This window comes from Achromobacter deleyi (assembly GCF_902859705.1).
In the GTDB taxonomy this organism is placed as follows: Bacteria; Pseudomonadota; Gammaproteobacteria; order Burkholderiales; family Burkholderiaceae_B; genus Achromobacter; species Achromobacter deleyi.
Genome location: NZ_CADIJO010000029.1, coordinates 1 through 56,464, shown reverse-complemented (window position 1 = coordinate 56,464; position 56,464 = coordinate 1). Strand labels below are relative to the sequence as shown.

The 56,464-nt window shown below is 67.9% G+C and carries 53 protein-coding genes and 1 pseudogene (1 of these 54 cut by a window edge); 26 read left to right on the top strand and 28 right to left on the bottom strand.

Going from position 1 to position 56,464, the window contains the following annotated elements; genetic code table 11:
- Positions 1-281, bottom strand: the 5' portion of a protein-coding gene (locus HV798_RS27430) for a hypothetical protein (RefSeq protein ID WP_175195646.1). Its footprint begins 178 nt before the window's first position; only the first 281 of its 459 coding nucleotides appear in the window; the start codon lies at positions 279-281; its stop codon lies off the left edge, out of view.
- Between the two features lie 246 nt (positions 282-527).
- Here HV798_RS27430 and ppk2 point away from each other — a divergent pair, with 246 nt between their 5' ends.
- Positions 528-1,748, top strand: coding sequence for a polyphosphate kinase 2 (gene ppk2, locus HV798_RS27425; RefSeq protein WP_175216601.1), 1,221 nt, complete (start codon positions 528-530; stop codon positions 1,746-1,748).
- A gap of 75 nt (positions 1,749-1,823) precedes the next feature.
- On the opposite strand, the gene HV798_RS27420 is transcribed toward ppk2, so the two are convergent.
- From HV798_RS27420 to HV798_RS27405, 4 genes are all read right to left on the bottom strand, one after another.
- Positions 1,824-2,204 (bottom strand): RNA-binding S4 domain-containing protein, encoded by a 381-nt coding sequence (locus tag HV798_RS27420; RefSeq protein WP_175195650.1) that lies wholly within the window; start codon positions 2,202-2,204, stop codon positions 1,824-1,826.
- Positions 2,205-2,266: 62 nt separating this feature from the next.
- Positions 2,267-3,976, bottom strand: a complete 1,710-nt coding sequence (locus HV798_RS27415; protein ID WP_175195652.1) for a putative bifunctional diguanylate cyclase/phosphodiesterase — start codon at positions 3,974-3,976, stop codon at positions 2,267-2,269.
- A gap of 206 nt (positions 3,977-4,182) precedes the next feature.
- On the bottom strand, positions 4,183-5,172 hold the full coding sequence (locus tag HV798_RS27410; protein WP_175195654.1) for a tripartite tricarboxylate transporter substrate binding protein: 990 nt from the start codon (positions 5,170-5,172) through the stop codon (positions 4,183-4,185).
- Positions 5,169-6,005 (bottom strand): amidohydrolase family protein, encoded by an 837-nt coding sequence (locus tag HV798_RS27405; protein ID WP_175195656.1) that lies wholly within the window; start codon positions 6,003-6,005, stop codon positions 5,169-5,171. The genes HV798_RS27410 and HV798_RS27405 overlap by 4 nt, the downstream gene beginning before the upstream one ends.
- Before the next feature lie 130 nt (positions 6,006-6,135).
- Here HV798_RS27405 and HV798_RS27400 point away from each other — a divergent pair, with 130 nt between their 5' ends.
- Both HV798_RS27400 and HV798_RS27395 read left to right on the top strand, forming a co-directional pair.
- Positions 6,136-7,023 (top strand): LysR family transcriptional regulator, encoded by an 888-nt coding sequence (locus tag HV798_RS27400; RefSeq protein WP_175195658.1) that lies wholly within the window; start codon positions 6,136-6,138, stop codon positions 7,021-7,023.
- 186 nt (positions 7,024-7,209) lie between these two features.
- Positions 7,210-9,039, top strand: coding sequence for an ABC transporter ATP-binding protein/permease (locus tag HV798_RS27395; protein WP_175195660.1), 1,830 nt, complete (start codon positions 7,210-7,212; stop codon positions 9,037-9,039).
- Here HV798_RS27395 and HV798_RS27390 read toward each other — a convergent pair.
- The 3 genes from HV798_RS27390 to HV798_RS27380 all read right to left on the bottom strand — a co-directional run bounded on the left by HV798_RS27390 (position 9,036) and on the right by HV798_RS27380 (position 13,143).
- On the bottom strand, positions 9,036-10,526 hold the full coding sequence (locus HV798_RS27390) for a TonB family protein (protein ID WP_175195662.1): 1,491 nt from the start codon (positions 10,524-10,526) through the stop codon (positions 9,036-9,038). The two genes, HV798_RS27395 and HV798_RS27390, sit on opposite strands and share 4 nt — an antisense overlap.
- A 3-nt stretch (positions 10,527-10,529) precedes the next feature.
- The gene (locus tag HV798_RS27385; RefSeq protein ID WP_175195664.1) at positions 10,530-12,260 is read right to left on the bottom strand and encodes a molecular chaperone HscC; all 1,731 of its coding nucleotides are present in this window, start codon (positions 12,258-12,260) and stop codon (positions 10,530-10,532) included.
- A 79-nt stretch (positions 12,261-12,339) separates the two neighbouring features.
- Positions 12,340-13,143: an aspartate dehydrogenase gene (locus tag HV798_RS27380; protein ID WP_175195666.1), complete on the bottom strand. Its 804-nt coding sequence runs from the start codon at positions 13,141-13,143 to the stop codon at positions 12,340-12,342.
- A 281-nt stretch (positions 13,144-13,424) separates the two neighbouring features.
- On the opposite strand from HV798_RS27380, the gene HV798_RS27375 reads away from it, so the two are divergent.
- Positions 13,425-13,934 (top strand): GNAT family N-acetyltransferase, encoded by a 510-nt coding sequence (locus HV798_RS27375; RefSeq protein WP_175195668.1) that lies wholly within the window; start codon positions 13,425-13,427, stop codon positions 13,932-13,934.
- On the opposite strand, the gene HV798_RS27370 is transcribed toward HV798_RS27375, so the two are convergent.
- From HV798_RS27370 to HV798_RS27335, 8 genes are all read right to left on the bottom strand, one after another.
- Positions 13,895-14,845 carry a BMP family ABC transporter substrate-binding protein gene (locus HV798_RS27370; protein ID WP_175195677.1) on the bottom strand — a complete coding sequence of 317 codons (951 nt, stop codon included), beginning with the start codon at positions 14,843-14,845 and terminating at the stop codon, positions 13,895-13,897. The genes HV798_RS27375 and HV798_RS27370 overlap by 40 nt on opposite strands.
- Positions 14,842-15,819, bottom strand: a complete 978-nt coding sequence (locus HV798_RS27365; protein ID WP_175195679.1) for a Bug family tripartite tricarboxylate transporter substrate binding protein — start codon at positions 15,817-15,819, stop codon at positions 14,842-14,844. The genes HV798_RS27370 and HV798_RS27365 overlap by 4 nt, the downstream gene beginning before the upstream one ends.
- Before the next feature lie 181 nt (positions 15,820-16,000).
- Positions 16,001-17,389 carry an amidohydrolase gene (locus HV798_RS27360; RefSeq protein WP_175195681.1) on the bottom strand — a complete coding sequence of 463 codons (1,389 nt, stop codon included), beginning with the start codon at positions 17,387-17,389 and terminating at the stop codon, positions 16,001-16,003.
- 177 nt (positions 17,390-17,566) lie between these two features.
- The gene (locus HV798_RS27355) at positions 17,567-19,060 is read right to left on the bottom strand and encodes an MFS transporter (protein ID WP_175195683.1); all 1,494 of its coding nucleotides are present in this window, start codon (positions 19,058-19,060) and stop codon (positions 17,567-17,569) included.
- A gap of 125 nt (positions 19,061-19,185) precedes the next feature.
- Complete coding sequence (locus HV798_RS27350; protein ID WP_175195685.1) at positions 19,186-20,136, bottom strand: Bug family tripartite tricarboxylate transporter substrate binding protein; 951 nt, start codon at positions 20,134-20,136, stop codon at positions 19,186-19,188.
- A 66-nt stretch (positions 20,137-20,202) separates the two neighbouring features.
- Entirely contained in the window at positions 20,203-21,474 is a 1,272-nt protein-coding gene (locus tag HV798_RS27345) for a carboxylesterase family protein (protein ID WP_175195687.1), read from the bottom strand.
- 172 nt (positions 21,475-21,646) lie between these two features.
- Entirely contained in the window at positions 21,647-22,597 is a 951-nt protein-coding gene (locus HV798_RS27340; protein ID WP_025135719.1) for an adenosine deaminase, read from the bottom strand.
- A 12-nt stretch (positions 22,598-22,609) separates the two neighbouring features.
- Positions 22,610-23,602 (bottom strand): LysR family transcriptional regulator, encoded by a 993-nt coding sequence (locus HV798_RS27335; RefSeq protein WP_246289228.1) that lies wholly within the window; start codon positions 23,600-23,602, stop codon positions 22,610-22,612.
- A 110-nt stretch (positions 23,603-23,712) separates the two neighbouring features.
- Between HV798_RS27335 and HV798_RS27330 the strand changes: the two genes are divergently transcribed.
- From HV798_RS27330 to HV798_RS27310, 5 genes are all read left to right on the top strand, one after another.
- Entirely contained in the window at positions 23,713-24,393 is a 681-nt protein-coding gene (locus HV798_RS27330; RefSeq protein ID WP_246289225.1) for a hypothetical protein, read from the top strand.
- A 97-nt stretch (positions 24,394-24,490) separates the two neighbouring features.
- A complete protein-coding gene (locus HV798_RS27325; RefSeq protein ID WP_246289222.1) occupies positions 24,491-25,804 on the top strand; it encodes an MATE family efflux transporter in 1,314 nt (437 codons plus the stop codon).
- A gap of 118 nt (positions 25,805-25,922) precedes the next feature.
- The gene (locus HV798_RS27320; protein ID WP_175195691.1) at positions 25,923-27,494 is read left to right on the top strand and encodes a lytic murein transglycosylase; all 1,572 of its coding nucleotides are present in this window, start codon (positions 25,923-25,925) and stop codon (positions 27,492-27,494) included.
- A gap of 17 nt (positions 27,495-27,511) precedes the next feature.
- The gene (locus HV798_RS27315; RefSeq protein WP_246289219.1) at positions 27,512-28,153 is read left to right on the top strand and encodes a GNAT family N-acetyltransferase; all 642 of its coding nucleotides are present in this window, start codon (positions 27,512-27,514) and stop codon (positions 28,151-28,153) included.
- 20 nt (positions 28,154-28,173) lie between these two features.
- Positions 28,174-28,359, top strand: a complete 186-nt coding sequence (locus HV798_RS27310; protein ID WP_175195693.1) for an oxidoreductase-like domain-containing protein — start codon at positions 28,174-28,176, stop codon at positions 28,357-28,359.
- An 85-nt stretch (positions 28,360-28,444) separates the two neighbouring features.
- Here HV798_RS27310 and HV798_RS27305 read toward each other — a convergent pair whose 3' ends face one another.
- The 8 genes from HV798_RS27305 to HV798_RS27270 all read right to left on the bottom strand — a co-directional run bounded on the left by HV798_RS27305 (position 28,445) and on the right by HV798_RS27270 (position 37,207).
- Positions 28,445-28,882: an acetyltransferase gene (locus HV798_RS27305; protein WP_025135726.1), complete on the bottom strand. Its 438-nt coding sequence runs from the start codon at positions 28,880-28,882 to the stop codon at positions 28,445-28,447.
- An 8-nt stretch (positions 28,883-28,890) separates the two neighbouring features.
- Positions 28,891-30,630, bottom strand: coding sequence for a M14 family metallopeptidase (locus HV798_RS27300; RefSeq protein ID WP_175195695.1), 1,740 nt, complete (start codon positions 30,628-30,630; stop codon positions 28,891-28,893).
- A gap of 115 nt (positions 30,631-30,745) precedes the next feature.
- Entirely contained in the window at positions 30,746-31,612 is an 867-nt protein-coding gene (locus tag HV798_RS27295; protein ID WP_025135728.1) for an ABC transporter permease, read from the bottom strand.
- A 5-nt stretch (positions 31,613-31,617) separates the two neighbouring features.
- A complete protein-coding gene (locus HV798_RS27290) occupies positions 31,618-32,541 on the bottom strand; it encodes an ABC transporter permease (protein WP_025135729.1) in 924 nt (307 codons plus the stop codon).
- 74 nt (positions 32,542-32,615) lie between these two features.
- Positions 32,616-34,148: an ABC transporter substrate-binding protein gene (locus tag HV798_RS27285; protein WP_175195697.1), complete on the bottom strand. Its 1,533-nt coding sequence runs from the start codon at positions 34,146-34,148 to the stop codon at positions 32,616-32,618.
- 52 nt (positions 34,149-34,200) lie between these two features.
- Positions 34,201-36,054: an ABC transporter ATP-binding protein gene (locus tag HV798_RS27280; protein ID WP_246289217.1), complete on the bottom strand. Its 1,854-nt coding sequence runs from the start codon at positions 36,052-36,054 to the stop codon at positions 34,201-34,203.
- A 9-nt stretch (positions 36,055-36,063) separates the two neighbouring features.
- The gene (locus tag HV798_RS27275; protein ID WP_175195699.1) at positions 36,064-36,576 is read right to left on the bottom strand and encodes a winged helix DNA-binding protein; all 513 of its coding nucleotides are present in this window, start codon (positions 36,574-36,576) and stop codon (positions 36,064-36,066) included.
- A gap of 133 nt (positions 36,577-36,709) precedes the next feature.
- Positions 36,710-37,207 carry an Lrp/AsnC family transcriptional regulator gene (locus HV798_RS27270; protein WP_115596920.1) on the bottom strand — a complete coding sequence of 166 codons (498 nt, stop codon included), beginning with the start codon at positions 37,205-37,207 and terminating at the stop codon, positions 36,710-36,712.
- Between the two features lie 114 nt (positions 37,208-37,321).
- Here HV798_RS27270 and HV798_RS27265 point away from each other — a divergent pair, with 114 nt between their 5' ends.
- Entirely contained in the window at positions 37,322-38,803 is a 1,482-nt protein-coding gene (locus HV798_RS27265; protein WP_175195702.1) for an aminotransferase class V-fold PLP-dependent enzyme, read from the top strand.
- Positions 38,804-38,818: 15 nt separating this feature from the next.
- Here HV798_RS27265 and HV798_RS27260 read toward each other — a convergent pair whose 3' ends face one another.
- Positions 38,819-39,244 (bottom strand): hypothetical protein, encoded by a 426-nt coding sequence (locus tag HV798_RS27260; protein WP_246289214.1) that lies wholly within the window; start codon positions 39,242-39,244, stop codon positions 38,819-38,821.
- Between the two features lie 250 nt (positions 39,245-39,494).
- Here HV798_RS27260 and HV798_RS27255 point away from each other — a divergent pair, with 250 nt between their 5' ends.
- From HV798_RS27255 to HV798_RS27240, 4 genes are all read left to right on the top strand, one after another.
- Positions 39,495-40,460: a nitrilase-related carbon-nitrogen hydrolase gene (locus HV798_RS27255; protein ID WP_175195704.1), complete on the top strand. Its 966-nt coding sequence runs from the start codon at positions 39,495-39,497 to the stop codon at positions 40,458-40,460.
- Positions 40,461-40,655: 195 nt separating this feature from the next.
- Positions 40,656-42,038 (top strand): MFS transporter, encoded by a 1,383-nt coding sequence (locus tag HV798_RS27250; protein WP_246289211.1) that lies wholly within the window; start codon positions 40,656-40,658, stop codon positions 42,036-42,038.
- 248 nt (positions 42,039-42,286) lie between these two features.
- Positions 42,287-43,516 (top strand): formamidase, encoded by a 1,230-nt coding sequence (fmdA, locus tag HV798_RS27245; RefSeq protein WP_175195706.1) that lies wholly within the window; start codon positions 42,287-42,289, stop codon positions 43,514-43,516.
- A gap of 23 nt (positions 43,517-43,539) precedes the next feature.
- The gene (locus HV798_RS27240; RefSeq protein ID WP_025135739.1) at positions 43,540-43,872 is read left to right on the top strand and encodes an FmdB family zinc ribbon protein; all 333 of its coding nucleotides are present in this window, start codon (positions 43,540-43,542) and stop codon (positions 43,870-43,872) included.
- 27 nt (positions 43,873-43,899) lie between these two features.
- Here the strand turns inward: HV798_RS27240 and HV798_RS27235 are convergent, their stop codons facing one another.
- Together HV798_RS27235 and HV798_RS27230 are read right to left on the bottom strand one after the other, a co-directional pair.
- On the bottom strand, positions 43,900-44,643 hold the full coding sequence (locus HV798_RS27235) for an ABC transporter substrate-binding protein (RefSeq protein ID WP_025135740.1): 744 nt from the start codon (positions 44,641-44,643) through the stop codon (positions 43,900-43,902).
- A gap of 130 nt (positions 44,644-44,773) precedes the next feature.
- Complete coding sequence (locus tag HV798_RS27230; protein ID WP_029953490.1) at positions 44,774-45,199, bottom strand: copper resistance protein NlpE; 426 nt, start codon at positions 45,197-45,199, stop codon at positions 44,774-44,776.
- Between the two features lie 292 nt (positions 45,200-45,491).
- On the opposite strand from HV798_RS27230, the gene HV798_RS27225 reads away from it, so the two are divergent.
- From HV798_RS27225 to HV798_RS27195, 7 genes and pseudogenes are all read left to right on the top strand, one after another.
- A complete protein-coding gene (locus tag HV798_RS27225; RefSeq protein ID WP_175195708.1) occupies positions 45,492-45,887 on the top strand; it encodes a GFA family protein in 396 nt (131 codons plus the stop codon).
- Between the two features lie 130 nt (positions 45,888-46,017).
- The gene (locus HV798_RS27220; RefSeq protein ID WP_175195710.1) at positions 46,018-46,488 is read left to right on the top strand and encodes an OsmC family protein; all 471 of its coding nucleotides are present in this window, start codon (positions 46,018-46,020) and stop codon (positions 46,486-46,488) included.
- A gap of 115 nt (positions 46,489-46,603) precedes the next feature.
- Entirely contained in the window at positions 46,604-47,251 is a 648-nt protein-coding gene (locus HV798_RS27215; RefSeq protein ID WP_175195712.1) for a glutathione S-transferase family protein, read from the top strand.
- 14 nt (positions 47,252-47,265) lie between these two features.
- Positions 47,266-47,841, top strand: a complete 576-nt coding sequence (locus HV798_RS27210; RefSeq protein ID WP_175195715.1) for a GNAT family N-acetyltransferase — start codon at positions 47,266-47,268, stop codon at positions 47,839-47,841.
- Between the two features lie 31 nt (positions 47,842-47,872).
- Entirely contained in the window at positions 47,873-48,424 is a 552-nt protein-coding gene (locus HV798_RS27205) for a cysteine hydrolase family protein (RefSeq protein ID WP_175195717.1), read from the top strand.
- A gap of 6 nt (positions 48,425-48,430) precedes the next feature.
- Positions 48,431-48,646: pseudogene (locus HV798_RS27200) on the top strand (DUF3820 family protein); the annotation flags it as partial.
- Between the two features lie 268 nt (positions 48,647-48,914).
- Complete coding sequence (locus HV798_RS27195; protein ID WP_175195719.1) at positions 48,915-49,247, top strand: hypothetical protein; 333 nt, start codon at positions 48,915-48,917, stop codon at positions 49,245-49,247.
- A 209-nt stretch (positions 49,248-49,456) separates the two neighbouring features.
- Here HV798_RS27195 and HV798_RS27190 read toward each other — a convergent pair whose 3' ends face one another.
- Entirely contained in the window at positions 49,457-50,683 is a 1,227-nt protein-coding gene (locus HV798_RS27190) for an MFS transporter (RefSeq protein WP_175195721.1), read from the bottom strand.
- 242 nt (positions 50,684-50,925) lie between these two features.
- Here HV798_RS27190 and HV798_RS27185 point away from each other — a divergent pair, with 242 nt between their 5' ends.
- The 5 genes from HV798_RS27185 to HV798_RS27165 form a co-directional block, all read left to right on the top strand.
- Positions 50,926-51,894, top strand: coding sequence for a GlxA family transcriptional regulator (locus HV798_RS27185; protein WP_175195723.1), 969 nt, complete (start codon positions 50,926-50,928; stop codon positions 51,892-51,894).
- A gap of 170 nt (positions 51,895-52,064) precedes the next feature.
- Positions 52,065-52,940, top strand: coding sequence for a helix-turn-helix transcriptional regulator (locus HV798_RS27180; RefSeq protein WP_246289208.1), 876 nt, complete (start codon positions 52,065-52,067; stop codon positions 52,938-52,940).
- Positions 52,941-53,238: 298 nt separating this feature from the next.
- Positions 53,239-55,290: a TonB-dependent siderophore receptor gene (locus HV798_RS27175; RefSeq protein WP_246289234.1), complete on the top strand. Its 2,052-nt coding sequence runs from the start codon at positions 53,239-53,241 to the stop codon at positions 55,288-55,290.
- 97 nt (positions 55,291-55,387) lie between these two features.
- On the top strand, positions 55,388-55,810 hold the full coding sequence (locus tag HV798_RS27170; protein WP_175195725.1) for a cupin domain-containing protein: 423 nt from the start codon (positions 55,388-55,390) through the stop codon (positions 55,808-55,810).
- A 29-nt stretch (positions 55,811-55,839) separates the two neighbouring features.
- The coding region (locus tag HV798_RS27165; protein ID WP_484456037.1) for an MFS transporter at positions 55,840-56,464 on the top strand (625 nt) is incomplete at its 3' end.

Here is a 56,464-nt window from a genome sequence, read left to right as displayed (position 1 = left end):
TCCTCGTCGAATTCCACCGCCATCAACGCGCCGTCGTCCTGCACCCGCACGTACCACAGGCCTTCCATGTAGTCGCCGTGCCAGGGGTCCGGAAACACCGCCTGCCGAAAGCGGAAGCCGAATTCATGCACGTCTTCCCAGGGCCACGATTGGCGCAGGCCCATGCGCGCGGCCAGCTCGCTGGCGCGTGTGAAGCCGGCGTCGTCGAAGCGGATGGTTTCGGCGAACGGGTCGGGTGGGGCAGGCGGGCCGGCAAGCAGCCTTTTCAGCAATGACCACATGGTGGCGTAGTGGAAGCGGATTCGATGCGGCAGTGTACCGGCGGGTGGCGCCGGCCGTATGACGGGCGCGCAAATCCCTGCAAGGCGATCCCGGCAAAAGCGGGCATCCTGGCCGCAGGCTGCAAAGATGTTACAAGTCTTGATTCATATCAACGTCCCGCGCCATGGCGCGGGTTAGGGTTGCGCTTTTTCCTGACGGGTCGCCGGCGACTGGCCGGGCCCCACGCGCAGCAAGGACAGGGATCCATGACAGACAAGACCTCGCAAGCCTCCGAATCGACCCAGGCCGACATCGCCGCCAAGCCGGCTACCAAGTCCGCCGCCAAGCGCACCGCCGGGGTACGTACATCGGCCGCCAAGCGCCCGCAAGCCGCGCGCCGCACGCCGGGCACCGCATCGTCCGCCTCGCGCAGCAAGCAAGCAGATGCCGCCGCCACCCAACTGCCGTCCATCGAGCCCGCCGTCACGGCCCGCAAGCGCGTCAACGCGCGTGAGGTCGCCGCGCGCCAGGAAACCACGGCCGTGCTGGCCGACATTGCCCGCCGCTACACCGTGGGCGAATCCGGCGAGGCCCACGAGGCACTGCGCTCGGTCATCGAAGAACTGTCGCCCGACGACGCGATGGCCGTGCACCGCGCGCTGCTGCAAGCCAATGCGCAGGCGCCCGCCGCCCGCCGCAATCCCGACGAGGAACTGGCCACCGATTGGCGCGAAGGCATCTACCCCTACAAGCACCGCATGCTGCGGCGCAATTACGAAAAGCAGAAGTACGCCTTGCAGGTGGAACTGCTGAAATTGCAGGCCTGGGTCAAGGCGACCGGCCAGCGCGTGGTGATTCTCTTCGAAGGGCGCGATGCGGCCGGCAAGGGCGGCACCATCAAGCGCATGATGGAACACCTGAATCCGCGCGGCGCGCGCGTGGTGGCGCTGGAAAAACCGTCCGACACCGAGCGCGGCCAATGGTATTTCCAGCGCTATGTGCAGCACCTGCCCACGGCGGGCGAGATCGTGATGTTCGACCGCTCCTGGTACAACCGCGCCGGCGTCGAACGCGTGATGGGCTTTTGCACGCAGGCGGAATATCTTGAATTCCTGCGCCAGGTGCCCGATTTCGAACGCAACCTGGTCGCCAGCGGCATCCACCTGGTGAAGTTCTGGTTTTCGGTCAGCCAGGAAGAACAGCGCCGCCGCTTCCTGCAACGCAAGGTGCATCCGCTCAAGCAGTGGAAGCTCAGCCCGGTCGACCTGGCCTCGCTGGACAAGTGGGACGACTACACCCGCGCCAAGGAAGCGATGTTCGCGCACACCGACACCGCCGATGCGCCGTGGATCGTCGTCAAGTCCGACTGCAAGAAGCGCGCGCGCCTGAACGCCATGCGCTACCTGATCGGCCGCCTGCCGTACGAAGGCAAGAGCGCCGAGCCTGAGATGGCGCTGGATTCGCTGATCGTGGGGCGGGCGCTGTAAAGCCGGGTTTGTTTGGCCTGGCCTGCGCGTTGGCCGGGCCGGCGCGGCGTCGTCGTTGAGTGTGAGGCGCGCCGCTTACTTGCCGCGCATCTGATCGATCAGCCGCCGATCGCGCTTGGTCGGGCGGCCGGCGGCGATGTCCAGCGCGGGTTCCGGCGCCAGGCGCCGCATTTCCGCCGCGCGGGCGCGGGCGGCGGCGCTTTCGGGGGTTTCCTCGTACAACAGCCGGGCCACCGGCGCCGGGCCGCGCACGCCGCTGACCGCCACCACGCGCACGTGCAGCGCAGGGTCTTCCTTGCGGATGCTGACCAGGTCGCCTGCGCCGACTTCGCGCGCCGGCTTGGCGGGCTGGCCGTTGACCTGCACCCGGCCCTTGCCGATTTCGTCCACCGCCAGGCTGCGCGTCTTGTAGAAGCGCGCCGCCCAGAGCCATTTATCCAGCCGTATCTTTTCCATCGTGGTTCATCCAGACATCAGCCGGACATGATAGCGGTTGGCGCCGCGCCTGCGTGACAGCGTCACGACTGCGAGTCGCGTAGCAGCGCGGCAAACGCGCTGGCGGGCAGGGCGCGGCTGAAGAGGAACCCCTGCATGGCATCGCAGCCTTCTTCGATCAGCATCTGCCGCTGCGCCTCGGTTTCGACGCCTTCGGCCAGCGTGCGCATGCCCAGCGAATGCGCCAGGCGTACCACGCCGCGGATCACGGCGGTGGCCGTCGGCATCTTGCCCAGCGCCCAGACGAAGGACTGGTCGATCTTGAGCGTGTCGATCGGCAGCCGCACCAGGTAGGCCAGGCTGGAATAGCCGGACCCGAAGTCATCCAGCGACGCCGAGATACCCGCCTGGCGCAGTTCCATCAGAATGGTCGAGGCCTTTTCGACATCGCTCATCAGCGAGTTTTCAGTCACCTCGACGTCCAGCAGCGTCGGCGGCACGCCATGCACCTGCGCCAGCCGCACGATGGTGCCGGCCAGGTCGGGCGCGACCAATTGGCGGGCCGACAGGTTGAACGAGATGCGCGGCACCGGCAGGGCATCGGCCAGCCATTCGCTGATGTGCTGGCAGGTGGCGTTGGCCACCCACTCGGTCAGCGCCGATTCCAGCGGCGAATCCAGGATCACGTCCAGGAACGCGGCCGGGCCCAGCAGGCCGCGGGTGGGATGGCGCCAGCGCAGCAGCGCTTCGGCGCCGCACAGCGACCCGTCGTGCATGCTGATCTGCGGCTGGAAGTGCAGTTCGAACTGGTTGTTGGTCAGCGCGCCCTGAATATCGCCGCGCAGAGACAGGCGCGCGCCCAGGCCCTGCATCAGTTCGCGGTGGTACAGGCGCACCTGGAAGCGGCCGGCCGACTTGGCGGCGTACATCGCGGCATCGGCGTAGTTCAGCAGCATCTCGGCGGACTCGCCGGGCGTGTTCAGCATCGCGATGCCGATGCACGCGCCCAGCGACACCGAACGGCCATGGATGTCGCTGGGCCGCGACAGCGCATTCAGGATCGAATTGGCCAGCGCTTCGGCCGCGCGCTCGTTGGTGTCGCGCAGCACCAGCAGGAATTCGTCGCCGCCGACGCGGGCGCAGAAGATCGACGGCGTCAGGAACTTGCGCAGCCGCTCGGCAACGTCGCACAGCAGCAGGTCGCCCTCGGCATGGCCAAAGGCGTCGTTGACCTCCTTGAACCGATCCAGGTCCAGGAACAGCACGGCCAGCGACGGGTTCTGCGCGGTCAGCCCCGGCGTCGCGTCGGCGATGGCGCCGGACAGCGTTTCCATGCACTGGCGCCGGTTGGGCAGGCCGGTCAGGTAGTCATGCGTGGCCTGGTATCTGAGCTGGGCCGTTTCTTCGCGTTCGCGCGAGACATCGCGCAGCAGCACGGCCAAGCCCTTGTCGTGGGGAAAGGCGCGGGCCTCGTACCACGTGGCCAGCGGCGCGTAATAGCCGGTATGGTTGGCCGGGCGGCCCGTTTGCAGCGCGGCGCGACAGGCCTCGTAGTAGCCGGTGCCGACCAGGTCGGGACAGGCATCCCACAGGGCCTGTCCCACCAGGTCTTGGCTGCTGCGGCGCAGCAGCCGTTCGGCGGCGGGGTTCACGTAGCGCACGTGCCATGTGCGATCCAGCGAGATGAAGCCGTCGGCCAGGCCGTCGAGCGCGGCGCCGTCCAGGTTGGCCGTGGCGGGGGTGGCCGCGCCGGCGGGCGGGGGCGGTGATGGCTCGTTGCTTTCTTGGTTCATCTCGTTCCGGACTTCCCTGGGCGCATTCGATCCGCTCTTTGTATCGCATCGGGGGGGCCGCGTAAAACCAAAAAAACAACCAAAAAACCGTCCAAAAAAAAACGGGCGCCCCAAAGGGCGCCCCAAGACCGGCATTCCGGTAGCGGACCATCGGGCCGTGCCTGGCATCCCGGGGGATGCGCGACGCGGCCAGGTCCGGGCAGTACTCAATCCAATTTCAGACCGGCTTCCTTGACCACGCGTTGCCATTTTTCGATTTCGGCGCGGCGGAAGGTATCCAGTTCGGCGGGCGTCGAGCCGATGGGCTCGGCGCCGATGCCTTCGAGCTGTTCGGCGATCTGCGGGTCTTTCAGCACCTTGGCCAGGGCTTGCGAGACCTGATTGACGATCTCGGGCGGCGTGCCGGCGGGCGCGAACACGGCATTCCATTCATAGGTCTCGTAGCCCGGCACGCCGGATTCGGCGATGGTGGGCAGGTCGGGCGCCGCCTTCGAGCGTTGCGATCCGCCCACGGCCACGGCGCGCAGCTTGCCGTTCTTCACGTGCTGCCAGGCCGAGCCCATGCTGGCGAACATCACCGGCACCTGGCCGGACATGACGTCGATCATGGCCGGGCCGCCGCCCTTGTAGGCCACGTGCTGCAGCTGGGTCTTGGCCAGCAGGTTGAACAGCTCGCCGGCCAGGTGCTGCGCCGAGCCGGGGCCGGCCGAGGCGAAATAGACATGGTCCTTGGCGCCGGGCTGGCCCAGCTTGATCAGGTCGGCCACGGTCTTGACTTCGTACGACGGCGTCACCACCAGTACGTTGGGCACGCGCAGCAGCAGCGATACCGGGGCAAAGGCGGTCAGCGTGTCGAACTGCATCTTGGGGTGCAGGGCGGGGTTCTGCGCGTGGTTGGACGCGTCCAGCATCAGCGTGTAGCCGTCGGGCTGGGCCTTGGCCACCACCGCGCCGCCGATCATGCCGCCGGCGCCGCCGCGGTTTTCGATCACCACCGGCTGGCCCAGTTCGGCCGCCAGCTTGGGGCCGATCAGGCGGGCCACCACGTCGACCGTGCCGCCGGGCGGGTAGGTCACGACCAGCGTGACGGCGCGCTCGGGATAGGCGGCCTGTGCCGCGCCGGCAGCGCCGGCCAGCACTCCGGCGGCGGCCAGCAGGCTGCTGCGTCGCGCGAGGCGTTTGAACAGAGGGGTCATCGTGGGTCTCCTTGGAATTGGAACAGCTGCAACGGCGTGTCGGCGAGAACGGCGCGCCGTTGCGCGGGGTCGTCGATCCAGGCGTCCAGCCACTGCGTCGCCGCAGGGTAGGACGCCAGGTGGCGATGCTCGGTGTGGGGCCAGTCGCTGCCCCACATGAGTCGGGCGGGCGTGTAGGCGCGCAGCAATTGCTGCGTGGCCTCGCGCCCGGATGCGGCACAGGCGGGCGCGGGCCAATTGCGGTACGCGGCCGCCAGCTTGACCCAGACGCGGGCGCTGTCGGCCTGGCGCAGCAGGTAGGCAAAGCCCGGGTCGGCCACGCCCAGCGCAGGGTCGGGCCGGCCGAAATGGTCCACCACCAGGCGGCAGCCGGCTTGCAGCAGCGCCGGCATGATATCGGCCAGGCGCGCGGCCTGCACGTGGATTTCGACATGCCAGCCCAGCGCATTGACGCGGTCCAGCAGATGGCGCCAGGCCGGCGCCGCGACGTCGGGCAAGGGCAGGCCGATCAGGTTCAGGCGGATGCCGACCACGCCGGCCGCAGCCAGGGCCTGCAACGCCTCGTCCGCAATGGTGGGGTCCACCACTGCCACGCCGCGCAGCCGATCGGGTTGCGCACGCAGCGCCTGAACCAGGTGGCTGTTGTCGGTGCCCAGGAAACTGGGCTGCACCAGCACGCCGTGGGTCAGGCCGTGCGTATCCAGCAGGGCCAGGTATTGGTCCAGCGTGGCGTCGTAGTCGGGGGTGTGGCGGCGCGTGTCCGCCAGCGCCAGGCCTTGCCGGAATACGTGGGCGTGGGTGTCGACGGCGGGGCCGGTCGCGGACGGGGGCAAGGCGGGTCTCCTGGGGCGGGTGCGGAGCCGGTGGCCCGCACGCTTCTGTAAGGTTTTGTAAGGCGGGATTGTAGGGAGACCAGGTATAGTTTTCTATTGTGTAAAAGCGCTTTATTTATATTGGATTGATATGGAAACCCGGCATCTGCGCTATTTTCTGGCCGTCGTCGACCACGGCAGCGTCAGCCGCGCCTCGGAATGGCTGGGCATTGCCCAGCCGGCGCTCAGCCAGGCGCTGGGCCGCATGGAAAAAGACCTGGGCGTGCGCCTGTTCGAACGCTCGCGCCAGGGCAGCACCCCCACGCCGGCCGCCATCGCCATCCTGGAAGACGTGCGCGCCAGCGTCACGCGCATCGATGCCGCCGCCCGCCGCGCCCAGGAAATCGGCCGTGGCAGCGCCGGGCAACTGACGGTGGGGCTGGTGTCGTCGGCGCTGTTCAACACGCTGCCCCGCGCGCTGCGCGAAATGCGGCGGCAGGCGCCCGGCGTGCGCATCATCCTGCGCGAGATGAGCAACGCCGAGCAGGCCGAAGCCTTGCAGACCGGCGAGATCGATATCGGACTGATGCACACCCCGGTGGCGGTGGGCGGCCGCATGCGCGAACGCCAGCTGCTGCGCGACCGCCTGGTGGCGGCCGTGCCGGATGAGTTCGAGGTTGCGCCCGACGGCCAGGTGTCGATGGCGCAGATCGCCCAGGCCGGCCTGGTGATGTATCCGCAATCGCAATTGCCGGCGTTCTATGCCGACATCCTGGACGCCATGCGCAAAGGCGGCCACGACGCCCACGTGGCGCAGGAAGCCAACCGCACCCTGACCGTGCTGGCCTGCGTGGCCGGCGGTTGCGGCGTGGCGCTGCTGCCCAGCTGGATCCGATCGCTGGATTTCAGCGGCGTGCGCTTCTGCGAGGTGCGCGACGGCGAACGCCTGCCCAGCTTCGACCTAAGCGCCATCTGGCCGGCGCGGTCGGTGCCGACGCTGGCGGACACGTTCGCCAATCTGGATCTGGGAGGGCGGTAAGGCCAGGGCAGCCTTGCACGGCATGGTGCCGTTGCTGCGCAGCTGGCTGCGGCCTTTGCTGGTTCAGTCTTTCAGTCCGCCTTCAGTTGCGCCGCCGAACGCTTAAGCCACGCTTAAGACGGCGGTTTCGCCGGAACTACCCCCCCTTCGCCGTTCTAACCAGAAACGACGCTAGAGGGGCATGTCATGGATCTGAACTGGCAGCAGCAGTTATGGGAAAGCGCGCTTTGGCTGGCGCGCGCCTGTGGCATCACCGCCATCGCGCTGGTGGCGGTGTCCCTGGCGTTGTCGCGCTGGACCGACTGGGGCCGCAAGTTCTGGCGCCTGGCCTGGCCCTACCTGACGCCGCGCCGCAGCTGGCGGCCGCTGTTGACGCTGGCCGCACTGCTGTTCCTGGCGATGTTCTCGGTCCGCATGACCGTGCTGTTTTCCTATTGGTACAACGGCTTCTACAGCGCCTTGCAGGCGCTGGACCCGACCGCGTTCTGGCGCTTTCTGGGCATCTTTTCGGTGCTGGCCAGCGTGCACGTGGTGCGCACCCTGATCGACAGCTACGCCGGCCAGGCCTTCGACATCCACTGGCGGGTGTGGCTCAACGACCGCCTGACCGGCGATTGGCTGGGCGCGCGCGCCTACTACCGCAGCCACTTCGTCGGCGAGCCGGTGGACAACCCCGACCAGCGCATCGAGCAGGACATCTCGATGTTCGTCACCGGTTCGCGCAGCCTCGCCATCGGTGCGCTCAGCGCCATGGTGTCGCTGGTGGCGTTCACGGGCATCCTGTGGAACCTGTCCGGGCCGCTGGGCGTGGCCGGCGTCGAGATCCCGCGCGCCATGGTCTTCATGGTGTACCTGTACGTCATCGTCGCCACGCTGTTCGCCTTCAAGATCGGACGGCCGTTGATCCTGTTGAACTTCCTGTCCGAACGCCTGACCGCCAACTTCCGCTACGCCTTGCTGCGGCTGCGCGAAAACGCCGAGAACGTGGCCTTCTATCAGGGCGAAGCCGTCGAGCGCGCCACGCTCTGGACGCGGTTTTCGGCCTACATCGCCAACCTGTGGGCGCGGGTGTACCGGGGCCTGAAGTTCGACGGCTTCAACCTGGCGGTCAGCCAGGTGGCGGTGGTGTTTCCCTTTCTGTTGCAGGCGCAGCGTTTCTTCAGCGGCGCCATCAAGCTGGGCGACGTCATGCAGACCGCGCAGGCCTTCGGCCAGGTGCAGGATTCGCTGTCGTTCTTTCGTACCTCGTACGATTCGTTCGCCCAGTACCGCGCCACGTTGAACCGCCTGGCGGGCTTTCTGGATGCGAACGCCGCGGCGCGTGAACTGCCGGCCATCGAGCCGCAACCCTTGCCCGACGGTTTGCAGATCACTGGCCTGGATGTGTCGCGGCCCGACGGGCAGGCCTTGTTGCGCCAGTTGAATCTGTCGCTGCATCCGGGCCAGTCCCTGCTCATCAAGGGGCCATCGGGCAGCGGCAAGACGACCCTGCTGCGCGCCCTGGCGGGTCTGTGGCCGTATGCGCAGGGCAGCGTGAAGCGGCCGCTGGGCGCGGCGGCGCTGTTCCTGTCGCAACGACCCTATCTGCCGCTGGGTGCGCTGCGTGATGCGGTGGCGTATCCGGGCCACGCCCAGCCTGGGGACGACACCCGCCTGGCGGCTGCGCTGCGGCAAGTGAACCTGGGCCACCTGGCCGGGCGTCTGGACGAGGCGGCCGACTGGTCGCGCATCCTGTCCATCGGCGAGCAGCAACGCGTGGCATTCGCTCGCGTGCTGTTCAACCGGCCCGCCATCGTGTTCCTGGACGAAGCCACGTCGGCCACCGACGAAGGCCTGGAACACATGCTGTACAGCCTGCTGCGCCAGGAACTGCCCGATTGCATGCTGGTCAGCGTGGGCCATCGCAGCACGCTGGACCCGTTCCATACGCACCGGCTGGCGCTGGATGGCGAGGGCGGGTGGACGATGGGGGCGATGGGCGATGTGATGCCGGCACCGCAACGCGCGGCCGCCTAGCGCTTGTCCAGCTTGTAATCGAACATCAACAACACCTGGCTGGGCACGGGTTTGCCGTCGCGGGTAGCAGGCATCAGGCGCACCGCCCGGGCGGCGTTCACCGCCGCCACATCCAGGTCGGCGTGGTTCGATGAAAACAGCAGGGCGGTCCGCTGGACCTGGCCCTGTTCGTCGAGCAGCACGCGCACCCAGACCGGACCGGTGAAACCGTTGATCTGGGCCTCGTAGGGATAGCGCAGGTCCGGTTTTTCCGTAATGACCAGCACCTTCGGCGTGTCCAGGGGCCAGGGTTCGGATTGCCCGTTGATCAGCGCCGGGCATCCCAGCGGTGGACTTTGCACCTGCTTGTCGCAGGGGCGGACTGCGGCCGCGGCGCGCTGGGCCTGCAAGGTGATGCGGGTGTCGGCCAGGGCCATCTTGGCCGGGTCCGGCCGGTAGGTGGTGCCGTCGCGCGCGTCCCGGTACATCGCAGCCAGGCCCAGGATGACGACGATGCCAAGGACGATCAGCAGCTTGTTCTTGGCAGGCCAGTCTGCCAGCCGCCGGATGCGCTCGGCGCGGGCGATGGCGCTGCGCCACGCCGTGATGCGGGCTTCGCCCAGGTCCAGCATCGCCAGTTCCGGCGCCACCAGGTAGAGCCGCTCGAACTGTTCGCCGTGCAACACCGCGTCGACGCGGCTGGGCTTGGCCCGCTTGCGCGCCAGCGCCAGTACGGCGTCCAGGGGCACGCGCTGCTCTGGCGGAAGATGGACGTAGAGTTCCATCTGGTCGTGCAGGTGGCCGAGCCAGCGTGAGAGTTCGGGGTCGGAGGGAAAGGGGGCATTCAAGCCGTTCCAATCGAACGCGCGGCGGGCCGTGTTGAACAGGGCCAACCGTCCGCTGGGCCGGGCGCGGATGGCATGCGCCAGGCTGGCGGCCAGGTCTTGCCGGGCATCCAGGTGGGTCAGGCGTTCGTCCAGCAGCGCGCGGTCAAGCAGCGGCTGCACCTGATCGTCCGCCGCAGCCATCAGTTCGCGGGTCCAGTGCGCCACCGCTTCGGCCCGTTCGGCGGCGCTGGGCAGCGTGTGATCGGAAGCGGGCGTCGGGTCGGGCCGCGAGTGTGCGTCGTGGGTTTGTCTTGCCGACCGGCGTGGTGCGCGGCGGCGGTCGGGGGACGAAGTTTCAGGGCCCTGGTCCGACGCTGGCGTGGATTCCGAAGGCGGTTCGGGGGCGGGTTCGTCAGGCCACGAGCGCCGCAAGGGCGCCGGCGGCACGTCTGGCTCGGGGCGCTCCGCGGGATGGGGGGTGGGTGCAGAGAAGGGCGCTGCCGTCGAACTTTGTCCATCCGCCCAGGCGCGGGCACGCTCATAGGCTTCGCGCAGCGCGGCAAAACCTTCCGGGTTCGCGGCCTGGTCGATCTTTTTCAATGCGACGGCGTAGGCGCGCCGGATGGATTTCTGGTCGGGCGTGGGCGTGATGCCCAGCACCGAAAAAAAGGCGGCGGGCATGGGCTAGTCGCGTTGGGCTGGGTCGAACGCCTGGTCGAAAACGCTGGCGCGTTCCAGGTGGTCAACCACCTGGCGCAGGCGGTCGCGCGCATCCGGTACCAAGCGTTCGTCCTGTTGTTCAAGCACTTGTTCGAACAGCAGGATTTCGTCGGCCAGGCCCTGGCGCTGTTCACCGCGCAACAGTTGATAGACCCGCTCGGCCCTGGCCAGCAAGGCGCGGTTGGCGGCATGCTCGCGGGGATGGATCTTCAATTCGGCCAGTTCCGCGAGGCGCTTGCGCACCTGGGCCTCGGACATCTGCGTACCACCGCCCTGGATGACGACGCTTTGCACCGGACCGCCGCGCTGCAGCGACGCCTGGACTTCAAGCAGCCCGTTGACGTCATAGGTGAAGCGTACATCGATCGCGCATTCCTGGCGCGACAACCGCGGCAGCGGCAGGTTCAGCGCGCCCAGGCGGATGTTGTCCCGCACCAGCCGCGATTCGCCTTGGTAGATTTCCAGTTCGACGTAGGCCTGGTTGTCCTGCAGCGGATAGTAGGTTTCCTGGCGGCTGACCGGCACGATCGTATTGCGCTCGATGATCGGCGAGAAATGGCCTGGCAGATGCTGGCCGGTGGCCGTCGTACGCGAGGTATTCACCCCCAGCGTATACGGGCAGACGTCGGTCATGACCACTTCGTCCAGCGTCTGGTCCTTCATCTTCAGGCCCGCCATGACCGCCGCACCCGCGGCCACCACTTCATCGGGATTCATGTCGATGCAGGGAAAGCGGCCGAACATGCGGGTGACCAGGTGGCGCACGAGCGGCATGCGGGTGGCGCCGCCGGCCAGCACTACGGTGGCGATGTCGGAGGTGCGGATATCGGCGTCGCGCAACGACCGCTCCACCGGCCCGCGCAGCCGCGCCAGCAGCGGCTCGCTCAATTCTGCGAACAGGTTCTGGGTCAGGTCCAGGACGTATTCGGAATCCCGCCACGATACGGCGATGCGGGCGTCGGTCTCTTGCGACAACTGCCGCTTGGCGGTCTCGGCCTGCGCCAGCAATTGCTGCATGAAGCGCCGGTCATCGCGTGCGGCATTCGACAAGCCGTGGGTCAGGAAGAATTTCTGGACGATCTCGTTGACGAAGTCTTCGCCGCCCAGGAAGTTGTCGCCTGCGGTGGCGCGCACTTCCATCACGCCTTCGAACAATTCCAGCACCGACACGTCGAACGTGCCGCCGCCCAGGTCAAAGACCAGGAACTGCGTTTCGACCTCGCTCTGGTGCAGCCCGTAGGCCAGCGCCGCGGCCGTGGGCTCGTTGATGAGCCGTTCCACCTTCAAGCCGGCCAGTTCGCCCGCGATGCGCGTGGCCTTGCGCTGGCCATCGGAAAAATACGCCGGCACGCTGATGATGGCTTCGGTCACCGCGTGGCCAAGCGCGGCCTCGGCGTCTTCCTTGAGGGCGCGCAGCACCAGCGAAGAGAGGTCTTCCGCGCGGAATTCCTGAGTTCCCAGGCGGAACCGCTTATCGCTGCCCATATGCCGCTTGAACAGCGACGCCGTGCGTTCCGGATGCGTCTGCAGGCGGTCGCGTGCGGCGGCGCCGATCAGAATCGTGCCGTCTTCGTCCAGGCTGACGCAGGAAGGGGTGAGCAGGCTGCCCAGGGCGTTGGGCACCAGCCTGGGCTTGCCGTCTTGCCACAATGCCACCAGGCTGTTGGTCGTGCCCAGGTCGATACCGATGATCATGAAACCGTGTTTCCGTTCGAGTTGCGCCAAGGCGGGTGCGCCAGACCCGGCGCGGGCCTGGACGGTTCAGCAGGAACGCTCAAGTCCCGACGCGCAGCGGCCCGGTCAGCTTGCGCAGCGCGGCGATGACGCTTTGCGCGGTGATGCGGCCGGTCTTGGGGTTGGCCGACGGGATGTTCTGGATTTCCATCGAGAACGAGGCCGAATCGGACACGACTTCGACGCGGTGGATATTGCGTTCCAGGGACGGGTCGGCCCAGATTTCGAGCGTGGTGCGATCCGGGCCGATGCCGGCCAGCGACACGCTGACCGCGACGTTCAGGTTGGCCGGGAAACCTACGGCCGCTTCGCGCGGCGAGCCGCGGAAGATCAGGCGCGGTTCGGTGATGTCGGCGATGTCGATGTTGTTGTCCACCAGGTACGGCGCGCCGAGCAGGCCGCGCACCGGCTTGCGGGTGATCATGGTGACCGAGTGAATGACGCCTTCGGCGGCGGCGGTGATGGCGTCCAGGCCCAGGATGGCGCCGGACGGCACCAGGATCTGGCCCTGGTGGGCGCGCGCCAGTTCGATCAGGTCGTCGTGGCGCAGCAGCGCGCCCGAGCTCAGCACCACCAGTTTCTTGCCGGCCTTGAGCACCGGTTCGGCCAGTTCGCGGAACACGGCTGCGGGGGCGCATTCGACGACCACGTCGCAGTGTTCGGCCAGCTCGCCGATGGTGGTGAAGGTGGGCTTGGCGTTTTTCCAGGCGAAGGCGGGCGGGGCCTTGGGGTCGCGCACGGCCACGGCGGCCAGCGTCAGGCCGGGCAGGCCGGCATCCAGGGATTGCGCCACGGCCTGGCCGATGGCGCCGAAGCCGGCGATGCCGACGCGGTAGCTGTTCATGGAAGATTCCGGATGAAGGTCGCGGCGAGCCGCGGGGTCGAAGGCTGGGCCAGCGGGCGGTGGGTCTGCCCGGCCAGGGTCGGCGGTCACTGTAGCGAGGGGGCGGGCAGGCGTCAATGATGGGTGGGAATTGTCGGACGCCTGAACGGGCCATGGGCGCCTGGGTATCAACCTGGCACACCAAAGCGCGACAGCCGCGCCGCGACAACGATCCGGGCTGATGTCGCCGCCGCGTACACTCGCGCTTTCGCACCACGCTTCACCTTGCCAGGAGACAGGCCATGCAGATTTCCGCCGAAACCCCCGCCGACATCGACGCCATTTTCGCGTTGACGCAGCTCGCGTTCCGCGACCATCCGCATAGCCAGCAGACCGAGGGCTACATCATCAACGCGCTGCGTGCGGCCGGGGCGCTGACGCTGTCTCTGGTGGCCCGCGACGCGGGCCGCCCGGTGGGCCACATCGCCTTTTCGCCGGTCACGATCAGCGACGGCGCGTCCGATTGGTACGGGTTGGGCCCGGTGGCGGTGTTGCCCGAAATGCAGGGCCGCGGCATCGGCGCGGCGTTGATCCAGGCCGGCCTGGCCGAACTGAAGGCGCGCGGCGCGGCCGGCTGCGTGGTGATGGGCGATCCGGCCTATTACGGCCGCTTTGGCTTTGCGGCCACTGCGGCGCTGACGTACCCCGGCGTGCCGCCGGAATACTTCATGGCGCAGGCGTTCACGCGGTCAGCCAAGGGGCAGGTGGCGTATCACGAAGGGTTCGCTGCAACGGGGCCGACCGCCGCTTGAGGCGCTTGCTCCAGCGCAAATTCCTGCCCGGTGTAGTCACCCGCCACCTGCACGTCGCCGCGTGCCAGCCGGGCCGACCAGTCATCCAGAATGCGGCGTTCCTCGGCGCTGACGTCCGCGCCCAGCACCAGGCGCAGCGAGGCCTCGGCTTGCAGGCCGAAATGCGTGATCTCACCCACCCGCAACGCCCCGGCCGCATGGTCGGCCGCGGCGCGTTCCACGCACAGGCCGGAATCGGCCAGCGCCGATGCCAGGAATACGGCCGGATCGCGCGCCACCCAATCGAGCACGTTGCCGATCTGGCGTAGCCCGTGGCGGCGGCACGACTCGGTGATGCCGCCACGGCCGCCGTCCATCATCGCGAACACGACCCGGGCGCCGCGCGCGGCCAGGCCATCGGTCCAGGCGCCGGCCAGCGCGGGGTCGTGCTGGTTGCCGCAAAAGCCCGTCAGCGGGTCCTGGCCCCGCACCCGGCGCACGCCGTCGGCATAGGCCGCGCGGCCCTTCAGGCCGGGCCGCACGCGTTCGCCCGACAAGTGCGCCGCGCCGCCGCGCAGCCCCGCCAGCACGCCAGCCAGGAAGGCGGTGTGTTCCTGCAGGATGTCGTACGAAGCCACGTTGGCGGCGTGATGGCTGCCCTGGGTGATGGCGAACTGGGTGCGCGCAAAGCGCGGCGCGATGCGCGCGACCGGAACGTCGCCCTGGCCGCCGTGCACGATGACCAGGTCGGGCCCGGCTGCGCACAGGTCCGCCAGGCGCTCGGTGCGCCGGTCCGGGTCGTTGTCGGCGATCCATTCGATCTGTAGCGCATGGCCCGCCCGGGCGGCGCGCGCGGCCCCTTCGACGGCGGCTTCGTTGAAGCCGCCACGGCCCGGGTGGCCGAACAGCACCAGCACGCGGCGGGCGCTCACAGGCTGGCTCCGGTGGCACGCACCACCGGCCCCCAGGCGTCGGCCTGGCGGCGCACGAAGTCGGTGAATTCGCTGGGCGATTTCTCGGCCAGCACGAAACCCTGGCTTTCCAGTTTGGCGCGCAGGTCGGGCGTTTGCAGCACCTGCGTCAACGCGGCATGCAGGCGCTGGCTGATGGCATCCGGCAAGCCGGCCGGCCCCGACAGGCCGATGAAATTCTCGGCCACCAGGCCGGGGTAGCCCAGTTCTCCCACCGCCGGAATCGCCGGCGCCTGCGGCACGCGCTGCTGCGTCGTGACGGCCAAGAGGCGCAACTGTCCGGTACGCAGGAACGGCAGGTTCTGCGGCAGCGCATCCACCGCGAAGCGGATCTGGCCGCCCAGCAGGTCATTGCGCATCGCGCCCGATCCCTTGTACGGAATGTGCTGCAGCGGCGCGCCGGTCTGGCGCGCATACAGTTCGCCCACGATCTGGCCGACCGAGGCCAGGCCGCCGCTGCCGTATTGCACGGGTTCGGGCTGCGCCTTGATCCAGTCGGTCAGCTGCGCGAAGGTCTCGACGGGCACCGATGGATGCACGACAAAGGCGGTCGGCACGGCGCCGATGTAGGCAACATGGCGAAAGCTGGTCAGCGGGTCGTAGCTGTGCTGCGGCATCAACGCGGGCGAGATCGACAGCGGCGCCGAGTTCGACATCAGCAGCGTGTAGCCGTCGGCCGGGGCCTGCGCCACTTGCGCCGCGCCCAGGGTGGAACCGGCGCCGGGACGGTTCTCGATCACGATGGCCTGGCCCAGCCGGTCCGCCAGGCTCGGCGCGATGAGGCGCGCGGCGATGTCGCTGGCGCCGCCCGGCGGAAAGGTCACCACCAGCCGGATGGGGCGTTCGGGCCACGCGGCGGCGCGCGCCGGACGGGGCCGCGCAAGCGGCAGCGCCAGTGCACTGGCAAGCAGAAGTCGGCGTCGGGAAATCGGCATGGGGGTACGGCTCTTAGGCGGCAAAGGGCCGTACTGTAGGAAACCGCGCGGGGTCCCACAAAGACTTTATGGCGGTTTGCTTATGCCCGCCGCGCAAGGCGGCGGGTGCGTCGGCAACGCACGCCTTGCACGTGCGTCTTGTGGGCCTGCCGCGCCGGGCAGGCCCTGGCCGCCAGCCAGGCTAGCTGCCCTTTTTGGCGCGGGCCATGTAGTCCACGGTCAGGTTCGACAAGGCGCGCACGCCGTTGATCAAGCCCGATTCATCCACGTAGAAACGTGGCGAGTGGTTGGGCGCGGCGGTTTCCGGATCGGTGCCCTTGGGCGTCACGCCCAGGTAGAAGAACATGCCCGGCACCTTCTCCTGGTAGAAGGAAAAGTCTTCCGATGCCGTCGACTTGGGCTGCAGGCCGTAGTTGCCTTCGCCGGCCACGCGGCGCAGGGTGGGGCCCATTTCCTCGGTCAGGCCGGGGTTGTTGACGGTGGCGTTGTACAGCTCGACCACACGCACATCGGCCTTGGCCCCCGCGCTCTGCGCGATCATCGTGGCCGTGCGTTCGATGCGCTGGTGGATGTCTTTCTTCATGCCCTCGTCGTACGTACGGATGGTGCCCGTCATGGCAACGCTGTCCGGCACGATGTTCATGCGGTTGCCGCCATGGATGGCGCCCACGGTGATGACGGCCGGTTCCAGCATGCTGTTGATCTGGCGGCTGGGAATGGTCTGCAGGCCCAGGATGATCTGCGAGCTGACCACGATGGGGTCGATGCCCGACCAGGGGCGTGCGCCATGGGTCTGCTTGCCGGTGACGTCGATCCAGAACTGGTCGGCCGCCGCCATCGCCGGGCCGCTGCGCCACGACAGCTTGCCCACCGGATAGCTGCTGGACACGTGCAGGCCGAAGATCGCGTCGACCTTGGGATTTTCCAGCACGCCTTCCTGCACCATCATCTTGGCGCCCCAGATCTTCTTGCCGTCCGGCTCGAAATCGGCCGGGCTTTCCTCGGCGGGCTGGAAGATGAATTTGACGCTGCCGGGCAGCTGGTCCTTCATGCCAGCCAGCACTTCGGCCGTGGCCATCAGGATGGCGGTGTGGGCATCGTGGCCGCAGGCGTGCATCACGTCCACTTCCTTGCCCAGGTAGGTGCCCTTGGCCTTCGAGGCAAACGGCACGTCGACCTGTTCCTTCACCGGCAGCGCGTCCATGTCGGCGCGCAGCGCCACCACCGGGCCGGGCTTGCCGCCCTTCAGTACCGCGACCACGCCGGTGCCGGCCACGCCCGTCTTGACGTCCATGCCCAGCGCGCGCAGGTGGTCGGCCACCAGCTTGGACGTGCGGTTTTCCTGGTTGCCCAGTTCGGGATGCTGGTGGATGTCGCGGCGCCAGGCGATGAGCTTGTCTTCGATGGCCTTGGCGCGCTGGTCGATCTGCGCGGCCAGCGCCGCGTCGGGCGCGGGCTGCAGCGGGCCTTGCGTGCCGGGCGCGCTTTGCGCGGCGGCCAGTCCGCTCATGGCCAGGTGCGCGGCCAGCGCCAACGGCGCCAGGCGCCACGCGAGAGTGCGTTGCTTCATGGTTGTCTCCTCTTGGTTGTTAACCTGTTATTGGGCGGAAATCTTACCCGAGCGACAACCCCTTGATGCGATTTTTACCGATGCTTAAAAATGGCGCGGTTTGATTCCGGGCGCTGGAATTCCGAGGGCTGGAATGCCGCGCCGATGTGCCAGAAAATCGCGATGCGTCGCGCGCATTTACGCCGCGTGCAGCACCGGCCGCGCGCCACGCGTGACGATCAGCAGCAGCAATGCCGCCAGCACCGACATCGCGCCGGCGCCCGCCATCGCGGCGTGAAAGCCGCCAGCCAGGGCATCGGCAAACAATGCCGCCACGCCGTCCGGCTGCGCGGGCAGCACATGCTGCGTGACGGCGGCGCGCGCCACGGCCTGCGCGTCCGGCTGGCCCAGGCGCGCCAGCGCCGTGGCCAGGCTGTCGACCGCGCGTCCGCTCATCAGCGCGCCCAGCAGCGCGATGCCGATGGTCATGCCGGTCTGGCGCAATGCGTTCATGGTGGCCGACGCCATGCCCGAGCGTTCGCGCGGCACCGTCGCCATGACGGCCATGCTGGTCGAGGGCACCGTCAGGCCCATGCCCAACCCCAGCACCACCATCAGCGTGCCGGTCAGCGCATAGGGCGTGTGCGCGTCCAGGCTCATCATGCCCAGCATGGCCGCGCCGATCAGGCCGTAGCCGGCGATCATCAGGCGCGGCAGGCCGAAGCGCGCATTCAGGCGGCCGAACACGGTCGACACCAGGCCCGACGCCACGAACTGCGGCGCCAGTTGCCAGCCGCTGGCCAGCGGTGACAGCCCTTGCACGTGCTGCAGGTACAGCGAGAAAAAGAACAGGCTGCTGTAGCCGCCGAAGCCCAGCACGAAAGACGCGAAGTTGGTGACTGCGAACCCCGCGTCGCGAAACAGGCCCAGCGGCAGCAGCGGCCGCGCAACTTTCTGCTCGACCCACAGGAAGGCGACCAGGCTGACGCCGGCAATGGCCAGCGCCGTGACGGCGGCGGGCGCTTGCCAGCCATGCTCGCCCGCGGCGATCAGGCCGTAGGTCAGGGCGCCCAGCCAGATCACGCTCAGCGCCTGGCCGGCGGGGTCGAACGCGGCGTGTTCGGGGTGCGCGCTTTCCTGGATGCCCCACAGGCCCAGCCCGATGGCCAGTGCGCCCACGGGCAGGTTGATGAGAAAGATGCTTTGCCAGCTGAAGTGCGCCACCAGCACGCCGCCCAGCATCGGCCCCACGATCAGCGAGATGGCATTGCACGAGGCCCAGAGACCGATGGCCTGCGCCCGTTCGCGAGGCTCGGGAAAGGCCTGCGTCAACAGCGACAGCGCGCCGGGAATCAGCAAGGCGCCAGCGACCCCCTGCACGGCGCGGCCGATCAGCAGCATCGGCAGGCTCTCGGCCACGCCGCACAGCGCCGAGCCCACGGTGAACAGCAGCACGCCAGCCAGCCACGAACGCTTGCGGCCATAGCGGTCGCCCAGCGGCCCCGCCGACAGCATGAAGGCGGACAGGAACAGTGCGTACGCATCCACCACCCACTGCAAGCCGGCCATGTCGATACGCAAGGCGGCTTGCATAGTGGGCAGGGCCACGTTGACGATGCTGATGTCCAGGATGGTGATGAAGCTGCCCAGGTTGACGGCAAGCACCAGGGCGCGGCGGCGGCTGAGGGTCATACGGATCGACCAGGAAAGGGGGAAGACCGTATTCTATTTAGTGACTGACCGTCGGTCAATGAAAGAAAACAGGGCCCCAGAAGAACAACCTGCCCACCCGTGCATGCGTGGGCAGGCGGGCGTCATCAATTCAGCTTGATCCCCAGTTCCTTGATCAGCGGCCCCATCTCGGCCCGGTCGGCGGCGATGGTGTCCGCCAGTTCCTGCGCGGTGCCGCCGATGGGAATCATGCCCAGCGTCTGCATCTGCGCCTTCATCGCGGGTTCCTTCAGGATGTCCGACACCGTCTTCTGAATCAGCGCCACCCGGTCAGCCGGCACGCCGGCCGGCGCCATCAGGCCGATCCACGGTTGCGGCGCGTAGTCCGTCATGCCGGACTCGCGCAGCGTCGGCGTGTCGGGCAGGCCGGCAAAGCGCTCGGGGCTGGTGATGGCCAGCGCGCGCAGGCGGCCGCTGTCGATCAGCCCCTTGGAACTGGACGGCGCATCCAGCCCCACGTCGAGCTGGCCGCCGATCAGGTCGTTCTGCGTCTTGCCGGAGGACGACGACGGGATATACAGCGCCTTGATGCCGGCACGCCGCGCGGTCTGCTCCCACACCAGGTGAAACGCGGTGCCGATCGAGAACGAACCCACCGACAGGCTGCGCGCGCGGCTTTCGCGCACGAAGTCCTGCCAGGTCTTGATCGGGCTGTCGGCAGGCACGATGAACAGGAACGGCGTGCGCGCCACCAGCGCCACCGGTTGCAGATCCTTTTGCGGATCGAAGGGCAGGCTGTCCACCGCGAACGGCACGATGGTCACGGACGAGGCCACCACCATACCCAGCGTGTAGCCGTCCGGGGCGGACTTGACCAGCGCGCCGGTGCTGATGATGCCGGACGCGCCGGGTTTGTTTTCCACCACGACCGCCTGGCCCCAGGCCTGCGACAGCTTGCTGGCCAGCACGCGCAGCATGACGTCCACCGGACCGCCAGGCGGGTTGGACACGATGATCTTGACCGGCTTGTCGGGATAGGCCGCGCTGGCGGCGGCGGGCAGCAGCAGGGCAAGCGAGATCGCGAGAGACTTGAACATGGATATTCCCCTTGTGTGTGTGTTGTCGGCAGAGCAGTGGCTACGCGTGGCGGGCCGGCGTTCGACTCAGTCCAACGCGTGCAGGTGCGGCGCGGGCGGCCAGTCGGGCGTCTCGCCGCGGATGAAGGCGAGCCAGGCGCGTTGCGTCGTTTCGGTCAGCCGGGCCGCCTGTGCAGATGGCAGGCCGCGCAGCATGGGCGCGCTGTCGAAGGCGTCCAGGGTGCCGAACACGAACGGCAGTTCGATGCAGTGGCAGGCGAGAAAGACCTCGGTCGGCGCCACGTCAACGCGCGCCAGCCAAGCCTGGCGGCCCTGCGCGACGGCATCCGTGGCCCACTGCCGCGATGGCGCGCCGAACACGGCTTCACTGGCGGCCTGGCTGTCCGGGCCGGTGCCGTAGCCGGGAAACGCGGCCATCTCATTGCGGGTATAGGCCACCAGCACGTCGGCGCGGCCGGCGGCTCGTTGCAAGGCCGGGGCGATGTCGGCGGGCAGCACCTGGCCGTCCAGCACCGGGCCGAACAGGCTGCGGCGGCCGCCCTCGGCCTGTAGCGCCGCGACGACTTGCGGCGCCTGCTGCGCGGCGAGCAGGTGTTCGACGGGCAGGGCGCGGGCCGCTTGCAGTGTGGCGGCGCCAGCCGCTTCCAGGAAGACCTTGCCCAATGCGGCGGCCTGCACCGAACTGCGAAAGCCGCGCCCCAGCGCAGCGCTCTGCAGGATCGCCCGGGCAAAGCGCGGCCGGCGCGTCAGCATGGCGCAGATCGACGAGGCGCCGGCCGACTGGCCCATCAGCGTGACGCGTTCGGGGTCACCGCCCATGGCGTCGATGTTGTCCATTACCCAGTCGATGGCGGCTTCCTGGTCCAGCAGCCCCACGTTGGCGGTCTGCCCCGGCACATGCAGCCAGCCCAGCGCGGCCAGCCGGTAGTTCACCGCCACGACCACCACGTCGCCCCGCCCAGCCAGGCGCGCGCCGTCGTACCAGTCCAGCGCGCCCGCGCCGCTTTGCCAGGCGCCGCCATGCAGCCACACCACCACGGGCCGGCGTCGCGCATCGGCGGCCGGGGTCCAGACGGTCAGGTGCAGGCAGTCTTCGGACTGCGGCGCGTCAAAGTCGCCCATGGCGCCGCGCAGGCGCGAGGGCAACTGCGGCGGTACGGGGCCGGGGCGGGTGGCATCCCGCGGGCCTTCCCAGCGGGCGGGCTCGGGCGGTGCGAAGCGCAGCGCGCCCAAGGGCGGTGCGGCATACGGAATGGCGCTGAAACGGCAGATGCCGTTCTCGTCGCGCAGGCCGGTCAGCAGGCCGGCGCGCAGCCTGGCCTGGACGGATTCGGTCATGGTGTTGCCCCTTGTCGTTGTCATCGTGGCGGCAACGCCTGAAGGCATTGCCGTCTTCGGACTATGGTAGGGACGAACGGGGCGGCCAGGACATGCCGGTTTCGATCCGGGCCATGCGGGTTGCGCATGGCCCGGCGACGGCTTGGGCCGAAGCCGCTTATGCCGAAGCCGCTTACTTCAGGATGCGCGCATCCATGCTGTTGTCGGCCAGGGCCTGCGCCTGAGCCTGGCTCATGCCCAGGTGCTCGTACAGCGCGTAGAAGTTCTCGGTGACGTAGCCGCCGAAATAGGCCGGGTCGTCGGAATTGACGGTGACCTTCACCCCCGCGTCCAGCAGCGACAGGATGTTGTGCTGCGACATGTGTTCGAACACGCGCAGGCGGGTGTTGGACAGCGGGCACACGGTCAGCGGAATCTGCTCGTCGATCAATCGGGCCATCAGGCGCGGGTCTTCCGCGGCGCGCACGCCGTGGTCGATGCGCAGCACCTTCAGCAGGTCCAGCGCTTCCCAGATGTATTCCGGCGGGCCTTCTTCGCCCGCGTGCGCCACGGCCGGCAGCCCTTCGGCGCGGGCGCGGTCGAACACACGCTGGAACAGCCGCGGCGGAAAGCCTTTTTCGCTGCTGTCCAGGCCCACGGCGATGAAAGCGTCGCGGTAGGGCAGCGCTTGTTCCAGCGTGCGCATGGCCTGCTCTTCGGGCAGGTGGCGCAAAAAGCTGAGGATCAGGCCGCTGCTGATGCCCAGCTTCTTGCGGCCGTCTTCCAGCGCCTGGCTGATGCCGCCCAGCACGGCGGCGAACGGCACGCCGCGGTCGGTGTGGGTCTGCGGATCGAAGAAGGGTTCGGTGTGCACCACGTTCTGCTCGTGGCACTTGACCAGGTAGTCCCAGGTCAGGTCGTAGAAGTCCTGCTCGGTGCGTAGCACGTCGGCGCCCAGGTAGTACAGGTCCAGGAATTCCTGCAGGTTGCCGTAGTTGTAGGCGCCGCGCAGCGCATCGATGTCGGGCCACGGCAGCGCCACGCCGTTGCGGCGGGCCAGGCGGAAGAGCAGCTCGGGTTCCAGCGAGCCTTCCAGGTGCAGGTGCAGTTCCGCCTTGGGCAGGGCATTGAGCCAGTCGTACATGGATGGGTGCTCCTAATCAGTGTTAACAGGCGCTGGATGGGGGGCTTGAGCCATAACGGCCTGGGCCAGCGTGGTCTGGGCCGTCGTGGCCTGAGCCGCAATGGCCTGGGCCAGCGTGTCCGCGAACGCGCGGGCCTGGCGGGTGCTGGGCCGGTCGCGGCGCCAGATCGCCGCCAGCGGCGATTTGCGCAGGGCGGGGCGGGCCGCCAGCACGACGACTTCGCCGCGCGCCTCGCGCACCGCCGCAACGCTGCCCGGCAGCATCCACAGATAATGGCCTTCCAGCAGCATTTCGCGGCCGAATTCCAGCGACAGGGCGCCGATCATATCCGGAATCGGCAGGCCCGCCTGGTGCAGCAGCATTTCCAGCTCGCCGCGGATGCGGCTGCCGGGCAGGGCGGTGATCCACGGATAGGCCACGCATTCGGCCAGGCCGGCGTCCGGCCGGCCCGCCAGCGGATGGTTCGGTCCGCAGACCAGCACCACGGCGTCTTCCAGCAAGGTGGCCGACCGATAGACCTGCGGATTGACCGTGGACGAAAAACGGCTGATCAACACGTCCAGCGCGCCCGCGTCCAGGTCTTCGATCAGGCGTTCGTGCGTGCCGATCTCAAGCGTGAGCGTGATGCGCGGATAGGCCTGGCGAAAGCGCGTCGCCGCCTGGGCCACCGGCCAGCCGGCAAACATGGAAAAACAGCCCACCGTCAGGCTGCCTTCGTCGCCGCGCGACAGCGCGGCCAGGTCGATCTCGGCCTTGCGAAAGCCCGTCAGCAATTGGCGCGCATGGCGGCACATGGCTTCGCCCAGCGGCGTGCAACTGGTGCCGCGGGCCGTGCGTTCGAACAGCCGCGCACCCACCAGTTCCTCGATTTCGGCGATGGCCCGCGACAGGCCCGACTGCGTGCTGTGCAGTTGCGTGGCCGCCTTGGACAGGTTGCCCAGCTCGGCCACCGTCAGCACGATTTCCAGATGCCGGGTGCGGAGTTTTCCTTTGAAGGGCGTCATGGGGGCGGCAGTGGGCGGGCGGTGAAGGGCAATCCGCCGATTATTCCCCCCCGCCGCGGCCTTGGCAACGCGGTGTTTCGGTATAGTGCGTGGCCATGGGACACGACACGATGACAATAAAGATGGCGCTGGCCGCCGCGGCGCTGGCCAGCCTGTCGGCCTGCGGGGTCTCCACGGTGGACGACGTACGCGTCACCTGGCCGGATTTCAAGCAAGGCGCGCCGCTGGTGCTGCCGTCGGACCCGGCCCAGTGCCCGGACTTGGCCGGCACGTATCGCGCGGCCGGCGAACTGCGCGGCGGTAAGGCCTCGGCGGCCGGTCTGTCCGACCTGCAGCGCTTTCTGGCGAACGCGCTGGCGTTGCCGGGTCTGCAAGACACTGCCGAACGCCAATGGCAGCCCACGGCCGCGGCCCGCGTGACGTTCAATCGCGTGCCCGAGGGCTGGCGCATCCAGGCAGACGACGGTCGGGGCGGGGGCAATGAAACGCTGCTGCGCCAACGCGACGGGGCCGCCGACCCGGACCCCGTCAATCCCGCCGACTCGCCCCTGTTCGGCGCCAGCCGCTATACCGGCTGCACCCAGGGCCGCTTCTGGGTGACGGCGCGGCGCGACTGGCATCAATACGAATCCATGGGCGTGTACCGCTACGTCGCGCTGCTGCGGCCGCAACAGGGCGGGCTGCTGGTCAGCGTGCAGCGCGAATCCCACAGCATCGGCCTGTTGCCGTGGTATTCGTCCGACAGCGACCAGGCGCAATACTGGTTCGCGCCGACGGCTGCGCGTCCATGAGGCGCATGAGCGCCCGACGGCGAGTGGATCGAATATCAAGGGACGCGGCTTGACGAGCGCGGCGGCCTCTTGCGCCGGGGCGGTGCCCGCGCGTTTCGTGTCCGGACCGCTGCGTGGCCACGTGCTTGAAATGGTGCTCACCGGCTGGACCAGCATGCTGGCCGTCTTCGGCGTGGAATTCCTGACCCTGCTCTATCTGGGCACGCTGCGCGACGAAACGGTGCTGGCGGCGGTGGGCTTCGGGTCGATGACGCTGTTCACCGTCATCTCGGTCGCCATGGGCGTGACGGTGGGCGGCGTGGCGCGGGTGTCGCGCGCGCTGGGGGCGGGCGATCCGCGGCAAGCGCGCCGCATGGCGGCGGCCTCGCTGGTGCTGATGGCATTGGCCATGGCCGTGTCCGCGGCGCTGTACCTGGCGGCCATCGGCCCGTTCACGCAGGCGATTGGACTGGCCCCTGACGTGCGGGCGCGGCTGCTGTCCTACGTGGCCATCACCGCGCCGTTCGCCACCGTGATGGGTCTGGGCATGATGCTGTCCAACCTGCTGCGCGCCGCCGGCTATGGCCGGCAGTCCATGTGGGTGCTGCTGGCCGGCACGGCCACCGTGGCGGTGCTGGATCCACTGGTGATCTTCGTGCTGGACGGCGGCATGGTCGGGGTGGCCTGGGCCGGCGGCATCGGCCGCGTGGCGACGCTGGTGCTGGGCGGCTGGCTGGTCTTCGGCAAGCACCGGCTGGTGGCGCGCCCCGAGCGGGCACGCCTGGGCGCCGACCTGGCCGCCGTAGGCCGCATTGCCTTGCCCGCCGGCCTGAGCGCGCTGGCCACGCCCGCTGCCGTCATCTTCACCGCGTCCACTTACGCCGGCTTCGGCCCCAGCGTCATGGCCGGCGCCACCGTGGTGGACCGGGTGCTGCAACTGTCATATTCGATGTTCTTCGTGCTGCCCGGCGCCATCGGGCCGATCCTGGGGCAGAACCTGGGGGCAGGGCAGTGGGAGCGGGTGCGCCGCACCGTGCGCCTGACCGCCGCCATGGCGCTGATGTACGGGTTTGGCGCTGCGGTGCTGCTGGCCCTCCTGGGGCCGTGGATCGCCGACCTGTTCCAGGTGTCCGGCCAAGGCCGCGAGCTGGTGCTGTTCTTCTGCCGCTACGGCAGCTTCGCCTGGGCGGTCAATAGTCTCTTTTTCGTGTCCATCGCCGTCTTCAACAATCTTGGCCACGCCACCTATGCCACTGCCATCGGCTGGCTGCGCGCCACCGTGGGCACGTTGCCGTTCGTCTGGCTGGGGGCGCACTACGGCGGACCCGAAGGCGTGCTGCTGGGTCAGACCCTGGGCTTTGCGCTGTTCTCGCTGCTGGCGATGGCGCTGTGCGTGCGCGTGCTGCGCCGCCCGCCCGCGGGCCTGCGGTAACGATCTCTTTCGGGCCAGCGGGGCGGTCGTTACCGATGGATAAATCGGTGCCATTGGGTTCGATTTCGGCGGCCGGTCGGGGTACGATCCGGGCTGACTCCGATTTTTCAGGATTGCCATGCGTCAGCATTCCCTTCGCGCCCGAATTGATCCCTTTGCCCGTGTGGTCCTGGCCGCCGCATTCTGCGCCGCCGCCACGGGCATCGCCCAGGCCGAAGGGCCGTCGTCGGCTACGGGCTCGCGCAGTTCCGCCAGCCAGCCGGCGCCCGCGCCGGTGCTCACGCCCAAGCGCAGCTTCGACGACGCCTCGACGCCGGCCGCGACCGCCGCTCCCGCAGCCGATCCCGATTCGTCGCTTGCCGCGCCGCCGACGAATGTCCATGCGCCTGCCCCGGCCCCCGTCGCGGCCCCGGCTGCACCTGCACCTGCACCTGCACCTGCGCCTGCGCCTGCACCCACGCCTGCCGCATCCGCCACGTCGCCCAAGGTCATCATCCCGACCGAGCTCGACAACAAGGCCTGCATCGCCAAGCTGCGCAAGGGCGCCACGGCCAACGGGCTGACGGTGGCCGACTGGGACAAGTACACGGCCAACGCCAAGCTGCTGCCCACCACCGTCGCGTCCGCCCAGGGCCAGCCCGAAGGCCGCGAGTCCTGGTGGGACTACATCGCCAAGACCGTCGACGACGAACGCGTCAACGACGGCCGCGGCGTGCTGGCCAAGTATGGCAAGCAGCTGGACGCCATCAGCCAGCAATACCAGGTAGACCCGGCCACGCTGGTCGCCATCTTCGGCATCGAGACCAACTACGGCCGCCAGGTCGGCAAGACCGACGTGCTCAACGCCTGGCTCACCCGCGCCTGCACCGAAAACAAGACCCTGTGGGAAAAGAACGCCTACGCCTCGGTGCGCCTGCTGCGCGACGGCGTGGTGCAGCCCGACAGCTTCGTGGGTTCCTGGAGCGGCGCCTTCGGCATGACCCAGTTCATCCCGACCTCGTTCTACGAACTGGCCGCCGATGGCGACGGCGACGGCAAGATCGATCTCTACAATTCGCTGCCCGATGCCCTGGCGTCCACCGCCAACCACCTGCGCAAGCGCCGCGCCAAATGGACCCACGGCCTGCCCGCCGTGGTCGAAGTGCGCGTGCCGGCCGACGTGGCCGCCGCCATCCCGCCCGCGCCGGACGCCGAATACGTCGGCTCGCAAGACCGCCGCAGCATCGCGCAGTGGGCCCAGGCGGGCCTCAAGCAGGGCAATGGCTCGGCACTGAAGCTGGCCTCGGGCAACGACGAACAGGCCTATCTGTTCGCACCCACCGGCGCCACCGGCCCGATCTTCCTGGCCACCGTCAATTTCGACGCGATCCTGCACTACAACCAGTCGCGCCGTTACGGGCTGGCGGTGTCGCTGCTGCTGAACCGCCTGCAAGGCGGCCCGGCGCTGGCTACCGCCTGGCCCACCGATGATCCTGGCCTGTCGCGCGCCCAGATCAAGTCGGTGCAGGAAATGCTCATCAGCCTGGGCTACGACATCGGCATCGCCGATGGCATCCCCGGCGCCAAGACCCGCGATGCGGTCCGCGCCGAACAGGAAAAGCGCAACCTGCCGCAGGACGGCCGGGTCGGCAAGCGCATCTACGACGCGCTCAAGACATCGGGCGACGTCAAGGCCAAGCCGGGCGCCTGAAGGATGGGGCTTACGCCGTGACACTGCTGCCCGACTCGTTCGTCACCGCCCGCTTGCGCGCCGAGCGCATGTCGCAGACGCACCTGTCGTTCATCACCGCCATGCACGCCGACGCCGCCCTGATGGCCTCCATGGGCGGCACCCGCGATGCCGCGTCCAGCCGGCGCTATGTGCAACACAACCTGCTGCATTGGGCCGAGCAGGGCTATGGCATGTACGTGCTGACGGAACGCGAATCCGGCGCGCTGGCGGGCCGCGCCGGGCTCAAGCTGGCGGTGTCGGGCAAAGTGGAACGGGTCGAAATCGCCTACGCCTTCCAGGCGGCCTGTTGGGGCCGCGGCTATGCGTCGGAAATCACGCGGGCGCTGCTGGCGTTGGGCTTCGAGCGCCTGCCCGTGCAGGTCCTGAGCGCCGTGGCGGTCGTGACCAACCCGGCCTCGCTGCGCGTCATGGAAAAGTGCGGGCTGCGCTGGATCGAAACCACCGGCGAAGGCGACGCCCGCAAGCTGCGCTATGAAATCCGGCGCGAGCAATGGCGGGCGTTGGCGTCCTGTGACGGGGCGACGCCCCGGGCGGGATCTTTGCCGGAACCCGCGGAAAAGTCCGCGACGGGCGAGGCGTCCGCGCATCGGGCCGGCGGCGCTAACATGGCGTCATGAATGCCGTTTTGAAACCCGCCATGACTACCCGCGATATCCCGCCTGCAATCGACGACGATCCCCCGCCCGTTCCCCCCGAAGCGCCCGCACCCGAAGAATGCTGCAACAGCGGCTGCATTCCCTGTGTGTACGACACCTATAACGAAGCGATGGACGCGTACCGCGACGCGCTCAAGGCCTGGCGCGCGCGCCACGGCCAAGCCTAGCAAGGTAAAGCGGGGCAAAGCCGGGCAGAAGGGAAGAGGGGACTACCACGCTGGAGTGGCTACGCAAGCGTAGCCACTGGGCCGTTCAGCCCGCCAGCTTCATGTGGATGATCGGCCGCGGCCGGCCGGCCGCGTCGGTTTCCGATCGGCCCACGTCCTGAAAGCCATAGTGCTTGTAGAAGCCGTGGGCCTGGGGGTTCTGTTCATTGACGTCCACCTGCAGGCTGCCGTGCAGCGACAGCGCAAAGTTCAGCAGGCGGCGGCCCGCCCCTTTGCCGCGCTTGTTGGCGTCGACGAACAGCATTTCGACTTTGTTGCCGTTCAGGCCCATGAAGCCGGCGACTTCGCCGGTATCGTCTTCACAGACCCAGACGCGTACCGACGGCAGGTAGGTGTTGAGCACCTGCGGGTACATGGCCTGGATTTCCTTTTCGGTCAGGAACGTATGGGTGGCCCGCACCGAACGAAGCCAGATGTCCACCAGGGCGAGATCGTCGCCGTGGTTGCGTTCTCGGATGTTCATGTCAAGCGCTACAAGCCCGATCGGTAGATGTCAGTGGCCGCCAAGACGGTTTCCATTTGCACAGTATGCGCGAAAACGAAACGGTCCCCGTACACGGTTTCATCCGGAAACTCGGAAATCAACGCCATCGGCAGCTCTTCCCGGTCGGTCTCCGTGACCTGTACGGGGATGCCGTTCAGCACATCGAATCCGGTTTCGAGTGCGTGGGCGTGGAATAGTTCAAGTTGGCGGGCGTTGAATTCCACCAGGCCCGGCACGTTGCGGGCCAGGCGCGCCGTCACGCCTTCGATCAGGCGGCGGGCGCGTTCGCTCCAGCCCGGGTGGTGGCGCAGCACCAGGAAAAAGCCCTTGGGCACCGTCCACAGCTCGAAATGCCGCGGCAGGTAGCCCGACAGGGGGCGGGTCCACTCGTGCGCTGGGTAGCCGTGCAGGTTGATGTGCAGTTGCGCGCCGCTGATGGCGTGCGCCTGGTGGCGGCCGTCGCGCTCGAAGAACGGCGCGTGTTCGCGGTAGGCGATGTCATCGCCCAGCGCGCTGTAGCGCGAGGCATGCAGCATGTGGCGCGGATGCTGTTCGCGCAGGCGGTTGAACAGCGCATAGCCATCGGGATTTTCCGAGGCGATCAGCGCGAAGTGTGCATCGCCGCGCGCCTTGAGCGCTTCGGCCGCACGCAGCGCGCCGACTACGCCGGACGTTTCGTTGGCATGCTGCGCACCCGAAATGAACACCGCAGGCCCCGGGCCACGCAGGTAGGTGCCCAGCACCGGACGGCCCTGGCGCGACACGGCCTGGAATTCGTCGCCGGCCAGCGCGGCCACACAGCCGGCAATCTGCGCGGCGGGCAGCGGTTCGCGTTGCTGGGCCAGTGGCGTGGCGAGTGGTGCGGGGGTCACCGGCGCGGGCGGCGCAAAGGGCTCCAGCGTCATCATCACGCGCGCCGCGCCATCGTGGCGGCGGACATCGGGAATGATCTGGCCGGGCTGCAGGCCGCGGTCGCCGGACGGGCGGCCGGAATGTTGCTGGAAGTGTTCCAGCAACGAGAAATACAGGTCTTCGTGCAGCGCCTCGAAGGTGCTGACGATTTCTTCGTCCACCGGCAGGGCGAAGTCCATGCCCGGCAGGTCGACGCGGATTTCCAGGCGGTCGAAGTACGGTTCGTGCGCGCCCCAGGCATGCTGGCGCACGGTATCGACGATGCTGCGGAAGGCTTGCTGGTATTCGGTGGCCTGCGGGCCGTCGGTCTGCACGGCGCCGTCGGCGTCGCACACGCGCAGCCAGCCGGTGGGCGACAGTTCGGGCGTGCCGTCCTGGGCCTGGCCAAGCTGGTTGGGGGCGAATACGCGCGTCTCTACGCGGCGGCCGTCGGCATAGGCCAGGGTGACGTCGTAATGCAGGTCGGCTGCGCCCGCGCGCATCGCGACGCGCACGCCGGGCAGCAGGGCGACCAGCGGATACGCTTCCAGTGTGAAGCGCTTGGCCTGGGCGTGTTCGTGCAACGGGTAGCGCAGGTCGACGGACACCAGCCCGTCGCGCTCGACTTCTTCCAGGAAGTAATGCACCAGCGGCTTGTAGGCGCTGCGAAAACGCGCCGTGACGCCCGCCTGCGCCAGCCGGGCCTCGGCCTCGCGACGCGCGTCGACGCCCTCGAACAACCACCCCTCGACCGCCGCCCCACGCCAGGCCGGCGCCTTGTAGGCGTGGATCCACGCGTCAAGCGTGCGGTCGAATGTCTTTTCCAGCAAAACCATTGTCACAAGTCCTCAAGTGCTCTCATTGGCGCCTCGCCCCGCCGCCGGGCCGCCCCAAGGCGGGGCCGCCCCCTCGGGGGGCAGCAAGCCCGCGCAGCGGGTGCGGCGTGGGGGCTCACACTTTTCCAGTGGGGTCGAGGCGGTCGCGCAGCCAGTCGCCGAGCAAATTCAGGCCCAGCACCGTCAGCATGATCGCCAGCCCCGGAAACACGCTGACCCACCAGGCCGTCTGCATGTAGGTGCGGCCATCGGCCAGCATACCGCCCCAGCTCGGAATCATCGGGTCCACGCCCAGCCCCAGGAAGGTCAGGCTGCTTTCCAGCAGGATGTTGTTGGCGACGTTCAGCGTCATCAGGATCACCAGCGGGCCCAGCAGGTTGGGCACGATGTGATGGCGGATCATGGCCAGGTCGCGCACCCCGAAGGCGCGCGCGGCCAGCACGAACTCGCGTTCACGCAGCGCCAGCACCTGTGCCCGCACCAGGCGCGCATACTGCACCCACTGCGAAATGATCATGAAGAAAATGACGTTGAACAGCCCGCCGCCCAGGATGGCGATGAAGGTGATCGCCACCAGGATGAACGGCAGCGCCAACTGCACGTCGGCAAAGCGCATCACGATCATGTCCCAGAAGCCGCGGTAGTAGCCGGCGATCAGGCCCATGACGATGCCCAGCAGCGCGCCGCCCAGCACCGAAATGAAGCCGACCATCAGCGAGATCTTGCCGCCCACGATCACGCGGGCCAGCACGTCGCGGCCCAGCGGGTCGGTGCCGAAGGGGTGGGCCGCGGTCGTGAACGGCGCGGTCAGGCGGGCGGCCAGGTCCATGGCTTCGCCGCCATCGGGAAACAGCCAGCCCGAGGTCAGCACCAGAAGGACCATGAGGCCGGTGAGCACGGCGCCCAGCACGAATTCCAGCGAACGGTAGCGGCTGCGCGGCTTGGGGGCCGCGGGCGCGGCGGTGGGAGTGGTGGTCTGCATAAGGCTCAGCGCGTGCGGATTCGGGGATCGACGATGCCATAGGCGATGTCGACGATCAGGTTGACCAGGACGATGACGGCGGCCAGCACGGTGACCGTGCCTTGCAGCACCGGGTAGTCACGGCCGGAAATGGCGTCGAACGCCAGCGTGCCCAGGCCGGGCCAGTTGAACACCATCTCGATGACGACGATGCCGCCGATCAGGCCGCCGAACTGCAGGCCCAGGTAGGTGATGAGCGGAATCGCGCAGTTGCGCAGCGCGTGCTTGTACAGCACCACGCGTTCTTTCAGGCCCTTGCTGCGCGCCACCATGATGTACTGCGCGGACAGCGTTTCCAGCATGGTGGTGCGCACCAGCCGGATATTGGTGGCCGACAGGATGATGGCCATCGTCAGCGACGGCAGCACCAGGCTGGCCGGACCGCTCCAGCCGGACGGCGGCAGCAGCGGGAAGGTGATGGACAGCAGCAGCACCAGCATCAGCGCCAGCCAGAAATTGGGAAACGACAGGCCCACCAGCGACAGGATGCGGATGGTCTGGTCGGTGGCCTTGCCGCGCTTGATGGCGGCCTGGATGCCCAGCGGCAACGAAATCAGGATCGACGCGATCAGCGACGTGAAGGCCAGCATCAGCGTGGCGGGCAGGGCGTCGCCGATCAGCTTGGCGACCGGTGTGCCGCCCATGAAGCTGCGGCCGAAGTCGCCGTGGAGCAGGCCTTGCATGTAGCTCAGGTATTGCACGTGGAACGGCCGGTTCAGGCCCAGCGCCTGGCGGATGTTGGCCAGGTCCTGCTCGGTCACGCTGCCCGAGCCCTGGCTGAGCATCAGCGCGGGGTCACCGGTCAGGCGTACGGCGTAGGAAACAAGCAGCGTCACGGCCACGATCACGAAGACCGCCTGCAACACGCGTTTAATCAGAAATCCGGTCATGAGGCGCCGCCCCGGTTTTCACCGGGACGGGTCAGTAGGGTTAATGCAGAAGCGCGCAGCGCTTCGGGGGGGCCTTACTCAACAGTGGTATCGACGAAGCGGAAGCGGATGTCGCCCGGGACTTCCAGGTTCTTCACGCGCTTGTTCACGCCCACGATCGTGTTCAGGCTGTACAGCGGCAGTTCCAGCGCCTGGTCGGCCACGTAGCCGGCGATTTCCTGCAGCATGGCTTCGCGCTTCTTCACGTCATAGACGGTGCGCTGGGCTTCCAGCATGGCGTTCAGCTTGGCGTCGTTGTCGTACGGGTTCCACTTCTGGCCCGAGTGATACATCAGGTAGGCCGTGTTGTCGTAGTCGTACGTCCAGCCGCCCCATTGGTTCTGCCACATCTCGCCGGTCTTGCCGCCGGGGATGATGTCGTTGAGCAGCACGCCGGTTTCGTACGGCTTGATGGTGGCGCGCACGCCCACCGCCTGCAGGTAGCCCGACACCGCCTGGGCCACTTCGCGGAAGTTCGAATCGCTGCCGCGCACGTCGATCTGCACGGTGGCGCCCGCCTTGATGCCGGCGCCGGCCAGCAGCTTCTTGGCTTCGGCGGGGTTGAACGGCAGGGGCTTCTGGTCGGGGTTGTAGCCGAACGACTGCGGGCCCTGGAAGCTGGCGATGGTCTTGGCCTGGCCCAGCAGCAGCTGCTTGACGATGGCGTCGCGGTCCACGGCCATGATCAGCGCGCGGCGCACGTCGCGGTTCTGCGTGATGCCGGTCTTGGTGTTGTAGCGCAGCGCGAAGGCCACGGGGCCGCCGGTGGAAATGACGTCGGCGTTGCCCGACTTCTTCACGGTCTCGATCAGGCCCAGCGGGATCAGCGTGGCGACGTCGATGCGGCCGGCTTGCAGCTCGGCCACCTGGGTGCCCGGTTCGCCGATGAAGCGGTACACCACCTTGTCCAGCTTGGGCTTGCCGCCCCAGTAGTCGTCGTTGCGCGCCAGGGTCACGTTGACCTTGGGCTGGTAGCTTTCGAACTTGAACGGGCCCGTGCCGACCGGGTGGGTGTTGAAGTTGTCTTCGCCCTTTTCCTGGATGTACTTGGGCGGCACGATCATGGCGCCGTAGCCGGCCAGCTTGGTCAGCAGTACCGGGTCCGGCTGCTTCAGGATGAAGTCGACGGTGTATTCGTCCACCACCTTGACCTCGCCGATCGAGTCGTAGTTGGACTTTTGCGGGCCCTTGGCGCCTTCGGCGCCCAGCAGGCGTTCAAAGGTGAACTTCACGGCTTCGGCGTTGAAGGGTTCGCCGTTGTGGAACTTCACGCCCTGGCGCAGCGTAAAGCGCAGGCGCTTGTTGTCGTCCAGGTATTCCCACTTGGTGGCCAGGCCCGGTTGCAGCTTCAGGTCGGCGCCGCGCATCGTCAGGCCGTCGTACAGGTTGCTGCCGACCGAACCCCAGAACGTCACGAAGGTGTCGATCGGGTCCCAGCTGCCCGGGTCCTGGTTGATGGCCACGTTGAGCGTGCCGGCGGCTTCGGCGGTCGACAGGACCGCGGGCAGCGCGCCGCCCAGCGCCAGGGCCAGGGCGGTGGCGGTGAAGGTTTTGCGTAGGGAGAGCATGTTCAACTCCAGGGACGGGAAATCGGGCGGGCCGACGTGAAAAAGGGGAAGGTCAAGCGGCGCGGGCCACACGGTGGCCGGGCGCGAATTCAACCAGGGGAATGATCGCGGGCTCGTCGCCCACGCGCCGCACCGGGCTGGGGATCTCGCCCTCGATCAACGAGGTATCGATGTGGCGGCCCGGTTCGGCGACCGGCACGGCGGCCAGCAGCTTGCGGGTGTAGGCATGCTGCGGCGATTCGAAGATCTGGCGGCGCGTGCCCAGCTCGACGATCTGGCCCAGGTACAGCACCGCCACGCGGTGGCTGACCTTTTCCACCACCGCCATGTCGTGGGTGATGAACAGGTACGACAGGCCGCGGTCTTTCTGCAGGTCCATCAGCAGGTTCAGGATCTGCGCCTGGATTGACACGTCCAGCGCCGACACCGATTCGTCGGCGATGATCAGCTTGGGGTTGCTGGCCAGGGCGCGCGCGATGCACACGCGCTGGCGCTGGCCGCCCGAGAATTCATGCGGATAGCGGCGAGCGTGTTCGGGCTTCAGGCCCACTTGTTCGAGCAGTTCGCCCACGCGGCGGGCGATGGCGTCGTCGCCCGTCAGCAGGCCGTGGGTGCGGATCGGTTCGGCGATGCTGAACGCCACCGTCTTGCGCGGGTCCAGCGAGGCGTACGGATCCTGGAAGATGTACTGGATTTCCTGGCGCAGGCGCTGGCGGCCGGCGCTGTCCATCGAAAAGATGTCCTGGCCGTTGTAGCGCACCGCGCCGGAAGTCGGCGCCACCAGTTGCTGCAGTGTCTTGCCGATGGTGGACTTGCCGCTGCCCGATTCGCCCACCAGCGCCAGCGTCTCGCCGGGGTAGACGTCAAAGCTCACTTCTTCCACCGCGTGCACGCGGTGCGTGACGCGGCCGAACAGGTTGTGGCCGACATCGAAGCGGGTGGTCAGCTTTTCCACGCGCAGCACCGGCTCGTCGTAGCGGGCGGTGTCCTGCTCGCGGGTCTCGCCCACTTCACGCAGCGTGTCGCCTTCGAGCACCGTCTGCGGCGTGCGCAGCGGCAGGTCGCGGCCGGTCAGGCTGCCCAGGCGCGGCACCGCGGCCAGCAGGGCGCGGGTGTAGGGGTGCTTGGGCGCGCGGAAGATCTCTTCCACGGTGCCTTGTTCGACCTTCTTGCCGCGCAGCATCACCACCACGTCGTCAGCCATCTCGGCCACCACGCCCATGTCGTGCGTGATGAAGATGACGGCCGTGCCCAGATCGCGTTGCAGTTCGCGCACGGTGTTCAGGATCTGCGCCTGGATGGTGACATCCAGCGCGGTGGTCGGTTCGTCGGCGATCAGCAGCCGCGGCTGGCACGACAGCGCCATGGCGATCATCACACGCTGGCGCATGCCGCCCGACAACTGGTGCGGGTAGCGGTCCAGCAGCTGCTCGGCATCGGGCAGGCGCACTTTTTCCAGCAGGGCGCGCGCCGATTTGCGCGCGGCCGAACGCGACAGCTGCTGGTGCAGCATGATCGCTTCGATGATCTGGTCGCCGATCGTGAACACCGGGTTCAGCGAGGTCATCGGTTCCTGGAAGATCATCGCGATGTCGTTGCCGCGGATCGCGCGCATCTGCTCGTCCGACGCGGCGGTCAGGTCGACTTCCTGGCCGGCGCTGTTCTGGAACAGGATCTTGCCGGTGGTGATGCGGCCGTTGTTGTAGTCCGTCAGCCGCATGATGGCCATGGACGTGACCGACTTGCCCGAGCCGGACTCGCCGACGATGGCCAGCGTCTTGCCCGGCCGCACGTCGAAGTCCAGGTCCTCGACGGCGCGGAACACGCCGTTCGCGGTGTTGAAATCGACCGACACGCCGCGCACGGACAGAAGCGGCTGGCTTGAAGAGGCAAGAGTGCTAGACAACGTAAATTCTCACAGCGAGGTGGCGGCGCGGGCAGCCTGGTCGTACAGGCCCGACAGGGCGCGCAGGGTATTGGCCAGCTGGCGGCTGGCGTCGTCCGCGGCGGGCGAATCGATGAACGGCTTGACCAGGCATTGCTCACGCACTTCGGCGTAGCGCTGGATCGCGGCGGCACCGGCATCGGTGGTGGTGTAGATCACTTCCTTGCCGGTCTTGGCGCTTTGCACCACGCCCAGGCGCTCGAGCTTCTTGAGCGAATAGTTCACCAGGTGGGTGTCTTCGACATTGAGCGTGAAGCAGATGTCGGCCAGCTTCTTGCCGCGGCCACGGTGGAACACGTGGTTCAGCACCAGGATGTCCAGCGAGGTCAGTTCCGGCAGCCCGGCACAGGCCATGCAGCGGACCATCCAGCGGTTGAAGGCGTGCGACGCGATGATCAGGCCGAACTCCACCTCGGACAGCTCCGGGGCGGACGAGGCGAGATGGGAGGAGGAAACAATGGCGTCCCGGACGGAAACAGACATGGGCGGCTAGTTGGGGACGGATCGACAACAAAACGTTGGCGAATTATTGACGATTTGTCGATATGCGGGCATCGGGGATAACCCGTGGATATATGCCGCCCCGGGGCTTCATGACCGGTAGTTATCGTGGCCGCTAGCCGGGCGTGCCGTCTTCGACCGTGCCCGCCAGTTGCGTCAGGTCGGGCGGGCGGTTCTCGATGATGGCTTCCATGCTGAAGAAACCCGTCACCGTCGACAGCTCGAAGTCGGTGATCAGCTTCTGGTAGAAGCGGTCGTAGCCCGCGATGCCGCGGCAGGTGACCTTGATCAGGTAATCCCAGTCGCCGCCGATGCGGTAGAACTCGGTCACCTCGGGCAGGCGTTCGACGTGGCGCCGAAAGCCGTCGGCCCAGTCCTTGGCGTGGTGGCTGGTGCGGATCATCACGAACACGGTCAGGTCCAGCCCCAGCGCGACCAGGTTGACCTGGGCGCGGGTGCCGCGAATGATGCCGCTGGCGTTCAGGCGCTGCAGCCGGCGCCAGCAGGCGTTCTGCGACAAACCGACCCGATCGGCAAGCTCGCGCTGCGACAGCGAACCCTCGCGTTGCAGGCAGGCGATGATACTTAGATCAAATTTGTCTATTTTTTCCATGGATTCGATCAAATGAACGGTTTTTGGTGATTTTCGCCAAAATTTAGGTGAGGTTTCAAATTTATTTCCACCGTATGATATTCCGAGATAAATCCCTGTCCTCGTCTCATCATCATGTCTACCCAAGCGACCCCGGCCACCACAGGGCCGTTGCGCCAGTTTCAAGAATCCCTTGCCTGCCCCGACATCGCCGCCGCCCTCGCTGACGGGCTGATCGGCAAGGACGCCGTCATCGACGGCCCCTACGGCGCCAAGCCGCTGGTGTATGCCGACTACGTCGCGTCGGGCCGCGCGCTCATGCAGGTCGAACGCTTCGTGCTCGAGCACGTGCTGCCTTACTACGCCAACTCGCACACCGAGGCCTCGTACTGCGGCGGTTTCATCACGCGCCTGCGCCGCGAAGCCCGCGCCGTGGTCGGGCGCTGTTGCGGCGCCGGTGACGAGCACGCCGTGATCTTCTCGGGCTCGGGCGCCACCCTGGGCATCAACCGCCTGGTGCATCTGCTGGGCGTGTCCGCCGCGGTGGCGGCCGGCCGCAAGGTCCGCGTCGTCATCGGCCCCTACGAGCACCACTCCAATATCCTGCCGTGGCGCGAATCCGGCGCCGAGCTGGTCTCGGTCGCTGAAAGCCCGCTGGGCGGCCCCGACCTGGCCGAGCTGGACGCTGCCCTGCAAGCCCCGGCCGGCACGCTGGTCGTCTGCGCGCTGTCCGCCGCGTCCAACGTGACCGGCATCGTGGCCGACGTCGCCGCGGTCACCCGCCGCGTCAAGCAGACGGGCGCGAAAATGGTCTGGGACTATGCCGGCGGCGCCCCTTACCTGGACATCCGCATGTCGCCCGCGGCCGATGCCATGATCGACGCCATCGTGTTCTCGCCGCACAAATTCATCGGCGGTCCGGGCGCGTCCGGCATCCTGATCGTGCGCCGCGACGCCGTGGTGCCGGATACGCCCACGTTCCCGGGCGGCGGCACCGTCAAGTTCGTCTCGCCCGCCGGCCACGACTACAGCGCCAGCCTCGAAGCCCGCGAAGAAGCCGGCACGCCCAATGTGGTGGGCGACATCCGCGCCGCGCTGGTGCTGCTGGTGAAAGACGCGCTGGGCGCCGACTTCATGCAGCGCCGCAACGCCGACCTGGTGCAGCGCGCGCTGGCCCGCTGGCAGGGCGCGCCCCTGCTGGAATTGCTGGGGTCGCTGACCGCGCCGCGCCTGCCGATCTTTTCCTTTCGCGTACGCAACGGCCGCGGCGGCTTCGTGCACCAGCAACTGGTGACCCGCATGCTGAGCGACCGTTTCGGCATCCAGGCCCGCGGCGGCTGCGCCTGCGCCGGGCCGTACGTGCATCAGCTGCTGGACATTGATGCAGCCGAATCCGCGCAGATGCGCCAGGCCATTCTGGCGGGGCGTGAAATCGAAAAACCCGGCTTCATCCGCCTGAATTTCAGTGTGCTGCTGGCCGACGCCAAGGCCGATTTCATCCTGGATTCGGTGCTGGCGCTGGCGGGCGACGCCACCGACTTCGAAGCCGACTATGACTTCGATCCCAGCCGGGCGATCTTCTTTCCGCGGGTGGCCGAGGCAGAAGCCGTCGGCTGAGCGGCGCGCTTGCCGTCAGGGCTGCTTCATGTAGGGACCGCAGGTGTCGATCCATGCGGTCTTCTTCGCGGCCAGGTTGTCGGGCAGCGTCGTCATGCGCTGCACCGTCTTGTCCGGAAACGCGCCGCCGTTGCGCGCGCATTGCTCGTAGTCGTCCACCAGCGCGAATTCCATGTCCAGCAGGTCCAGGCGGCCCTGGCACAGCAGCGAGTTCAACTGGTGCAGGTTGGTCACTTCGCGCTTGGTCTGCACCGTGACCGCCTCGTTGTAGCGGGTGACGCTGGCGTCGAATTGCGCCACGCATTGCGCGTCGGTCTGCGCCGACGCGGGCAGTGCCACGGTGAACAGCAACGCGGCCAGGGATGAGACCAGGAAAGAGGCCAGCGAAGAGGCGGCGTGGGACGGGCGGGGCAGGGGGCGCAAGGGGCTGGGCAAGGGCATGAACGTGGGCTTGTGTGGCGGCCGGGCCGCGAATGCGATGGCGGCATCATAACTGCCGGCTCGGATACGTCCGATAAGCAATGCCTGCTGGCGGCCCATTCTGCAATGCCCGGATGCAGATTTTTCAAATCTTCCCGCAAATCAATGGCTTGAGAAAAAAACTGCGGTTGACCCTGACGTAGAACCCCGTATATCGGCGTGCGCCCGCCTTGGACAGAATCGGCTGATCCGTTTCCCCGAGGCCCTTGCCATGACCTTCCGCGCTGCCATCGTCCAGGCCGGCTCCGTGCCGTTCGACACCCCCGCCACGCTCGCCAAAGTGGCCCGCCTGACCGCCGACGCCGCCGCCACCGGCGCCCGTCTGGTCGTGTTTCCCGAAGCCTTCGTCGGCGGCTACCCCAAGGGCGCCACGTTCGGCGCCTCGGTCGGCGGCCGTAGCGCCCAGGGCTATCGCGACTTCCAGCGCTACCTTGATGGCGCCATCGCCGTTCCCGGCCCGCACACCGCCACCCTGGCTGACGTAGCCGCCCGGCACCAGGTGCACCTGGTCATCGGCGTCATCGAACGCGACGGCGGCACGCTGTACTGCACGGTCCTGTTCTTCTCGCCGCAAGGCGAACTGCTCGGCAAGCATCGCAAGGTCATGCCGACCTTCATGGAACGTCTGGTGTGGGGCTTTGGCGACGGCGCGACCTTGCCCGTCTTCGACACGCCTCTGGGCAAGCTGGGGGCGGTGATCTGCTGGGAAAACTACATGCCCCTGATGCGCATGGCCATGTACGCCAAAGGCGTGCAGATCTACTGCATGCCCACCGCCGACGACCGCGAATACTGGACGTCCACCGCGCGTCATGTCGCGCTGGAAGGCCGCTGCTTCGTCCTGTCCGCCTGCCAATACCTCACCCGCGACGCCTTCCCCGACGACTACGACGCCGTGCAGGGCAACGCGCCAGACACGGTCCTGATGCGGGGCGGCAGCGTCATCGTCAGCCCCAGCGGCGATGTGCTGGCCGGCCCGGTCTACGACCAGGAATGCATTCTGTCGGCCGACCTCGACCCCGATGAAATCGTGCGTGGCAAGTTCGTGTTCGACGTGGCCGGCCACTACAGCCGGCCCGATATCTTCAGCCTGCAGGTCGACGAACGCGCCAAGCCGCCTGTCAAGACCACGCGCGACGCGCCCGGGGAATCGCCCGCCGATTCGGTGTTGCCCTAGTGGTGCTGTCCCAGCGGTGCTGCCTTGGTGGTGCTGCCCTAGCGGTGATGTCCTGGTAGTGCTGCCCTAGTGGTGTAGCCCCAATGGTGCTGCACCTGATGGTGTCGCCCAGCTTGATGCTGCCCTGGCCCAGCCTGCACGCCCCACGTGGCGCCCGCACGGTATGGCCGCTGCGTCAGGGCTTGCCGCACCCGTGTGCCGCACCTGTCTGCCGCACCCATCTGCCGCGCCTATCTGCCGTACTCCACCTTCGCCTTTTCCTGGAACAACATGCCTGAACGCCAGCCACAAGCGGCCGCTCCCCTTAACGCTTCCGACCTGCGGCGGCGCGCCATCGCCGTCGGCATCGGCAACTTCATGGAATGGTTCGACTTTGCCATCTATGGCTATTTCGTCGTGCTGATCGGACGCACCTTCTTTCCATCGTCGGCGCCCGGCATTTCCCTGCTGTCTTCGCTGGCTGTGTTCGCCGTGGGCTTTCTGTCGCGGCCGCTGGGGGCGGTGGTGCTGGGCCCCTTGGGCGACCGCCTCGGCCGGCGCGCAGTGCTGATGATCACCGTATTCGGCATGGGGGTGGCCACCACGCTGATCGGCCTGTTGCCCGGTTACGACACCCTGGGCATGGCGGCGCCCGTGCTGCTGATCCTGCTGCGTTTCGTGCAGGGCATGATGGTGGGCGGCGAATGGTCGGCTGCCTGCATCTACATCGTGGAAAGCGCGCCGCATGGCGGCCGTGGCAAGGCGGCCGCATTGCTCACCAAGACGGCCGCCGCCGCCTTTATGGGGGGCACCTTCGTGGCGGCGGTCATTTCGTCGGTGCTGTCCGAGCAGGACGCCGCTAGCTGGGGCTGGCGCGTGCCGTTCGTGGCGTCCATCCTCATGACCGTCGTGGCGCTTTACATCCGCCGCCGGCTGGGCGATACGCCGGTCTACGAGGCCGTGCAGAAGCGCCGTGAAAACAATGAAATCCAGGCCGTTCCCGCCGCAGAGAAATGGCGCGCTTTCGTCGTCACGTTCGCCTATGCGGCGTTGTTCGGGGTGTCGTTGTACTACTTCATCACCTACGCCAATACGCATCTGACGCAGACCGTGGGCCTGTCCAAATCCACCGCGCTATGGCTGTGCAGTGCGGCATTGGTGTTCTACACGTTGCTGCACACGGCCATCGGCCGGTTCAGCGACCGCTTCGGCCGGCGTCCCGTCGTGTTGGCCTCGGCAGTCAGCCTGACGGTGCTGGGGTATCCGATCTTCCTGCTCATGAATACCGGCCATCCCGCGGCGGTACTGGCGGCGCTGTGCCTCTTGGCGGTGCCGGTCGCCATGGCTGGCGTGATGGACGTCGTGTTGCTGGTCGAGATGTACCCGGCCTCGATCCGGTCCACCGGGGCTGCCATCGGGCAGAACGTCGCCGTGGCGGTGCTGGCCGGCCCGGCGCCGTTCATCGCTGCCGCACTGATCCAGTACTCGGGCAACCCGACCTTGCCTGCCGCCTATCTGTGCGGCGTGGCGGCGCTTTCCGGCGTGGTGTTGTGGGCACTGCTGCCGGAAACCCGCGACAAGGATATCTCGCAGGGTTAAAGGCAGGGGCGATGGGGAGGGACGGGGCACTGCGTATAAACCCAGTTTACGGACGCCCGAAACTGGCCTACCGTGCAAGACGAATCGCGGGCTTGCACAAACGGGTCCAAGTGGCCAATTCAAACGGCCAGTTCGACCGGCTCATTCAAGCGGCAAGTTCAAGCCGCGCCGGCCGCCCTTCCGCGATTGAAGTTCTGTTTTATCAACACTTTTGTTTTGCCAAAACACTACGTTGGAGATGAAAGAGAATGACCGATACGCTCATCCGGGTCGACCTGGCCCAATCCCCCTACGAAAACAAGCAGATCCACAATCGCTGGCATCCGGACATTCCGATGGCGGTGTGGGTCAAGCCCGGTGATGATTTCATCCTGGAAACCTACGACTGGACCGGCGGCGCGATCAAGAACGACGACAGCGCCGACGACGTGCGCGACGTGGACCTGTCCACCGTGCACTTCCTGTCGGGCCCGGTGGGTGTAGAGGGCGCCGAACCCGGCGACCTGCTGGTGGTGGACTTGCTGGACATCGGCGCCAAGCCCGACAGCCTGTGGGGCTTCAATGGGTTTTTCAGCCGCACCAACGGCGGCGGTTTCCTGACCGATCATTTTCCGCATGCGCAGAAATCCATCTGGGACTTTCACGGCATGTTCACGTCGTCGCGGCACATCCCGGGCGTGAATTTCGCCGGGCTGATCCACCCCGGCCTGATCGGCTGCCTGCCTGACCAGAAGCTGCTGGACACCTGGAACCAGCGCGAACAGGCACTGATCGACACCAACCCCAACCGCGTGCCGCCGCTGGCCAACCCGCCCGCGCCCAAGACGGCGCACATGGGCGCCCTGCAAGGGGCCGACCGCGACCGGGCGGCGGGCGAAGGCGCGCGCACCGTGCCGCCGCGCGAACACGGCGGCAACTGCGACATCAAGGACCTGTCACGCGGCGCGCGGGTGTTCTTCCCGGTATACGTCAAGGGCGGCGGCCTGTCGGTGGGCGACCTGCACTTTTCGCAGGGCGACGGCGAAATCACCTTTTGCGGCGCCATTGAAATGGCGGGCTGGGTGCACATGCGCGTCACGCTCATCAAGGGCGGCATGGAAAAGTACGCCATCAAGAATCCCATCTTCAAGCCCAGCCCGATCACGCCGGCCTACAAGGACTACCTGATCTTCGAAGGCATCTCGGTGGACGAAGGCGGCAAGCAGCACTACCTGGACGTCAACGTGGCGTACCGGCAGGCCTGCCTGAACGCCATCGAATACCTGAAGAAGTTCGGCTATTCGGGGGCGCAGGCCTATTCGCTTCTGGGTTGCGCGCCGGTGCAGGGGCATATCAGCGGGGTGGTGGATATTCCCAATTCGTGCGCCACGCTGTGGCTGCCTACCGAAATCTTCGATTTCGACATCCAACCGTCGGCATCCGGGCCGGTCAAGCACATCAAGGGCGGCATCGACATGCCCTTGTCGCGCGATCGTTGACCCTGGCGCACAAGGAGCCTGCCATGCCCATGTATGACTATTCCTGCGCGGATTGCGGCGACTTCGCGGCGCTGCGGCCCTTGGCGCAGTGGCGCGATCCCGCCGCCTGCCCCGATTGCGGTGCACTGTCTGGCCGCATCGTCGGCGGGGCGCCGGCGATCTCGGCGTTGTCGTCCGCGGTGAACCGCGCCCATGCCGCCAACGAGCGCAGCGCCAACGAGCCGCGCAGCACGCGTTCCGGCCACGGCATGAACTGCGGTTGCTGCTCGGGTGGGCGCAAAAGCGGCAAGACGCGCACCACGGCCGACGGGGCGAAATCCTTTGCCGGCTCTCGGCCCTGGATGATCAGCCACTGACCCCCAGGAAGGCCGCGCCTGCCGGAACTACCCCTGGTTTTCCAGCGGTGCCACCGCCGCGCCCTGGATGTTGTGACGCGCCAGGGCGTCTGCGACGAAGCCCGTTTTCTTCATGGCTTCGACAAACGCCGACAGGTAGGCGCTGGCCTTCGCGCCACGGCTCTTGGGCACGCCCATGGCCTGGCGGATCAGCATGAAATGGCCGTCCAGCAGGCGCAGGCCGCCCAGGCGTTTGGCGTCGGCTTCCAGCTGCTGCTTCACGCCCGCCGCGACTTCCAGGTTTTCCTGGATGAAGGTGTCGACTACGGCAGGCGAGGTGGGCGCGCGGAAGATCTCGGCGTGCTTGAGTTCGCGGGTCAGGTACAGGTCGTAGGCGCTGCCTTTGCCGACCACGACGCGCTGGCCGGTGCAGTCCACTTCTTCCTGGCGGGTGATGGAGGAATCCTGGCGCACCAGGTAGGCGCCTTCGATGACCACGTAGGGGGCGGTGAAGGCGATCTGTTCGCCGCGCAGCGGGTCGATCGCGAAAAAGCCCACGTCGGCTTGTTCGGCGGCCACCGCGTTGACCGATTCGCCGGCCGACTTGAACACCACCAGCTCAAGTTTCACGTCCAGCCGGCGCGCCAGTTCCGTGGCCAGGTCCACCGACACGCCGCCGGGGGCGCCGGTGCCCGGATGCGTGTTGGCCAGGATGGGGTTGCCCAGGTTGATGGAGGCGCGCAGCGTCCCCGTCGGGGCGAAGGCGTCGAGCAATTCGTGATCGGTTTTCATGGCGTTCCTTCCTTGGGTGCGCACCGTTCTGTGCGCGCCGCCCGGCACGGGCCGGGCGGCGGGGCATGTTCAGCCTGGAAGAATAGCCGGAAGACGGCGGCTTGCGCGACGCCGTCGGCGGTGCCGTGGACTACTGGGCGCGCCGCAGCACGTAGTGCGGCGCCAGCGGACCGGTGGGGCGGGTGCCGTCGCGATACAGCAGGGTCACCTGGTTTTCGGCGACGAAATAGCGTTGGCTGTCGCCGGAGGCGTCCAGCCGGATGGTGCTGCCGTCGGACTCCCAACTGAAGGTGCCGGCGACCGCTTCGGGCTGCGGCTGGCGGTCCAGGTACTGGGTGGTGCGCTCGTAGCGGCCGTCTTTCATGAGCGTCAGGCGGGTCTGGATGCCGGGGCAATCGGCGCAGGGCAGGGTGCCTTCGTAGCTGCCGGGCCAGTCCAGCGCATTGCGGGCCGTATGGTTGTCCACGGGCACGGACCGGGCGGTGATGGGTTTTGAAGGGGCGCAGCCGGCAAGCAGGGCGACTGTCAGGGTGCAGGTCAGGGTGGTTTTCATCATGGCGAGCTCCTGTGTAGCAGAGCGTCCACGATACGGACGCAAGCTTGTCCTTGCTGAAACGGGTTGTAAAGGTCATGCGGATGCTGTCCCGCTATGCGGGAAGGTGTTGCGGTCTGTGGAATCAACGACTGCCCGGCTGCGCGCCAAACGGGACGATGGCGGCAAGCGAGCCGCCGGATCTTGGCCGTGGTTGCCCCCCAGCAGGGCCGTATCGGCGCGCTGCACGCGGTTCGCCTACGCTACGCTTATATCTTGAGCCGGCCGCCTGCCGCGGCCACCAAGGAGACTCGCCATGAAGGGAAGCTGCCTGTGCGGCGCCGTGGCCTACGAAGCAGATCGCCTGTCGGGGCCGATCTTCCATTGCCACTGCGCCACGTGCCGCAAGTCGCACGGGGCCGCCTTCGCGTCGACCGCGCGCGTGGCGCGCGAAGACTTTCGCTGGACGCGGGGGCAGGCCACGCTGGGGGCGTATGAGTCCTCGCCCGGCAAGATCCGCCACTTCTGCACGGCTTGCGGCGCGCACCTGATGGCGCACTGGGTCGACCGGCCGCAGGTCATCTTGCGGGTGGCCACGCTGGACGACGATCCGGGTGCGCGGCCGGCCGCGCATATCCATGTGTCGCACGATGTGCCGTGGCTGGCCGATGGCCCCGACGTGGCGACGTACCCGGATGCGCCGCCTGCGTGAGGCAAGCCGGTCCGAAACGTGCGTCCCAAATGTGCGCTCCATTTGTCCCGCAGTGACCTTCACTGGCATCGTGCGCTTGCGCTACGCTATCGATCTTCGTACCAGGGCTGCACCCTCAGGAATTCCTGCCATGAAAGGCGAACACCATTACGACGTCAACGTGACCTGGACCGGCAACACCGGCAAGGGCACCGCCAGTTATACGGCCTATTCCCGCGACCATGTCATCCAGGTGCCCGGCAAGGCCGACATCGCCGGCTCGGCCGATCCCGCCTTTCGCGGCGACGCGGCGCGCTGGAATCCCGAAGACCTGCTGGTGGCGTCGCTGTCGGCCTGCCACAAGCTCTGGTATCTGCATCTGTGCGCGGTCGAGGGCATCGTGGTCACCGCCTATCGCGACGATGCGCAAGGCGTCATGCGTGAAGACCCGGACCACGGCGGCGCGTTCGCATCGGTGACGCTGCGGCCCGAGGTCACCATCCAGGCGGGCGGCGACGCCGGCCTGGCCGAAGCCCTGCACGCCCGCGCGCACCACTTCTGCTACATCGCGAATTCCGTGAAATTCCCGGTGCACTGCGAGCCGCGCATCGTCGTGGCCTGAAGCCGACCCGCGTGTCGTGGCTTGAGCCCGGTCCTTGCATGGCGACCCGAACCTGACTCGCATTGTTCATCCGCATTTCCGACCCGAATTTCCCATTCATTTCAAGGACGCCAACATGCTGACCATCTGGGGCCGGCGCAGTTCATTCAATGTGCAGAAAGTATTGTGGCTGGCGGGCGAATTGGGCCTGTCCTACGAACACGTGCCGGCCGGCGGGCAATTCGGCCTGCTGGATACGCCGCAGTTCCGCAGCCTGAACCCGCACGGCAAGGTGCCGCTGCTGCGCGACGGCGATACGGTGGTGTGGGAATCCCATGCCATCCTGCGCTATCTGGCCGCGCGCCATGGCGCCGCCGCGTTCTGGCCGGCGGACCCGGCGCGGCGCGTCCGGGCCGACGGCTGGATGGATTGGGCGCAGACGGCGTTGCAGCCGGCGTTCCTGTCGGGTGTGTTCTGGGGCTATTACCGTACCCCCGAAGCCGCGCGCGACACGGCGGCCATTGCGCGCAGCGTGGCGGCCACCCATGCCTGCCTGCGGCAACTGGACGCCGTGCTGGCCACGCAGCCCTATCTGGATGGCGACGCGCTGACGTTGGCCGACATACCGGCAGCCACCTCCCTGTACCGCTACTACGAACTGGATATCGACCATGCGCCGCTTCCCAATGTGCGCGCCTGGTACGAACGCCTGCAGGCGCGCCCGGCCTACCGCGAACACGTCATGGTGCCGTTTGGCGAATTGAAGGGACGGCTGGATTTTTGATTTAAGCTGCCTGCATGTCTTTGCCCATCACCGACTGGCCGCAGCATGCCCCCGACCTGGGCATCGCCGGCTTGCGCCTGCGTCCGCTGCATGACGCGGACGCCGCCGATTGGTACGCCTACCTGAATGACGACGCGGTCACCCGCCACACCAGCTGGCAGCTCGACGGCCCGGAAACATTGGTTCGCCTGATCCGCGGCTATGCCGACCCGGCCGCCACGCACAGCGTGCGCCTGGCCATTGCCGGGCCCGACGACCGGCTGATCGGCACCATCGGCTTGAACGAGATCGCGTTATCGGCCCGCCGCGCCGAAATCGCCTACGATCTGGCGCCGACGCACTGGCGGCAGGGCATTGCCACGCAGGCCTGCACGGTCGTCACTGACTGGGCCTTGCAGACGCTGGGCCTGGCCCGCGTGCAGGCCACGGTGCTGGATACCAACACGGCCTCGGCCGGCGTGCTGGAACGCTGCCGCTTTCATCGCGAAGGGCTGTTGCACCACTATCGCGTAGTGCGCGGCGAATCGCGCCATTTCTGGATCTACGCCCGCATCTGGCCGCCCCCCATCGTGGGCGCGGAATGCGGCTAGGAAATTTCAATACGGACCCTACGAGGAAAGCATGACGTCCGCCCTGATCGTGATCGATGTGCAACGCGCCCTGTTCGAGACCACGCCCGCCCCCGCGGACGCCGACGCCGTCCTGGCGCGCATCAATACGCTGACCGATCGTGCCCGCGCCTGCGGCGCGCCGGTCATCTACGTGCAGCATGAGGCCCCCGGCAGCCCGATGGATTACGGCCTGCCGGCCTGGCAGCTGGATACGCGGCTGCAACCGGCCGATGGCGACATCCGGGTGCGCAAGACCACGCCCGATTCCTTCCTGCGCACCGATCTGGCGGACGTGCTGGCAGAAGCTGGCGTTACGCGGTTGGTCGTGTGCGGCTATGCCAGCGAATTCTGCGTCGATACCACCGTGCGCCGAGCCGCGGCGCTGGGCTTTCCGGTGACGCTGGCGGCCGATGCCCACACCACGCAAGACAAGCCGCATGCGCCCGGCGCCCAGATCCGGGCGCACCACAACGCCACGCTGTCGTCCATTGCCAGTTTTGGTGTCAAGATCGCGGCCATCCCTGCCGCCGACATCGTCTTTGGCGGCCCGGCCGCCGCCTGATACGCCATGGATCCCCAACTGTTGTCGTTGCTGGTGACGCGCACCATGCCGTTTGGCAAATACCAGGGGCACCTGATCGCCGACCTGCCGGGGCCCTACCTGGCGTGGTTTGCGCGCAAAGGCTTTCCGAAAGGCGAGCTTGGCCGCTTGCTGGCGCTGATGCTTGAGCTGGACCATAACGGCCTGTCTTCCTTACTGGATCCTTTACGGACCGCGCCGCGCGCCTGGCCGGGCCAGCCGCCCGGGGACCAGCCGGCCAAGCCCTCCGCCGCCAACGTGTCGGGTGCGGCGGCGGCCCCCAAGCGGGCGGCCAAGCCCTGATCCGGGCGTAGCGACCGCCGCGGGGAAACCGCAAGAAACAAATCCCGCGTCGGGCGTAGCGTCTTGGCACGCTCACGTGGCGCGCCCGGGGCTACCATAGACCGGCGCGTCACCGGACGGGGCAGTTGATCCTGGCCGGCTGGCGCGCATTCATTGATGAGAGGTCGCCATGAAAAAACTTCCGCTGTCCGCCGTCTTGCTGGCTCTGGCCTGCGTGGCCGGCGCGGCCCACGCGCAGAGCGCGGCGCCGGTCACCCAGGAATACCAGTATCCCAGCCAGCGCTCCAAGGACGGCAGCCTGTCGCCGCCTTCCACCTTGCGCATGACCGTCACGCCCGACCCGAATTCGGCTCCTGTCGTGATCCGCGATTCGCCCGAAAGCCAGGCGGAGTACGTGCGCTGCCGCGAGGTTTCGGACCGCGCCGCCGTGTCCAATGCGCAGATGCAGGCCGGCGTGGCGCAATGCCTGCAACAGCTGGAACAGCGGCGTCAGCCGCAGTAGCGGCAATCGCGGCAGTAGCCGCAATAGCAGCAATAGCCGCAATAGCCGCAATAGCGGCAACGGCAGCAATCGCGGCAATTACGGCAATCTCGGCTATTGCGGCAATCTCGGCTATTGCGGTAACGGCGGAAAGTCTCAGCCCCAAGCCTGAAGCAAAGCGCAGGCGGCCACCCTGATTAGGCTGCCTGCGCTTGACCGACGAGCGCCGCCTACGCCTGGCCGGCCATCGCGGCCTGGCGCGCTGCGCCGCGCGCCCAGTACCAGGTCATCAGGCCCGCGGCCAGCACCACCGGCAGCATGGCCGCATTCAGCGCCTCCCACCCGAAGGTGTCCAGCGCCGGCCCGGCGGCCAGGGTTGCCAGGGCGGTGGCTGCATAACGCAGCATCTCGGCCGCGCCTTGGGCGCGGGCGCGTTCGGCCGGCCGGTACGACTGCGCGAGCAGCGTGGTGCCGCCCACGAACATGAAATTCCAACCCACGCCCAGGCAGAACAAGGCCGCGTAGAACGCCGGCAACGACGGCGACCCCATCGCAATCAACGCGCTGGCCACATTGAGCAGCATGCCCGCCCACAGGATGCGGGCCAGGCCGAAGCGCTGGATCAGCGCACCGGCGAACAAGGCGGGCGCGTACATGCCCACCAGGTGCCATTGCATGATGCCCGCGCCATCGCTGATGGTGTGGCTGCAGGCTACGGCGGCCAGGGGCGCGGCCGTCATGATGAACATCATCGACACGGACCCCACCACATTGTTCGCCAGCGCCGCCACGAATATCGGCTGGCGTGCGACCTCGCGCAGCGGCCGCGCCGGCAGGCCGGCCTGGGTGTCGCCCGCGTGGACCGGCGCGTCGATGTCGCGGTAGAACGCCCACAGCAGCGCGGCGGACAACAGCGCCAGCAGCGCCACCATCAGGTAGGCCCCGGCAAAGGTGACCGGGGCGAACAGGTCGCGGCTTGCATTGGCCAGCGCGGGGCCGGCAATGGCGGCGATGACGCCGCCGGCCATCACCACCGAGATCGCGCGGGTCTTGGCGGCCGGTTCGACCGCGTCGGCGGCGGCCAGCCGGTAGTACTGGGCAAACGCCTGGAATACCCCGACCAGCGCGGTGCCGGCGCAGAAGGCCCAGAAGTCCGAATGAAACACCGCCCAGACCGAAATGCCGCCGCCCGCCGCCCCGGCCAGGGCGCCCAGCGTGAAGCCGTTGCGGCGGCCGATGCGCTGCATCAGCAGCGAGGCAAACCAGGTAACGACGGCGCCCGCCACGGTGATCAACGCGAAGGGCAGGGTGGACAGCGCCTTGTTGGGCGCCAGCATGTGGCCGGTCAGGGCCGTCAGGGTCAGGTCGATGGAAATGGCGGCAATGAACAGGCCCTGGCAGACGGCCAGCAAGCGGGCGTTGCGTTGGCCGGGGGTAGAGCGGGATGACGGGCGCATAGGGGAGGCGGGCAGGAAAGAGGCGGACCCCGGCCAGGGGCGGCGCGGGGGATCGGGGCACGAAGTCCGGGGCACGAGGCTCGGGTTTGACAGCGTTTACTGTAGTGAGGCAGACTTTGGCGTAAATGACATAATTCCCTCAAAAACCGCCATCGTGTTCCTCTGGTCTGAATGACACGCCCTGCAGACCGATGCGGGCCGAAATCCATGCCAGGCCTTTTCAATCGCTACAGGCGCTTGCCATGCCCCATGTCGTCGCTTTCCTGCTCGTGCCCGACTTCCAGCTGTTGGACATGTCCGGCCCTGCCACCGTGTTCCAGACCGCGGGTGCCTTGGCACGCACGGCGGGCGGTCCGGCCTACACGGTGCTGACGGTATCGGAACAAGGCGGCCTGGTGCGCAGCACCAGCGGCATCGAGATCCAGACCCGCCCCTGGCGCGGCGTGCGGGCCGATACGCTGATCGTGGCGGGCGGCGAGGGCGCGCGCGAATTCGCGGTCACGCCGGGCATGCGGCGCACGTTGCACGCCCAGCGGCAGGCGGGCCGGCGCCTGGCCAGCGTGTGCACCGGCGCCTTCGTGCTGGCAGGCGCCGGCTTGCTGGATGGCCTGCGCGCCACCACCCATTGGCGCCGCGCGGCCACGCTGGCGCGCAACCATCCGGGCATCCGGGTCGACGCCGACAAGATCCACGTGCGCGATGGCGATACCTGGACGTCGGCCGGCATCACCGCCGGCATCGACCTGGCGCTGGCGATGGTCGAGGCCGATCTGGGGGCCGACGTGGCCGCGGCCACGGCGCGCGAGATGGTGGTGTACCACCGGCGTTCGGGCGGCCAGTCGCAGTTCTCGGCGTTGCAGGACCTGGCGCCCGAAAGCGATCGCATGCGGGCGGTGCTGGAACATATCCGCGGCCATCTGGGCACGGCGCTGTCGGTGGATCAACTGGCCGAAGTGGCCTGCGTCAGCCCACGCCAGTTCCTGCGCAGCTTCAAGGCCGAAACCGGCGAAACGCCGGCCAAGGCGGTCGAGCGCATTCGGGCCGAAGCTGCGCGCGGCCTGATCGCGGCGGGTGACAGCAGCATCGAGAGCATCGCGCGGCGGGTTGGCTTCACCGACACCGAACGTATGCGGCGGGCGTTCCTGCGGGTCTACGGCCAGCCGCCGCAGGCGCTGCGGCGGGCGGCCAGAAGCCAGGCGGTTGCCGCCTGAGCGCCGTCCTGGAAGGCAAGCAGTCACGGCCTGAAAACCGTGCGCCAAGCCAGGCGGCCAACACCTGGGTACCGCCGGTTGCTGGCTGCTTCCCCGATGTTGGCTTGGTCGCGGCAAAAGGGTAATAATATTCAATCTCAATAAAGATCCTGCGCCCCCGGGCCGCCGCCGTGACCGCTATCACCCCTGAACTCGATTGGACCCTGCCGGCCGCCACGCCCGCCATGTCGCTGGCCGGCGGCACGTTGCAGTTCGACCGCAGGGAATGCGTGCAGGAAGACCTGGCGCCGGGCCTGAAATTGGTGCTGGTGCTGGAAGGCGAGCTGCGCTACCGGGTGCCCGGGGCCGCCGCCGCACAGGTCAGCGGGCCGCTGCTGCACCTGAGCCTGTGCCGCGATCCGCTGCGCATGGAGCACGATTTCGCGGCCCGCCGCGCGCTGCGCTTCGTGTCGTTGCGGACGTCGCTTGCGCATCTGCAGGACGCCCTGGCAATGGAACCCGCGCAGGTCGCCCGCCTGCTGCGCGCCTCACACGACGACGGCCCCTACGCCGATGCCAACCTGCGCGTTGGCGCGCCGTTGCTGGCGCTGGGTCGGCAGATGCTGGCTTGCCCGGTGCAGGGGCCGCTCAAGCGCCTGTACCTGTCGGCCAAGGCGCTGGAACTGACCGCGCTGGCGCTGGCGGCGTTGCAGCCGGACAAGGCGGCGGCCGCGGGTGTGTCGCGCGCGGATGCCGAGCGCCTGCATCATGCGCGCGACCTCGTGCTGGCGAATCTGCAAGATCCGCCGGCCTTGCCCGAGCTGGCGCGCCGGGCCGGGATCAACGTCAACAAGCTCACCACGGGCTTTCGCCAGCTGTTCGGCTGCAGCGTCTACGCTTTCGTGCGCGAACAGCGCATGGCGCAGGCTCATGCGCTGCTGGCGGCCGGCGAGATGAGCGTGTCCGAAGCCGCGTACGCGTGTGGCTACACGGATTCGCACTTCACCAAGGCGTTCCAGCGGCGCTACGGCGTGCTGCCCAGCGCGCTGGCCGCGGGGCGCGGCTGAAACGGTAGCCGCTGCGCAGTCGGTATCGACTTCCCTCCCGCGTCAACGCGGCCGCCATCGGCAAGGGCGGCCATATCCCTGCGATCCTTCTGAGCCCCGTCTTCAAAGACTGCCGCAATCGCCAGCAATACTTCCGCAATCGCCAGCGACGGGGGCGGCCTCTCTCTAGAATTACTTGAGAATAATTCTCAGTAATAAAGAAAGAGGAACGGCGGTGCACAGATTCAGGAATGGGGCGGGAACGCCGCGCGGGCAGGCGGACGCAAACAAGATCAAGATCGGCGCAATCTGGCTGCTGATGCTGGCCGCGGGCCCCGCGCTGGCGGATGACACGGCCACGCTGCCGGCCGTCACCGTGAGCGGCGAGGGCGCGGCCACGGCGACGAACACGCCGTCGCTGGGCAAGCTGCCGCTGACCCTGCGCGAAACACCGCAGTCGGTCACCATCATCGGGCAAGAGCAGATGAAGCAGCAGAACCTGCAAAGCCTGGACGAGGTGATGCAGCACGCCACCGGCATCACGGTGCAGCCGTACCAGTTGCTGACCACGGCCTATTACGCCCGCGGCTTCAAGGTCGATTCCTACGAGCAGGACGGCGTGCCGGTGCTGATGGGCAACATGGCCGCGTCGCCGCAGGACATGGCGGTGTACGAACGCGTCGAGATCCTGCGCGGGGCCAACGGCCTGTTGCATGGCGCGGGCAATCCGGCCGCCACCGTCAACCTGGTGCGCAAGCGGCCGCAGCGCGAATTCGCGTTCAGCGGCGCGCTCAGCGCCGGCAGCTGGGACCGCTACCGCGCCGAGGCTGACCTGGGCGGCCCGCTCAACGACGGCGGCAGCGTGCGCGGGCGCATCGTCAGCGCCGTGGAAAGCCGCGGCTACTTCTATGACGTGGGCGACCAGAAGTCGGCGCTGTTCTATGGCATTGGCGAAGTGGACCTGGGTCCCGCCACGGTGCTGTCGGCTGGCCTGCAGTACCAGCAGATCCGGTCCACCACCAACATGGCGGGCGTGCCGCGCTACCAGGACGGCGGCGACATCGGCCTGAAGCGCTCGACCTACCTGGACGCCGCGTGGGACCGCTTCAACTGGGACACGACGCGCGTGTTCGCCGACCTGGAACACCGCTTCGGGCAAGGCTGGAGCGCCAAGGTCAGCGCCAACTACCTGACCGCCGACAGCAACCTGAAGTATGCCGGCGCCTACGGCGCGATCGACCGGCAGACGGGCCTGGGTTCGGCGCTGATGGGCGGGGCCTACAAGTTCGAGAACACCCAGGCCAGCGTGGACGCCTACGTCAGCGGGCCGGTGACGCTGTTCGGCCGCCGCCACGAACTGCTGCTGGGCGGCAACGCGCAGCGCACCACGACCGAGCAGTACACCGGCATGCTGACGCCCGCGCTGCGGGTGCCGGTGAACGTGTTCGACTGGGACCCGCACAGCGTGCCCGAGCCGGGCGTCGGGCCGTATTCGTCACCGGGAGAAACGCGGTTGCGCCAGCAAGGCGTGTACGGCATGGGCCGCTTTTCGCTGGCCGATCCGGTGACGCTGGTGCTGGGCGGCCGCATGAGCTGGTGGAACCAGGACGCGCCGGCCTCGCGCCAGCGCATCGATCCGGAATTCACGCCCTATGGCGGGCTGATCGTCGACCTGGATCGCCAGTGGTCGCTGTACGGCAGCTACGCGCAGGTGTTCCAGCCGCAAAGCCAGCTGACGCGCGAAGGCCAGGCGCTGGACCCGGTGACGGGCACCAACTACGAGGCCGGCATCAAGGGCGAACTGGCCGACGGCGCCCTGAACGTGTCGCTGGCCGCGTTCCAGATCACGCAGAAGAACCGCGCCCAGGAAGACCCGGCGTGGCCCTGCGTGGGCAACAACTGCTACTACGTGGCCGGCGGCAAGGTCCGCAGCCGCGGCATCGAGGCCGAGGCGTCCGGCAGCATCACGCCGTACTGGACGGTGGCGGCCGGCTACACCTTCAACACCAGCAAGTACCTGACCGACACGCAAGCGGGCGGCCAGCCGTTCGCCAGCTTCACACCCAAGCACATCTTCCGGCTGTGGACGAACTATGCGCTGCCCGGCATGCAGCGGCGCCTGTCCGTGGGCGGCGGCCTGCAGGTGCAGTCGGGCTATTCGACGGTATCCGGCCCCGTCACGCTGCGCCAGGGCGGTTATGCGCTGGTGGACCTGCGCATGGCCTACCGCTTGGACAAGCACCTGACCGCGGCGCTGAACGTCAACAACGTGTTCGACCGCGGCTACTACCAAAGCCTGTCGGGCACGGCGTGGAACAACCGCTACGGCGAACCGCGCAACGTGATGCTGACCCTGCGCGCCGAATATTGACCGGGCCAGGCCATTGCGGGGCGACCTGACGGGGTCGCCCCACGACACCGGGACGGTGCGCAAGTGCCGTTCCGCCGCATTGCTGAAGGAGCACACCGTGGCAGTAACTCCCCTCCCGCCGGTCTTTGACTGGCTCGATCACTTCGTGGCGCTGGGCGCCGGCGGCAGCGTGCGCGAGATCGGCACGCTGCGCCGCCTGGCGCCCGAGGAAGGCTGGCTGGTCGGCATCAAGGCCGCGGCGTCGGATGCCGACGTGCATGGCGATGTCTGGGAACGGCATCCGGCCGGCGACGAAATGCTGTGCGTGCTGGAAGGCCGCGTGGTGCTGATGCTGATGGACGAGGCGGGCGTCGAAAGCGACCTGCTGCTGGACGCGCGCCGCAGCACGATCGTGCCGCGCGGCGTCTGGCACCGCCTGCATGTGGCCTGTCCGGCCCGCATCCTGTTCGTGACGCCAGGGCAGGGCAGCGAACACCGCCGCGCGGATGCGCCGCGGCAATTTTCAAGGAAATCGACGTGAACCGCATTGCAAACGGGCGCCTGTTCATCATGATCGGCGCACTGTATTTTTCCCAGGGCATTCCGCTGGGCGTGGCCATGGAGGCGCTGCCCACGCTGCTGCGCCGCGATGGCGCGCCGCTGCATGCGCTGGCCTGGCTGCCGCTGGTGGGGCTGCCGTGGGTGCTGAAATTCCTGTGGGCGCCGGTGGTCGACAACCGCTGGCGTCCGGCCGCGGGCCGGCGTCGCAGCTGGATCTTGCCGATGCAGTGCGTGGTGCTGGCCTGCCTGGCGGCGGTGGCGGTCTCCGGCATTTCGTCTGCCAGCGCGGCCTGGGTGGTGGGGTTGATGGCGCTGGCCTCGCTGGCCAGCGCCACGCAGGACATCGCCACCGATGGCCTTACCGCCGAACGCTTCGAAGGCCAGGCATTGGCGCGGGCCAACGCCGTGCAGGTGGGCGGCACCATGGTCGGCTTCTTCGCGGGCGGGCCGGGCTGCCTGATGCTGGCGGGCCACGTCGGGCAGGCCGGTGCCCTGGCGCTGTTGGCCGCCGTGGTGGCGTTCAGCCTGCTGATGGCGCTGGGCTGGCGCGAAACGGCGCTGCCGGTCGTCGCCCAGGGCGCCGCGGTCGGCCCGCCGGGCGCTCCAGCCGGCCCGGCCGGATCGCGCAGCGCCC

Bases quoted from the DNA above. Each gene is read 5' to 3' on its own strand.
- ppk2 (WP_175216601.1), top strand. From the start codon at position 528: ATGACAGACAAGACCTCGCAAGCCTCCGAATCGACCCAGGCCGACATC.
- HV798_RS27420 (WP_175195650.1), bottom strand. From the start codon at position 2,204: ATGGAAAAGATACGGCTGGATAAATGGCTCTGGGCGGCGCGCTTCTAC.
- HV798_RS27415 (WP_175195652.1), bottom strand. From the start codon at position 3,976: ATGAACCAAGAAAGCAACGAGCCATCACCGCCCCCGCCCGCCGGCGCG.
- HV798_RS27410 (WP_175195654.1), bottom strand. From the start codon at position 5,172: ATGACCCCTCTGTTCAAACGCCTCGCGCGACGCAGCAGCCTGCTGGCC.
- HV798_RS27400 (WP_175195658.1), top strand. From the start codon at position 6,136: ATGGAAACCCGGCATCTGCGCTATTTTCTGGCCGTCGTCGACCACGGC.
- HV798_RS27395 (WP_175195660.1), top strand. From the start codon at position 7,210: ATGGATCTGAACTGGCAGCAGCAGTTATGGGAAAGCGCGCTTTGGCTG.
- HV798_RS27390 (WP_175195662.1), bottom strand. From the start codon at position 10,526: ATGCCCGCCGCCTTTTTTTCGGTGCTGGGCATCACGCCCACGCCCGAC.
- HV798_RS27385 (WP_175195664.1), bottom strand. From the start codon at position 12,260: ATGATCATCGGTATCGACCTGGGCACGACCAACAGCCTGGTGGCATTG.
- HV798_RS27380 (WP_175195666.1), bottom strand. From the start codon at position 13,143: ATGAACAGCTACCGCGTCGGCATCGCCGGCTTCGGCGCCATCGGCCAG.
- HV798_RS27375 (WP_175195668.1), top strand. From the start codon at position 13,425: ATGCAGATTTCCGCCGAAACCCCCGCCGACATCGACGCCATTTTCGCG.
- HV798_RS27365 (WP_175195679.1), bottom strand. From the start codon at position 15,819: ATGCCGATTTCCCGACGCCGACTTCTGCTTGCCAGTGCACTGGCGCTG.
- HV798_RS27360 (WP_175195681.1), bottom strand. From the start codon at position 17,389: ATGAAGCAACGCACTCTCGCGTGGCGCCTGGCGCCGTTGGCGCTGGCC.
- HV798_RS27355 (WP_175195683.1), bottom strand. From the start codon at position 19,060: ATGACCCTCAGCCGCCGCCGCGCCCTGGTGCTTGCCGTCAACCTGGGC.
- HV798_RS27350 (WP_175195685.1), bottom strand. From the start codon at position 20,136: ATGTTCAAGTCTCTCGCGATCTCGCTTGCCCTGCTGCTGCCCGCCGCC.
- HV798_RS27345 (WP_175195687.1), bottom strand. From the start codon at position 21,474: ATGACCGAATCCGTCCAGGCCAGGCTGCGCGCCGGCCTGCTGACCGGC.
- HV798_RS27340 (WP_025135719.1), bottom strand. From the start codon at position 22,597: ATGTACGACTGGCTCAATGCCCTGCCCAAGGCGGAACTGCACCTGCAC.
- HV798_RS27335 (WP_246289228.1), bottom strand. From the start codon at position 23,602: ATGACGCCCTTCAAAGGAAAACTCCGCACCCGGCATCTGGAAATCGTG.
- HV798_RS27330 (WP_246289225.1), top strand. From the start codon at position 23,713: ATGACAATAAAGATGGCGCTGGCCGCCGCGGCGCTGGCCAGCCTGTCG.
- HV798_RS27320 (WP_175195691.1), top strand. From the start codon at position 25,923: ATGCGTCAGCATTCCCTTCGCGCCCGAATTGATCCCTTTGCCCGTGTG.
- HV798_RS27310 (WP_175195693.1), top strand. From the start codon at position 28,174: ATGACTACCCGCGATATCCCGCCTGCAATCGACGACGATCCCCCGCCC.
- HV798_RS27305 (WP_025135726.1), bottom strand. From the start codon at position 28,882: ATGAACATCCGAGAACGCAACCACGGCGACGATCTCGCCCTGGTGGAC.
- HV798_RS27300 (WP_175195695.1), bottom strand. From the start codon at position 30,630: ATGGTTTTGCTGGAAAAGACATTCGACCGCACGCTTGACGCGTGGATC.
- HV798_RS27295 (WP_025135728.1), bottom strand. From the start codon at position 31,612: ATGCAGACCACCACTCCCACCGCCGCGCCCGCGGCCCCCAAGCCGCGC.
- HV798_RS27290 (WP_025135729.1), bottom strand. From the start codon at position 32,541: ATGACCGGATTTCTGATTAAACGCGTGTTGCAGGCGGTCTTCGTGATC.
- HV798_RS27285 (WP_175195697.1), bottom strand. From the start codon at position 34,148: ATGCTCTCCCTACGCAAAACCTTCACCGCCACCGCCCTGGCCCTGGCG.
- HV798_RS27275 (WP_175195699.1), bottom strand. From the start codon at position 36,576: ATGTCTGTTTCCGTCCGGGACGCCATTGTTTCCTCCTCCCATCTCGCC.
- HV798_RS27270 (WP_115596920.1), bottom strand. From the start codon at position 37,207: ATGGAAAAAATAGACAAATTTGATCTAAGTATCATCGCCTGCCTGCAA.
- HV798_RS27265 (WP_175195702.1), top strand. From the start codon at position 37,322: ATGTCTACCCAAGCGACCCCGGCCACCACAGGGCCGTTGCGCCAGTTT.
- HV798_RS27260 (WP_246289214.1), bottom strand. From the start codon at position 39,244: ATGCCCTTGCCCAGCCCCTTGCGCCCCCTGCCCCGCCCGTCCCACGCC.
- HV798_RS27255 (WP_175195704.1), top strand. From the start codon at position 39,495: ATGACCTTCCGCGCTGCCATCGTCCAGGCCGGCTCCGTGCCGTTCGAC.
- fmdA (WP_175195706.1), top strand. From the start codon at position 42,287: ATGACCGATACGCTCATCCGGGTCGACCTGGCCCAATCCCCCTACGAA.
- HV798_RS27240 (WP_025135739.1), top strand. From the start codon at position 43,540: ATGCCCATGTATGACTATTCCTGCGCGGATTGCGGCGACTTCGCGGCG.
- HV798_RS27235 (WP_025135740.1), bottom strand. From the start codon at position 44,643: ATGAAAACCGATCACGAATTGCTCGACGCCTTCGCCCCGACGGGGACG.
- HV798_RS27230 (WP_029953490.1), bottom strand. From the start codon at position 45,199: ATGATGAAAACCACCCTGACCTGCACCCTGACAGTCGCCCTGCTTGCC.
- HV798_RS27225 (WP_175195708.1), top strand. From the start codon at position 45,492: ATGAAGGGAAGCTGCCTGTGCGGCGCCGTGGCCTACGAAGCAGATCGC.
- HV798_RS27220 (WP_175195710.1), top strand. From the start codon at position 46,018: ATGAAAGGCGAACACCATTACGACGTCAACGTGACCTGGACCGGCAAC.
- HV798_RS27215 (WP_175195712.1), top strand. From the start codon at position 46,604: ATGCTGACCATCTGGGGCCGGCGCAGTTCATTCAATGTGCAGAAAGTA.
- HV798_RS27210 (WP_175195715.1), top strand. From the start codon at position 47,266: ATGTCTTTGCCCATCACCGACTGGCCGCAGCATGCCCCCGACCTGGGC.
- HV798_RS27205 (WP_175195717.1), top strand. From the start codon at position 47,873: ATGACGTCCGCCCTGATCGTGATCGATGTGCAACGCGCCCTGTTCGAG.
- HV798_RS27195 (WP_175195719.1), top strand. From the start codon at position 48,915: ATGAAAAAACTTCCGCTGTCCGCCGTCTTGCTGGCTCTGGCCTGCGTG.
- HV798_RS27190 (WP_175195721.1), bottom strand. From the start codon at position 50,683: ATGCGCCCGTCATCCCGCTCTACCCCCGGCCAACGCAACGCCCGCTTG.
- HV798_RS27185 (WP_175195723.1), top strand. From the start codon at position 50,926: ATGCCCCATGTCGTCGCTTTCCTGCTCGTGCCCGACTTCCAGCTGTTG.
- HV798_RS27175 (WP_246289234.1), top strand. From the start codon at position 53,239: ATGCTGGCCGCGGGCCCCGCGCTGGCGGATGACACGGCCACGCTGCCG.